Annotated in this window: 51 protein-coding genes and 1 other RNA gene (1 of these 52 running past the window's edge); 22 read left to right on the forward strand and 30 right to left on the reverse strand. The window is 54.3% G+C overall.

Annotation, left to right across the window (positions count from 1 at the left end; all coding sequences use genetic code 11):
* The first annotated feature begins 951 nt into the window (after positions 1 to 951).
* Positions 952 to 2,571: a hydroxylamine reductase gene (gene hcp, locus G497_RS0112580; protein WP_027188397.1), complete on the forward strand. Its 1,620-nt coding sequence runs from the start codon at positions 952 to 954 to the stop codon at positions 2,569 to 2,571.
* 117 nt (positions 2,572 to 2,688) lie between these two features.
* Here the strand turns inward: hcp and G497_RS19345 are convergent, their stop codons facing one another.
* A complete protein-coding gene (locus tag G497_RS19345) occupies positions 2,689 to 3,162 on the reverse strand; it encodes a NanQ anomerase/TabA/YiaL family protein (RefSeq protein ID WP_051258113.1) in 474 nt (157 codons plus the stop codon).
* A gap of 67 nt (positions 3,163 to 3,229) precedes the next feature.
* A complete protein-coding gene (locus tag G497_RS0112595) occupies positions 3,230 to 4,516 on the reverse strand; it encodes a pseudouridine synthase (protein WP_027188398.1) in 1,287 nt (428 codons plus the stop codon).
* Positions 4,517 to 4,836: 320 nt separating this feature from the next.
* Here G497_RS0112595 and glmU point away from each other — a divergent pair, with 320 nt between their 5' ends.
* The 6 genes from glmU (at position 4,837) to G497_RS19350 (ending at position 10,383) form a co-directional block, all read left to right on the forward strand.
* Positions 4,837 to 6,216, forward strand: coding sequence for a bifunctional UDP-N-acetylglucosamine diphosphorylase/glucosamine-1-phosphate N-acetyltransferase GlmU (glmU, locus tag G497_RS0112600; protein ID WP_027188399.1), 1,380 nt, complete (start codon positions 4,837 to 4,839; stop codon positions 6,214 to 6,216).
* A gap of 122 nt (positions 6,217 to 6,338) precedes the next feature.
* On the forward strand, positions 6,339 to 6,575 hold the full coding sequence (locus G497_RS0112605; protein WP_027188400.1) for a cell division protein ZapB: 237 nt from the start codon (positions 6,339 to 6,341) through the stop codon (positions 6,573 to 6,575).
* Entirely contained in the window at positions 6,529 to 6,846 is a 318-nt protein-coding gene (zapA, locus tag G497_RS0112610) for a cell division protein ZapA (RefSeq protein ID WP_245576393.1), read from the forward strand. Before G497_RS0112605 ends, zapA begins: the two co-directional genes overlap by 47 nt.
* 12 nt (positions 6,847 to 6,858) lie before the next feature.
* A non-coding RNA gene (ssrS, locus tag G497_RS19960) (6S RNA) lies at positions 6,859 to 7,045 on the forward strand.
* Positions 7,046 to 7,776: 731 nt separating this feature from the next.
* Complete coding sequence (gene rny / locus G497_RS0112620; protein ID WP_027188402.1) at positions 7,777 to 9,336, forward strand: ribonuclease Y; 1,560 nt, start codon at positions 7,777 to 7,779, stop codon at positions 9,334 to 9,336.
* Positions 9,337 to 9,348: 12 nt separating this feature from the next.
* Positions 9,349 to 10,383: a histidine racemase CntK family protein gene (locus G497_RS19350; RefSeq protein WP_027188403.1), complete on the forward strand. Its 1,035-nt coding sequence runs from the start codon at positions 9,349 to 9,351 to the stop codon at positions 10,381 to 10,383.
* A 104-nt stretch (positions 10,384 to 10,487) separates the two neighbouring features.
* Here the strand turns inward: G497_RS19350 and G497_RS0112630 are convergent, their stop codons facing one another.
* The 13 genes from G497_RS0112630 to G497_RS0112695 all read right to left on the reverse strand — a co-directional run bounded on the left by G497_RS0112630 (position 10,488) and on the right by G497_RS0112695 (position 23,413).
* The gene (locus tag G497_RS0112630) at positions 10,488 to 10,871 is read right to left on the reverse strand and encodes a hypothetical protein (protein ID WP_027188404.1); all 384 of its coding nucleotides are present in this window, start codon (positions 10,869 to 10,871) and stop codon (positions 10,488 to 10,490) included.
* Positions 10,872 to 10,901: 30 nt separating this feature from the next.
* Entirely contained in the window at positions 10,902 to 11,333 is a 432-nt protein-coding gene (locus tag G497_RS0112635; RefSeq protein ID WP_027188405.1) for a hypothetical protein, read from the reverse strand.
* A 51-nt stretch (positions 11,334 to 11,384) separates the two neighbouring features.
* Positions 11,385 to 13,349 carry a molybdopterin biosynthesis protein gene (locus tag G497_RS0112640; RefSeq protein WP_027188406.1) on the reverse strand — a complete coding sequence of 655 codons (1,965 nt, stop codon included), beginning with the start codon at positions 13,347 to 13,349 and terminating at the stop codon, positions 11,385 to 11,387.
* A 170-nt stretch (positions 13,350 to 13,519) separates the two neighbouring features.
* Positions 13,520 to 14,764, reverse strand: a complete 1,245-nt coding sequence (locus tag G497_RS0112645) for a molybdopterin molybdotransferase MoeA (protein ID WP_027188407.1) — start codon at positions 14,762 to 14,764, stop codon at positions 13,520 to 13,522.
* Between the two features lie 247 nt (positions 14,765 to 15,011).
* Positions 15,012 to 15,980, reverse strand: a complete 969-nt coding sequence (locus G497_RS19355) for a HesA/MoeB/ThiF family protein (RefSeq protein WP_051258114.1) — start codon at positions 15,978 to 15,980, stop codon at positions 15,012 to 15,014.
* 3 nt (positions 15,981 to 15,983) lie between these two features.
* Positions 15,984 to 16,223 (reverse strand): MoaD/ThiS family protein, encoded by a 240-nt coding sequence (locus G497_RS0112655; RefSeq protein ID WP_027188408.1) that lies wholly within the window; start codon positions 16,221 to 16,223, stop codon positions 15,984 to 15,986.
* 78 nt (positions 16,224 to 16,301) lie between these two features.
* Positions 16,302 to 16,652 (reverse strand): winged helix-turn-helix domain-containing protein, encoded by a 351-nt coding sequence (locus G497_RS18195; RefSeq protein WP_051258115.1) that lies wholly within the window; start codon positions 16,650 to 16,652, stop codon positions 16,302 to 16,304.
* Positions 16,653 to 16,862: 210 nt separating this feature from the next.
* Complete coding sequence (locus G497_RS0112665) at positions 16,863 to 17,648, reverse strand: formylglycine-generating enzyme family protein (protein WP_027188409.1); 786 nt, start codon at positions 17,646 to 17,648, stop codon at positions 16,863 to 16,865.
* A gap of 404 nt (positions 17,649 to 18,052) precedes the next feature.
* The gene (locus G497_RS0112670) at positions 18,053 to 19,786 is read right to left on the reverse strand and encodes an aldehyde ferredoxin oxidoreductase C-terminal domain-containing protein (protein ID WP_027188410.1); all 1,734 of its coding nucleotides are present in this window, start codon (positions 19,784 to 19,786) and stop codon (positions 18,053 to 18,055) included.
* 404 nt (positions 19,787 to 20,190) lie between these two features.
* Positions 20,191 to 20,820 carry a hypothetical protein gene (locus tag G497_RS19360; RefSeq protein WP_027188412.1) on the reverse strand — a complete coding sequence of 210 codons (630 nt, stop codon included), beginning with the start codon at positions 20,818 to 20,820 and terminating at the stop codon, positions 20,191 to 20,193.
* Positions 20,821 to 21,025: 205 nt separating this feature from the next.
* Positions 21,026 to 21,691: an ABC transporter ATP-binding protein gene (locus G497_RS18205; RefSeq protein WP_034638024.1), complete on the reverse strand. Its 666-nt coding sequence runs from the start codon at positions 21,689 to 21,691 to the stop codon at positions 21,026 to 21,028.
* Positions 21,688 to 22,392 carry an ABC transporter permease gene (locus G497_RS0112690; RefSeq protein ID WP_027188413.1) on the reverse strand — a complete coding sequence of 235 codons (705 nt, stop codon included), beginning with the start codon at positions 22,390 to 22,392 and terminating at the stop codon, positions 21,688 to 21,690. Before G497_RS0112690 ends, G497_RS18205 begins: the two co-directional genes overlap by 4 nt.
* A gap of 121 nt (positions 22,393 to 22,513) precedes the next feature.
* A complete protein-coding gene (locus G497_RS0112695) occupies positions 22,514 to 23,413 on the reverse strand; it encodes an ABC transporter substrate-binding protein (RefSeq protein WP_342663672.1) in 900 nt (299 codons plus the stop codon).
* 449 nt (positions 23,414 to 23,862) lie between these two features.
* Here G497_RS0112695 and G497_RS0112710 point away from each other — a divergent pair, with 449 nt between their 5' ends.
* A complete protein-coding gene (locus G497_RS0112710; protein WP_027188415.1) occupies positions 23,863 to 24,642 on the forward strand; it encodes a MetQ/NlpA family ABC transporter substrate-binding protein in 780 nt (259 codons plus the stop codon).
* A gap of 309 nt (positions 24,643 to 24,951) precedes the next feature.
* Here the strand turns inward: G497_RS0112710 and G497_RS0112715 are convergent, their stop codons facing one another.
* Complete coding sequence (locus tag G497_RS0112715; protein WP_027188416.1) at positions 24,952 to 25,284, reverse strand: hypothetical protein; 333 nt, start codon at positions 25,282 to 25,284, stop codon at positions 24,952 to 24,954.
* A gap of 251 nt (positions 25,285 to 25,535) precedes the next feature.
* Here G497_RS0112715 and G497_RS0112720 point away from each other — a divergent pair, with 251 nt between their 5' ends.
* Positions 25,536 to 26,387: a tetratricopeptide repeat protein gene (locus tag G497_RS0112720; protein WP_027188417.1), complete on the forward strand. Its 852-nt coding sequence runs from the start codon at positions 25,536 to 25,538 to the stop codon at positions 26,385 to 26,387.
* Positions 26,388 to 26,487: 100 nt separating this feature from the next.
* Here G497_RS0112720 and G497_RS0112725 read toward each other — a convergent pair whose 3' ends face one another.
* From G497_RS0112725 to G497_RS18210, 11 genes are all read right to left on the reverse strand, one after another.
* Positions 26,488 to 27,102, reverse strand: a complete 615-nt coding sequence (locus G497_RS0112725) for a DUF4125 family protein (protein ID WP_027188418.1) — start codon at positions 27,100 to 27,102, stop codon at positions 26,488 to 26,490.
* A 30-nt stretch (positions 27,103 to 27,132) separates the two neighbouring features.
* Entirely contained in the window at positions 27,133 to 28,074 is a 942-nt protein-coding gene (locus G497_RS0112730; protein ID WP_027188419.1) for a DUF4037 domain-containing protein, read from the reverse strand.
* A gap of 295 nt (positions 28,075 to 28,369) precedes the next feature.
* Positions 28,370 to 29,812 carry an efflux transporter outer membrane subunit gene (locus tag G497_RS0112735; protein WP_027188420.1) on the reverse strand — a complete coding sequence of 481 codons (1,443 nt, stop codon included), beginning with the start codon at positions 29,810 to 29,812 and terminating at the stop codon, positions 28,370 to 28,372.
* Positions 29,809 to 33,021, reverse strand: coding sequence for an efflux RND transporter permease subunit (locus G497_RS0112740; RefSeq protein WP_027188421.1), 3,213 nt, complete (start codon positions 33,019 to 33,021; stop codon positions 29,809 to 29,811). The genes G497_RS0112735 and G497_RS0112740 overlap by 4 nt, the downstream gene beginning before the upstream one ends.
* A 294-nt stretch (positions 33,022 to 33,315) precedes the next feature.
* Positions 33,316 to 36,375, reverse strand: a complete 3,060-nt coding sequence (locus G497_RS0112745; protein WP_034637965.1) for a multidrug efflux RND transporter permease subunit — start codon at positions 36,373 to 36,375, stop codon at positions 33,316 to 33,318.
* Between the two features lie 188 nt (positions 36,376 to 36,563).
* Positions 36,564 to 37,655, reverse strand: coding sequence for a DRTGG domain-containing protein (locus G497_RS0112750; protein ID WP_027188423.1), 1,092 nt, complete (start codon positions 37,653 to 37,655; stop codon positions 36,564 to 36,566).
* A 207-nt stretch (positions 37,656 to 37,862) separates the two neighbouring features.
* Positions 37,863 to 38,528, reverse strand: coding sequence for a hypothetical protein (locus G497_RS0112755; RefSeq protein ID WP_027188424.1), 666 nt, complete (start codon positions 38,526 to 38,528; stop codon positions 37,863 to 37,865).
* 4 nt (positions 38,529 to 38,532) lie between these two features.
* Positions 38,533 to 39,825, reverse strand: coding sequence for an AAA family ATPase (locus tag G497_RS0112760; protein WP_027188425.1), 1,293 nt, complete (start codon positions 39,823 to 39,825; stop codon positions 38,533 to 38,535).
* 219 nt (positions 39,826 to 40,044) lie between these two features.
* Positions 40,045 to 41,391, reverse strand: coding sequence for an amidohydrolase (locus G497_RS0112765; RefSeq protein ID WP_027188426.1), 1,347 nt, complete (start codon positions 41,389 to 41,391; stop codon positions 40,045 to 40,047).
* Positions 41,392 to 41,440: 49 nt separating this feature from the next.
* Entirely contained in the window at positions 41,441 to 41,893 is a 453-nt protein-coding gene (locus G497_RS0112770) for a hypothetical protein (protein ID WP_027188427.1), read from the reverse strand.
* A gap of 3 nt (positions 41,894 to 41,896) precedes the next feature.
* A complete protein-coding gene (locus G497_RS18210; RefSeq protein WP_051258118.1) occupies positions 41,897 to 42,700 on the reverse strand; it encodes a DUF3100 domain-containing protein in 804 nt (267 codons plus the stop codon).
* A 262-nt stretch (positions 42,701 to 42,962) separates the two neighbouring features.
* On the opposite strand from G497_RS18210, the gene G497_RS0112780 reads away from it, so the two are divergent.
* Together G497_RS0112780 and G497_RS0112785 are read left to right on the forward strand one after the other, a co-directional pair.
* The gene (locus G497_RS0112780; RefSeq protein ID WP_027188428.1) at positions 42,963 to 43,904 is read left to right on the forward strand and encodes a helix-turn-helix domain-containing protein; all 942 of its coding nucleotides are present in this window, start codon (positions 42,963 to 42,965) and stop codon (positions 43,902 to 43,904) included.
* 144 nt (positions 43,905 to 44,048) lie between these two features.
* The gene (locus G497_RS0112785; protein ID WP_281171065.1) at positions 44,049 to 44,597 is read left to right on the forward strand and encodes a kinase inhibitor; all 549 of its coding nucleotides are present in this window, start codon (positions 44,049 to 44,051) and stop codon (positions 44,595 to 44,597) included.
* A 169-nt stretch (positions 44,598 to 44,766) separates the two neighbouring features.
* Here the strand turns inward: G497_RS0112785 and G497_RS0112790 are convergent, their stop codons facing one another.
* Both G497_RS0112790 and G497_RS0112795 read right to left on the reverse strand, forming a co-directional pair.
* Positions 44,767 to 45,831: a DNA polymerase beta superfamily protein gene (locus tag G497_RS0112790; RefSeq protein ID WP_156908117.1), complete on the reverse strand. Its 1,065-nt coding sequence runs from the start codon at positions 45,829 to 45,831 to the stop codon at positions 44,767 to 44,769.
* Between the two features lie 136 nt (positions 45,832 to 45,967).
* Positions 45,968 to 47,059 (reverse strand): sigma-54 interaction domain-containing protein, encoded by a 1,092-nt coding sequence (locus G497_RS0112795; protein ID WP_034637971.1) that lies wholly within the window; start codon positions 47,057 to 47,059, stop codon positions 45,968 to 45,970.
* A gap of 444 nt (positions 47,060 to 47,503) precedes the next feature.
* On the opposite strand from G497_RS0112795, the gene G497_RS0112800 reads away from it, so the two are divergent.
* The 10 genes from G497_RS0112800 to G497_RS18235 all read left to right on the forward strand — a co-directional run bounded on the left by G497_RS0112800 (position 47,504) and on the right by G497_RS18235 (position 55,672).
* The gene (locus G497_RS0112800) at positions 47,504 to 48,343 is read left to right on the forward strand and encodes a sulfite exporter TauE/SafE family protein (RefSeq protein WP_245576401.1); all 840 of its coding nucleotides are present in this window, start codon (positions 47,504 to 47,506) and stop codon (positions 48,341 to 48,343) included.
* A 115-nt stretch (positions 48,344 to 48,458) separates the two neighbouring features.
* Complete coding sequence (locus tag G497_RS0112805) at positions 48,459 to 48,872, forward strand: hypothetical protein (protein WP_027188433.1); 414 nt, start codon at positions 48,459 to 48,461, stop codon at positions 48,870 to 48,872.
* Positions 48,873 to 49,017: 145 nt separating this feature from the next.
* The gene (locus G497_RS18215; RefSeq protein WP_156908118.1) at positions 49,018 to 50,343 is read left to right on the forward strand and encodes a sigma 54-interacting transcriptional regulator; all 1,326 of its coding nucleotides are present in this window, start codon (positions 49,018 to 49,020) and stop codon (positions 50,341 to 50,343) included.
* Positions 50,340 to 50,711, forward strand: coding sequence for a hypothetical protein (locus tag G497_RS0112815; RefSeq protein ID WP_027188434.1), 372 nt, complete (start codon positions 50,340 to 50,342; stop codon positions 50,709 to 50,711). Before G497_RS18215 ends, G497_RS0112815 begins: the two co-directional genes overlap by 4 nt.
* The gene (locus G497_RS18220) at positions 50,708 to 52,396 is read left to right on the forward strand and encodes a sensor histidine kinase (RefSeq protein WP_051258121.1); all 1,689 of its coding nucleotides are present in this window, start codon (positions 50,708 to 50,710) and stop codon (positions 52,394 to 52,396) included. The genes G497_RS0112815 and G497_RS18220 overlap by 4 nt, the downstream gene beginning before the upstream one ends.
* Complete coding sequence (locus tag G497_RS0112825) at positions 52,393 to 52,782, forward strand: response regulator (RefSeq protein ID WP_245576394.1); 390 nt, start codon at positions 52,393 to 52,395, stop codon at positions 52,780 to 52,782. Before G497_RS18220 ends, G497_RS0112825 begins: the two co-directional genes overlap by 4 nt.
* A complete protein-coding gene (locus tag G497_RS19365; RefSeq protein WP_027188436.1) occupies positions 52,775 to 53,389 on the forward strand; it encodes a HAMP domain-containing histidine kinase in 615 nt (204 codons plus the stop codon). The genes G497_RS0112825 and G497_RS19365 overlap by 8 nt, the downstream gene beginning before the upstream one ends.
* A 6-nt stretch (positions 53,390 to 53,395) precedes the next feature.
* Positions 53,396 to 53,773, forward strand: a complete 378-nt coding sequence (locus G497_RS18230; RefSeq protein ID WP_034637973.1) for a response regulator — start codon at positions 53,396 to 53,398, stop codon at positions 53,771 to 53,773.
* Between the two features lie 137 nt (positions 53,774 to 53,910).
* A complete protein-coding gene (locus tag G497_RS0112840; protein ID WP_027188437.1) occupies positions 53,911 to 55,059 on the forward strand; it encodes a sensor histidine kinase in 1,149 nt (382 codons plus the stop codon).
* A 184-nt stretch (positions 55,060 to 55,243) separates the two neighbouring features.
* A complete protein-coding gene (locus G497_RS18235) occupies positions 55,244 to 55,672 on the forward strand; it encodes a response regulator (protein ID WP_051258122.1) in 429 nt (142 codons plus the stop codon).
* 109 nt (positions 55,673 to 55,781) lie between these two features.
* Here G497_RS18235 and G497_RS0112850 read toward each other — a convergent pair whose 3' ends face one another.
* The gene (locus G497_RS0112850) at positions 55,782 to 55,967 is read right to left on the reverse strand and encodes a hypothetical protein (protein WP_156908119.1); all 186 of its coding nucleotides are present in this window, start codon (positions 55,965 to 55,967) and stop codon (positions 55,782 to 55,784) included.
* Positions 55,968 to 56,497: 530 nt separating this feature from the next.
* Between G497_RS0112850 and G497_RS0112855 the strand changes: the two genes are divergently transcribed.
* Positions 56,498 to 57,248, forward strand: the 5' portion of a protein-coding gene (locus G497_RS0112855) for a DeoR/GlpR family DNA-binding transcription regulator (protein WP_027188439.1). Its footprint extends 23 nt past the window's final position; only the first 751 of its 774 coding nucleotides appear in the window; it begins with the start codon at positions 56,498 to 56,500; its stop codon lies off the right edge, out of view.

The following is a 57,248-nucleotide window of genomic DNA, read 5'->3' on the forward strand; positions in this document are numbered from 1 at the left end:
TAATACAGCTAGAAAAGGCTGATGTTTAAGCGCTCTGGCAAGCCAGAGCGCTTTTTTCTTTCTGAATAAGAAAGTGGATGTAAATAAAATTACTATAGAATAACATATTATTGATATCCCAAATGTGCTTGCAATATTTTGTTCCACCTCTCCCATAACCGCGGCGCTTCGCCGCACCTTACAGGTAATTCTTCGAGCTTCCCCCACCCCACGCGCGCTTTGTTGCGCCCGCCCACTCATACGGAGTACTGTAGTTTAGGTGCCGCCGTCTTTCACTGTGGCAATTACTTTACGTGGCACAGCCTTTTATTCTAGCAAGCAACCAAAAAGCGCCCCTTCGCCTTAGCTTGGCACGGTGTACTTCCTGCGCGAATATATTTGTGCAGCGTACGAGTCTTCGAGTGAGCGAAACAAATCTACTGAGCGCAGGCCACAGGCTTAGCGGGGGCACGGGGTGGCAACCCCGTGTGTGTAGGGTTGTTAGGGAGCCGCACAAGGGCTCCCTGACCCTAGCGGAGCGGATGAATTAAAAAAACACAAGCGGCTGCGGCGCTTGCGCCGCAAGAAACATCTTTCTAATCCCTTCCATCCTCCCCCTTCCCCCCTAATTCCTAAATTTTAAAATATTTATTCCTTTCCTGGCATAGTAGGGTGCAACCCTACCCACCTCTCTCCCAACAAAATAGTAGTGAATTTACCCCATGCAAGTTGGGAGTTCCCCCTACATACCCATACATCCATCAGGGTTGTTAACCCCCAAAATAAGTCTACAGTTATTTCAAACGAGCTACCCAGGCCAGTGTGCCCCCTTCTTCATCCCATGCGCTATTGTCATTCGCCGGGGGCTGGGGTTTTCACCTCAGGTGGAATGTCATGGTACCTTTACAAAGGGCATGGCCCCCACATTACCCCAGGGCCACTGCTGGTTAGCCTAACCTCAGGAGTAAGCATATGTTTTGTAACCAGTGTGAGCAAACAGCAAAAGGTGTGGCCTGCACAACCATGGGCGTGTGCGGCAAAGAAAATGAAACAGCCGGCATTCAGGACATGATTGTGTACGCACTGCGCGGCCTTAGCCTTGTGGCTCTTGCCGGGCGCGAAAAAGGTATTATCGACCCTGCTACAGACCGTTTGGCAGTAAAAGCCCTGTTCGCTACCCTTACCAACGTGAACTTTGACAACGCGGCCCTGCATGCCATTTTGGCAGACGTTGTGGCAGCGCGGGTGGCCCTTGCCATGCGTGTGGGCTATGTAGCCACTACCGGGCCTGCTGCCTTTGTGGCCCCGGCTCAAGACGTTGCCCCCAATGCAGCAACCATAGGCACGGCTGCCCTTGCCAGCAATGCCGACATCAATTCCCTGATGCAGATTTTGCTGTATGGCCTGAAAGGCGTTGCTGCTTATGCAGACCATGCCGCCATTCTTGGGAAGGAAGACCCCGAGCTGTATGCCCAGGTATACCAGGGCCTTGCCGCCGGGTTTGACGGTGTGGAGCGCGGCCTGAACGACTGGGTAGGTGCTGTGCTTGCCTGCGGGCATGCCAACATTCGGGCCATGGAACTGTTGGACGGTGGCAACACCGGGTCTTTCGGCAACCCTGTTCCCACGGAAGTGGCCCTTGGCCCCGTGGCGGGCAAGGCCATTCTGGTGAGCGGGCACGACTTGAAAGATCTGCATGACTTGCTGGTGCAAACAGAAGGCACGGGCGTGCAGGTGTACACCCATGGTGAAATGCTGCCTGCCCATGGCTACCCCGAACTGAAAAAGTTCAGCCACCTTGCCGGGCATTATGGCACGGCATGGCAGAACCAGCATAAAGAATTCCCCCTGCTCCCCGGGGCTATTCTGTTCACTACAAACTGCATTCAGCGCCCGGCGGAAAGCTATGCCAAGAATGTGTTCACCACTGGCCTTGTGGGCTGGCCCGGCGTAACCCACGTGAAAAATGGCGAATTTGGGGCGGTTATTGCCCGCGCCAAGGAACTGCCTGGCTTTACCGAGGCAGACGTGGCCGCAGGCAACAAAAAGAAAGTGCTTACCGGGTTTGGGCATAACGCTGTGCTGGGCGTAGCAGATAAGGTTATTGAAGGCGTAAAGGCCGGGGCCATTCGTCACTTCTTCCTGGTGGGCGGGTGCGACGGCGCAAAGCCGGGGCGCAACTACTATACCGAGTTTGTGGAACAGGCCCCCAAAGATACCGTTATTCTGACCCTTGCTTGTGGCAAATTCCGCTTCTTTGATAAAGACTTGGGGACCATTGGTGGCATTCCCCGCCTGCTGGATGTGGGCCAGTGCAACGACGCTTACAGCGCCGTAAAAATTGCCCTTGCTCTGGCAGACGCTTTCAAGTGCGGGGTAAATGACCTGCCCTTGACCCTGGTGCTTTCCTGGTATGAGCAAAAGGCCGTGGCCATTCTGCTTTCCCTGTTCGCATTAGGGGTGAAGAACATTCACCTTGGCCCAAGCCTGCCAGCCTTTATTACCCCCAACGTGTTGCAGGTGCTGGTGGATACCTTTGCCATTAAGCCGGTGACCACGGCGGAGGCGGACCTGAAAGCCATCTTAGGCTAGTATTCTCCAGCCTTTTTCTGAAAACAAAACAAGCCCTTTTTGCGGAAAGGGCAGGGCGTATGTCCTGCCTTCTCTGCAAAAAGGGCTTTTGTATTGCTCTGGGAACACTTGAATACGTTATTTTTGTATCAAATCAGCCCGGATTTTGAGGATAACTTTGAATAATGGCCCACACTCCCCCACGGCGCAGCACGGCGTATGCTGTTGCCAGGGCAGAAACACCACATACTGCCCCGGCCCAAGGTCCAGGATGTTGGCGGTGGGGTCTTGGGGGTAAAAGGCCACGTCTGCCGTTGCCAGGGTGTCTTTTGTGGGGGCCGTTGCCGGGGGGCAGGGTTGCACTACAAAGCGTTCTTTTCCTTCCACCACATAATGAATATCAATGTACTGCCCGTGCAGTTCCGGTTCTTTTTCTACCATGGGCACGGTGGTGCCCCTGTACACCACGCCGAAAATGGCTTCCCCATCAATGGGGTACTTGCCGTCTGCCAGGGCATGCAGGTTGGTATGCAAAAACTGCATGGCCGTGTGCAGGGCTGCGGGGTACATGTGCTTTTCTTGTTCCCAGCGGGTAAGGTAGCCGTAGATCATGGTGCCTCCTTGCTCTATGTGCAGGTGTAACAGTGGTAAGGCAGTCTTGGGTTCGTAATATGTAACGCTATGGCTTGCCCCAGGCAGGCCAACACTGTGTCTGCAACCAGGGGGATTGCACGGCTGCGTAGTGGAGGAACAAGGGCAGGCCGCTTACGGTGCAGGCATGTTGGGTAACTTTCTGTATTGTCTGTACATCTTCTTGTGAAGCACCCTGTTCCGCTGCGGTATTTACCAGTGCTGTGGCAAACAGGTGCAAGGCGTGCTGCCATGCCTGCAACAGGCTGGCTTCCGCCTGAACATGGGCAGGCGTGCTGTACACAGAATCCCCCATCAGGGGGTAGCCCCCGCCTGCCATGTGGGCACGAATTTGGTGCCGTGCTCCACGGGCAATGGTAATGTGAACAAGGCTTATGCAGGGTAGGGTACTGGCGGGTAAGGCAGTGCTGGCCGCTTCTTGCCACAGGGTATTCAGGGCAGGGTGGGCCAGCAGTGCTGCCAAGCGGGCAAACAGGGGGGCGCAAGGGCTGCCAAAATGGGCAGCTTCGGCGGTAATAATGCTGTGCAGCAGTGTTCCTGCGTCCAATGCCCCCATGGGGGTACAAAGGGTGTGCCGGGTGGCATCGGGGCTGGGGGTTGCAAGCAGCTTGGTTATTTTGCGGTTGGCCGTATCTAAGGCTGCGGTGGCGTGCCATGGGCTTGGGGGTAGGCCATGTACAAGGGCTGCATAGGTTTTTTGCACTTTTCCTTGGGCTTCTGCCTCGCGAAAGGCCTGTTCGCGTGCGGTACCGTTCACTGCCAGCACAATGCCTGCGGTGGGGCCGTCTAGCCGGGTAACCAAGCGGGGCGTGGCGGCAGGGGCTGGGCTGGGGCACAGGCTGGGCCATAACGTGGGCAGCATGGCTTCCAGGCTCAGGGCATTGCCACCAGCCACGTGGGCTGTGTGCAGGCCGTGGGGTTTATACAGGGCAAACCAGCCATCCTGTGCTTCCAGCAGGCAGGGCAGGGCCGGGTTGTTGGGTTCCGGTCTGGGGCCTGGCTGTGGTGCCGGGGGTGTGCCACTAGCAGGCTCAGCCACGTATTGCGGGGCAGGGGCTGGTAAAGGTTCTATGCTGTGTTCTTGCACGGTTATGCGTACTATTTCGCCTGTTTGCAAGGCAAAGCCGGGCTTGCGTGGCTTATTGTTTACACACACCAGGCACCATTCCCACAGCCGCCGCCGGGCACGCACCCCAAGCCCCGGCAAAATGAGCGCCAAAAAAGCATCAAGGCGCATGCCGTGTTCATTGGGGGAAACAGCCTGCTCCAGGGGGAAATGAGGAAAATTATGGTCATGGGGTGGTTGTGTGTGCATGGCTCTAATTAGCCTGTATTGTGCCCCAAGCCAAGGGAAAAGACGCATGGTTGTAGCGGCCTTTTCATGGGGAACCACTTTACAGAGCTTTGCCATGGGTGGTAATAAACAGGCCACGCCCTGCAAGGGTGTATTAGGGAAACGCTGATTTATTCCGTTTGGCTGCGTTGCTACACTTTTTTTGAAACAGTCGAGGATGGAAGAATTGACTCCTGCTTCAAAAAAAGCTCGCGCCTTGCCAAACGAAATAACTGCGCGTTTCCAAATGCCATTTAATCAGCGTTTCCCATGCACCTGTAACTTTTTTGAGGCTCCCCCCCATGCCCGCATCTTCCCTTTCCAGTGTTGGAATTTTGCTGCTTGCCGCTGGCAAAGGCACCCGCATGCATTCTGAAAAGCCAAAAGTGTTGCAACCACTTTTAGAAACGCCCATGCTGGCGTTTGTGTTGCACGCCGCCCATGCCGTGTGCGGGCAGGCAGTGTGGACTGTTATTGGGCACCGGGCAGACATGGTGGAGGCGGCCTTTCCTGCCGAAGCTGCACATTTTATAGAACAAAAAGAGCAGCTTGGCACAGGGCATGCCTTGCAAACGGCATGGCCTGCACTGCGCAAGGCCGGGCTTTCCCACGTGGTGGTGGTGAATGGCGACACCCCTCTTGTGCAGGCAGAAACCTTGCGTGCCTTCACCCAGGCCAGCCTGGAAAACAAGGCCGACGTTGCCTTTATTTCCCTTACCCTGGAAGACCCTGCCGGGTTTGGCCGCGTGGTGCGCCACAATGGTCGGGTAAGCGCCATTGTGGAAGCCAAAGATTATGACGTTGCCGTGCATGGGCCTGAACCGCGTGAAATTAATGCAGGCGTGTATTGCCTGCGCATGGATGCTGTGGAGCCATTGCTGGCACAACTGAATTCTGCCAATAAAAGCGGTGAATATTATATTACCGACCTTGTGGGCCATGGCGTTGCTGCCGGGCTTGTAGTGGAAGGGGTGAACCTTGGCAGCGACCCTGCCCTGCTTGGGGTGAACAGCCCGGTTGAACTGGTTCGTTCTGAAGAATTGCTGCGCCAGTCCATTGTGGCTGGGCACCTGGCCCGTGGTGTGTTTGTGCGCCAGGGGGAAAGTGTGCGCATTGCCCCTGGGGTATGCCTTGCCCCCGGCACCTGCATTACCGGCCCGTGCGAACTGTATGGGGAAACCAGCCTTGCCGCCGGAACCGTGGTAGAGTCGCACTGCGTGTTGCGCAATGCCACCGTGGCAGAAGGGGTTGTTATTCGTTCTTACACCCATGTGGAAGACGCCACCATTGGGCCCAGGGCCACGGTGGGGCCTTATGGCAGGTTGCGCCCTGGTGCTGTGCTGGAAGAAGGCGTGCACGTGGGCAACTTTGTGGAAGTGAAAAAATCTCTTGTGCGCAAGGGGGCCAAAGTGAACCACTTAACCTATATTGGTGACGCTGATGTAGGTGCAGGGGTAAACGTGGGGGCAGGCACCATTACCTGCAATTACGATGGCCAGAACAAGCATAGAACAGTAATTGGAGCCGGGGCTTTTATTGGTTCCAACACAAGTCTTGTGGCTCCGGTAACCATTGGTGCGGGCGCACTTGTGGGGGCTGGTTCGGTTATTACCAAGGAAGTGCCGGAAGGAGCCATGGCCATTGCCCGTGGCAAGCAAGTGAACGTACCCAGAAAAAAGTAAGATTGCATTGGTAGGGTACAGGATAAGAGCCTTGCTCTATTGGATATTCTGTATGGGGATATACCCCCTTGCTTATGGGAATAACTCTTGCTTTCATGCAAGAATAGGATTACAAAACACACATGGAATTGCTCAAGCAACTTGAAGAGAGGGTTCTGTCACTTCTTGAAGTGGTGGATGCCTTACAAACAGAAAATGACACCCTGCGCTCCAGCCAGGCTGAAGCACTTACTGTATTGGCAGAAGAAAATGCTGCCCTGGCAGAGGAACTTGCCCTTGAACGGCAACGTAATGCGGAGGCACTGGAGCGAGTTGAAAGTATTATCCAACGCATCAAGGAGCACGCAGAGCGCGCCTGAACCCATGCAAAGCCATAATCTTACTGTTTTTGGACTTGAACTTTCATTTAAGGCCCAAACAGACCCGGACCATCTCAAGCGGGCTTGCCTTTTGCTGGAAGAACGCTTTTCCAGGCTTTCACAGGCAGGCGGGCATTTAAGCAAAGAGAAACTTCTGGCATATCTTGCCCTTGCGCTGGCGGCAGACCTGCTGCATTTGCAAGATGAGAAGCAAGAGGCTTCACGGCGTATAGAAGAGCTTTTGGTCAAAATAGAAGGAAACGCTGAGTAAGTTATTTTAAGAAAAACCCTGGGGTGCAGGTGCATGGCAGCAGCCGCTGGCCTCACAAGCATATCATTAGGGGTTCGTGGAGGGACTGGTGTGCATGCCTGCCCAAACGGTAGGAAGCCTGAAAGGTCCTCATAAGAATCCCGCCCTGGACATACTCTGGTCCTGTGGAATGCAGCCACACGGCGCTGCCGGGGTTTTTCTGAAAAAAGCCGTTTTGTGCGCCCCCCTTTATTTAGGCTAGCCTTGCTTCTGCCAGTTGCTACGTGTAGTTACCTGTGCCATGAAGCAAGGCTTTTTTTGTGTGTTTGGCCGCGTAATCCAAGGCGGCTGCTGATTGTTAAATTTTTTGGTCAGGCGCATGTTGTGTAATACTGCGCTTGGCCCGAGCACATTTCCTTTGAAAAATATTTTTCAAAGGTTTGTTGGCTGCTACAGGTAACAGCGCACTACTATGCGTTCATGCCGTGGCAGAAGGTCAATGCTTATGTGGGCAGCTCCTGGCTGCCTGCATTTTATTCTCTTTGCCTGAACACGGCCTTGTGCATAGAGCAATTAACTAATCAAATGAGTAAATTGCTCTGTTAAGGATTTTACCGAAAAATCCTTACCACGACAATTCCGCAGGAAAGCGGAATTGGGCGGGGGAACAACGTACCCCCGCCGCACGGCGAGCCACAGGATGTGGCAAGTCAAATAGGCGTAGGTGAGCCTTGCTCGCCGTTAACCGACTATTTTAAGTGGTAAATGCGTTAGGCCAAGCATGTGGCATGTGCCGCTGTGGGTGTTCTGGCAAGTGCTGCCTTGTACCATGCCGGGTTTTTTCCGGACAAGCAGCACATTATTACCGTTTGCCGTACATGATTTTTGTGTTTGGCTGGGCGGTTTATATAATCTAGATACCGGGAACTTCCCGTTTTTGATGAGGTTTACATGTTACCCGAACATATGATGTTTATCGGGCTTGCGGCAGTTGCCGGGGCTGTGGTGGGTTTTGTCGGGCCGCGTGTGCTTGGGTCACGCCGCGTTACAGAGGCAAATGAACTGGCTAAACGCATTGTGGAAGAAGCCAGGAAAGAAGCGGTTGCCCAGAAAAAAGAAATAGTGCTGCAAGGAAAAGATGAAGTGCTTGAGGCCAAAAAGGCCATGGAGCAAGAGCTGAAAGAACGCGAGCGCGAACTGAAGGCCAAAGATAAAAAACTGGAAGAAAACAGCGAAAAACTGGAGCAGAAGCTGGAAAATGCCCGCCAGAAGGAGCTGGACTTTTTGCGGGTGGAAAAGGAATTTTCCCGCCGTGAAAAGAACCTGGAAGACCTGGAAGTGCAACTGCAATTGCGCTTGGATGAACAGGAAGTGCGCTTGCAGGAAGTTTCCGGCCTGACAGCGGAAGAAGCCAAAGAACGTCTGTTTGCCGAAGTGGAAGCCAGAACCCGGCATGAAGCCGCCCGCACCATGCGCGTTATTGAGGCAGAAGCCAAAGAAACGGCAGACAGAAAGGCTAAGGAAATTCTGGCCTCTGCCATTCAGCGCTATGCAGGCGATTATGTTGCTGAACAAACAGTGACCACTGTTTCCTTGCCCAGTGAAGATATGAAGGGCCGTATTATTGGGCGTGAAGGGCGCAACATTCGTGCCCTTGAAGCTGCTACCGGGGTAGACCTGATTATTGACGATACCCCGGAAACCGTCATCCTTTCCGCATACAGCCCCTTGCGCCGCCAGGTGGCCAAAATGGCCCTGGAGCGCCTTATTCAGGACGGCCGCATTCACCCTGCCCGCATTGAAGACGTTGTGGCCAAGGTGGAGCAGGAAATTGAAGTGCATGTGCGTGAAGTGGGTGAACAGGCCACCTTTGATGTGGGTGTGCATGGCATTCATCCAGACATCGTACGCCTTTTGGGCCAATTGAAATTCCGTACCAGTTTTTCCCAAAACGTATTGCAGCACTCCCTTGAAGTGGCCTCCTTGTGTGGCATGATGGCGGCAGAGCTGAACCTGGATGTGAAAAAAGCCAAACGGGCCGGGTTACTGCACGACATTGGCAAGGCCCTGGACCACGACATTGAAGGTTCCCATGCCACCATTGGGGCGGATGTGGCCAAAAAATATGGCGAAAGCAAAGACATTATACATGCCATTGCCGCCCACCATGAAGACATTCCCCCAAAAACGGCCCTTGCCGTGCTGGTGCAGGCGGCAGACAGCCTTTCCGGCGCCCGCCCAGGTGCCCGTAAGGAACTGCTTGAAAACTACGTGAAGCGCCTGGAAGATTTGGAAAACATTGCCACTTCATTTGAGGGCGTTTCCAAGGCCTTTGCCATTCAGGCTGGGCGTGAAGTGCGGGTTATGGTCAATTCCGATGAAGTGAGCGACGACGTAACCTACTTGCTCAGCAAAGGTATTGCCGAAAAGATTGAACGTAACCTTACATACCCTGGCCAGATTCGTGTAACCGTAATACGTGAACGCCGCGCCGTGGAGTATGCCAAGTAGGCATAACGCATCATGAACAGTTCCTTTACCCCCGTCCAGTTTGTGAAAATGGTACCAGGGGGCAACCCCACAATTCTTGTGCACGGTACTTTGCCAGGCGCGGCCCAATGGCCCCGCCTGGCTGCTCGTTTATTGCACCCCATGCATATTCAGGCAGAGCAGGCCGGGGCAGTGCAGCTTCCTTCAGGGGGTGGGCTTGCCCACCTGCACATGATGGGCGGGGAATTCTGCGTGAATGCCACCCGTGCCGCGGCCTTTTGGCTGGCACGGCAGGGAATTTTTATGCCGTGCGGGCCAAGGGCCGTGCTGGGCAGCATGACGGTTTCCGGGGCCATTGCTCCGGTAACGGTGGTGGTAGCCTGCACTGTGGCCGAGCTTTGCACCATTATGCAGCAATATGAAGCCGGGGAACTGCCTTGCCAGCCGGGCCAGCAGGCAGCGGCAGGCGGAACAACTGCGGGTGGAGCCGGGGCAACGGCCAGCCCTGTATTCAACCCTGTTGCTCAACCCCAATTTGGTGTGCAGGGGGCGGCTGCGGCCCGCCTTACCTTGCACGAGGCTGACTGGCGCATGGAACCCCTGGGCGAAGGAGCCATTGTGGTGCATTTACCGGGCATAAGCCATGTGCTGCTAGACGCTGCTGTGCATGCAGTGCCGGAAGTGCCTGCCAGGCACACAGCCGGGTGGCGCAAGCGGGCAGGGCTTGAACATTGTGCAGCCTCCGGCGTTATTTGGTACATGCCGCACGAGAAGGGCCATGCCATTGTGCCGGTGGTGTATGTGCGCGATACCGCTACAGAACATGCCGAAACGGCGTGCGGTTCAGGCTCACTTGCTCTTGGCCTTGTGTTGCAGCACTTGGGAGCAGGGCAACAAGGCGCAGCCATGGCTATTGCCCAGCCCAGCGGGGAAGCGTTGATTGTGCAGCTTTTTGATGCTGCGCAGGAGGAGGCGGGAATTGGAGTAGATGTTTCCGGCTCTTGCTGCCATGCCTATGTGGCGGGCTCGGTGCAGCTTGTGGCGGAGGGGATGGCGTATTGCGGATAGAATTGAAGCGGCTTACGCCGCTTTTTTTTTGTCCAAACCTTGGCGGGTATCTTGGCCATGGCTAATGGCAGAGGCGGGATATGGCAATATTTCCGCCGCGTTTACTACACTGCCAGCAGGGTATGGGCCAGTAGCAGTGCGTGCATGTCTTCCAGTGGCATTTGCGCAGGGCTTATGAATTCGATTTGCGGGAGGAAAAGGGGAGTGGCCTGTGGGCATTCTGCCACTAGGGCCAGTTCCTGCCCTATTGCGGCAGAAGAAACGCTGGATGTAAGCCCCGGCAGGGGTACTTCTTTCGGGGTGGCTTCCAGGTAAAAATGCAGGGGAGCATGGGCTTCTTCTACCCCTGTCAGCCGTGGTGAATACACCATGAGCGGGGCTGGGGCCTGCCAGGGTTCCCCGTGCAGGTGCACAGGCGGTTCGTGCAGCAAAGAGCCAAGGGGTCCAACCCCTTTGAGCAGGGGGTCAATATCGTCTTCAAAAGGCATTGCACCAGAACTTGGCGCAGAATCGTGCGTTCAGTTACCTATGGGTATGTCTGCCCACTCCAAGGCATGTACAATGTCTGCACCTGAAGCTGTTTCTCCATCTTGAAGAATAAGGGTGGGGAATTTGTTGTTGGGAGGATTTAAAAAATTAGTTATGGTAATGCGCGAGCTGTCGTTAAATTCCACAATTATAGCAGTATCTTGTACATCCCATGTGGTTTCACACGATTTTTCGTTGAGGAAAACATCCGTATCCGGCGGCAAGGCAAAGTGCAGCTCGTTTCCCCTGCCCAATGGGGCCAGCAGAATAGCCTGATGCCCCAACAGGCTGAATACCTGTGGCGCTTGGGGGAATGGCCCCATGATGCCAGGGGCGTGGGTTGAGGCGTCTGCTGTGGCTGCTTCCCCGGCCGGGTGCGGTTGCTGGTGTTGCAGGCTGGTAGCGGGTGCTGCATTGCCCATACTGATTTCCTCTGAGTGTGGTAGGGGATTGCGGAAAAACTGAGCGTTTCCCTAAGTAGCGCTGGCGATAAGAGTCCCTGTACTCTCCACCCCATACCCGCCCAGAGCAAACACGGCCTGTTTGAAGGCCTCGGAACGGATTACTTCCAGCAGGGCTACAATGCGGGCATCTTCCCGGAAACGGGCTGGAATGGCAATGTCGTATTCTTCCACACCCACAGGAATAAAGTCAAGCCCAAGGGCGTTGGCTGCGGCGCGCACCCCAAGGCCTGTGCTGGCCCTGCCGGAAAGCACGGCCGCCGCCACGTTCATGTGGGTATATTCTTCATCTTCATAGCCCGTAATGTGGGCAGGCTTCATGCCCAGTTCCGCCATGCGCCAGTCCAGCAACACGCGGGTGCCGCTGCCGCGCTGGCGGTTAATAAAGGTAATGCCTTCTTTGGCAAGGCAGGCAATGCTGGTAATGCCTTGTGGGTTGCCGCGGGGTACAATCAGCCCCTGTTCCCTGTCCACCAGGCGAATAAGGTCCAGGGCCATGCCGGGCAGGTATTCGGCTATGGCAGCTTGGTTGTACTTGCCTGTGGCTGGGTCAAGCAGGTGGGTGCCTGCCAGGTGGCAGCGTCCTTCCTTCAAGGCCATAAGCCCCCCCATGGAGCCTACATGCGCGGAAGCCAAAGAAAACAGGGGAAATTGCTTGCGCAAAAAGCTGTCTAAAAGGTCCAGGGCGTTGTCGTGGCTGCCAATGGCAAGCAGGGCCCCGGCAATGTGCTGGCGTGAACGAATGAGGCTGACGTTGCAAGGAGCTTGAGCGGGAACGCCTTCGCTCTCTTTAGCAATGCGCAAAAAGCCGTCTGCCCGTGAAAGGGTGGTAACTGTGCCTGCCCCCCGCGGCAAGGGAACAGCCACCAGGGTGTCGTCCACTTGCCCAAGGGTGACACGCACAAACTCTTCCATGCCTGGGCGCGAAGGAATGGCCTGAAAGGGGTGGGCAATGGCGGTGGGGCGGCTGGCACAGGTCCTGCCCTGCCAGCGGGCCAGCAGGGTTTGCCCCAATTCTTCAAAAGCAATAATGGCGGAAACAGGGTACCCCGGCAGGCCAATGATAGGCTTGCCCCCAACCCGCCCAAGGGCGGTGGGTTTGCCGGGCATAATGGTAATGCCATGTACCCACAATTCCCCAGCTTCCTGAATGACCTGGGCTGTATAGTCGCGGCTGCCAGCGGAAGACCCGGCGTTCATCACTATGAGGTCTGCCCCGCTTTGGGCGGCTTTTTCTATGGCAGCCCGAATGGCAGCAGGGTCGTCTGGCACAATGGGGAATACCTCACATTGGCCGCCTGCGTCTTCCACCATGGCACTTATGACAAGGCTGTTAAATTCGGGTAACACTTTGCCAGAAGCCAGCAATTCCGGGGTAATGTCTGCCAGGGGTTTTATTTCAGAGCCGCTGGGAATGAACACCACTTTGGGCTTGGCAAATACCACGGGCAGGGTAACCCCGGCTGCGGCAAGGGCGCCCAGTTCATAGGGGCCAATAATAACCCCTGGCGCAATGAGGGTTTCTGTAGCCACCATGTCTTCCCCCAATTTGCGCACATGTTGCCAGGGGAAGGTGGCTTTTTCAATGACCACAGCCTGTCCTTTGGGCACACTGGGGTCATATTCTGCGGCGTCGGCAAGGTGTTCCACCATTATCACGGCGTCCGTGCCCTTGGGCAGGGGGTGGCCTGTGTTTATCCAGTGGGCTTGGGTGCCAAGGGTGAGGGTTTTTGGGCTGTGTTCCGATGCCCCAAACGTGTCTTCGGCCTTCACAGCCACACCGTCCATGGCCGCCCCATGAAACGCCGGGGAAGAAACACAGGCCGTGGCAGGCTGGGCCAGGGTGCGGCCACGGGCTTGTTGCAGGGGTACCGTTTCATGGCGCAAAGGGCCGCCAGTGGCAGGGCACAAGGTGGAAAGCCACAGGGCTTTTGCTTCTTCAAGGCTGGTGAGCGTTAAATAGGTATTGCGCGACATGTGTATTTCCTTGTGTTGGAGAAACGCTGATTTATTCCGTTTGGCGGTGTTACTTCGCTTTTTTTGAAACAGTCGAGGACGGAAGAGTCTACTCCTGTTTCAAAAAAAGCGAGTGCCTTGCCAAACGAAATAACTGAGCGTTTCCCCTGTGCTATTTAATTAGCGTTTCCCTAGGGTAAAAGCCAAACCGGGACCACCTGCCCCGCACGAAGGCCTTCTTCCGACTCATGGCACACCACCAGGGCATCGGCCTGCACCAGGGTGGTAATAAGGCCAGATTTGCCGCGAATGGGGCGTGCCTGCATCAGCCCGCCCGGTTCAGCGGGTGGGGAAAGGGCTACCCGAATGTAGTCGCGCCGCCCCTGGGCAGAAGGTACCGGGCGCGTAAGGGTAGCCTGCATGGTGTGCAGGGCAAAATGGTCTTGCATGGCAAGGCCTTGCATGGTGTGTAACAATGGGCGAATAAACACGTGGGCGCACACCAGGGCGCTGGCGGCATGGCCGGGCAGGCCCCACAGGGCTTTGTTGCCTGCGCGGTACACAATTAGGGGTTTGCCGGGGCTAATGGCAACGCCATGGGCAAACAGGGTTGCGCCGGGCAGGCTTTGCAGCACGGCCAGGGTGTGGTCGCGCTGGCCTGCGGAAGAACCGCCGGAAAGCAGCAACACGTCAGCCCAGGCAAAGGCTTCTGCCACCCGCTGTTCCAGCAGGGCGGGGTTGTCGCCCACCAGGCCAAAACGGCGTACTTCTGCCCCGCAGCCCAGGGCCAGGGCGCTTAGGGTGGCACTGTTCACGTTGCGTACCTGACCGGGCCGGGGCGTTTCGCTTACGGGAATCACTTCATCCCCGGTGGAAATAATGGCTACCTTGGGGCGGCTGTACACAGCCACTTCTTCCTGCCCCAGGGCTGCCAAAAGCCCAAGCTCCTGCGAGCGCAATTTGCGCCCGGCAGGCAATAACAAAGCGCCCTTGGTGGCATCTTCCGTGGGGGTAATCACATTTTCCCCCGGTGCCACCGGGCGTGTCAGCTCAATAAGGCCGCTACCCGGCTCCCGCGCATATTCCAGCATCACCACAGCATCTGCCCCGGCAGGCAGCATTCCTCCCGTCCAGATGCGGGCCGTTTGCCCAGGTTCCAGGCTAATGGCGGGGGTTTCCCCCATGGGGCATTCCCCCATGTACTGGAGCAGGGCGGGCAACCCTTCTGATGCGCCAAACACGTCTTTGGCACGCACCGCAAAACCGTCCATGGTGGAACGGGTAAAGCCGGGCAAATCTTCCGGGGCATGAAATGGTTCTGCCAGCACGCGGGAAAAGGCCTCATGCAGGGGCACGCGCTGGGCAGGTAAAGGGGCATACTCGGCAATATGGGCAAGAACGTCGTCTACGGGAGTAAGGGTAAGAAAGTGCGCCATAACGTCACGTATAGTGCCCCGGAAGGAACGCGGGCCTGCGGGGCTGGTAGGGCGCGCGGTATGCCACATGGCAAAAAAAACTTGTGTAAGAACGATACTGTCAGGCTTCGTTGCCCGGTGCTGTTCCGGCAAACGCAAAAAAACGGCATGGCCTAGCGGAGCCCATGCACATGGCCTCAGTGATGTCAATTATGGCATAAGAGGGAAAAGCAGGCAAGAGAAAGGAGTATATATATTGCAAGAGAAGCTATACAAAAAGCAGTTCTATTTCAGGTAGACCGAGGTCCAGGTGCATAAGAATATCGGGTGAAGGCAGGGAAGGGTGTAGAGGCAGCAGGGCCCGCAGGGTAAGCATGGCTTGCAGGGCAGCCGTAACCTGCGGGGTGGGGGCAGGGGTACCCAGGGTGGCTTCTGCCCCGTGGGCAGGGGCTGTTTTACTTGGTGGGTACAGGCGGCTGAAGGTGTTGTCTGTTGCCGGGCAGAGCAGGGCAAATCCTTCCCACCCGGCAATGGTGCCATGCACAAAAGGTACGTTGTGGGCCACAGCAGCGGCAGCGGCGTACTGCCGTGCGGGGATGGAGTCTAAGCAATCCACCAGGGCGTGGGTGCCGTGCAGCAGGGCAGGCAGTGTTTCCGGGGTGGCGGCAATGGGGTGGCATTCTGTTGCCACGTGGGAAGCAACAAGGGCCAGCTCTGCCTTGGCAGCCTCTGCCTTGTTCAGGCCAATGCGGTCTTCACGGCACAGGGCCTGGCGGTTGAGATTGGTTTCCTCAAATGTGTCAGGGTCACAAAAACGCAGTGCCCCCACACCAAGGCGGGCAAGCAGCAGTAATACATAGCCCCCAAGCCCACCGCACCCCAGCACCGTTACCCTGCTGCGCAGCAGGGTGGCTTGGTCCAGGGGGGAAAGTACCCCGCGGTTACGCAGAAAACGCAGGGGCCACAGGCCTGCTTCCAGGCAGCGGGCCATGGCTTCTGCCGGGGGGCAGGCAAAAAAGGCCGAAACCGCAGCCACCCCCCCAAGGGAAATGGCGTTGCTAGCGACATTCGGGAATGTTGGCGGGAGTAGCGGGGTGATTGCTGGCGGGCCAGTTGGGGAAGCACTGTTTTGTGCGGGGGGGCAGGGCACAAGGTGGGGGTGCACAAGGCGCAGCAATTCTTGCGGCAGGGGGCTTGGCACAGCCCCAGGGCTGGGAAGTGGTGCGGGGCCTGGCATGGCTCAACCGCCGCCTACCGGGGGGAAAAAGGCAATTTGGTCGTTGGGGCGAATGGTGGCATCCAGGCTGGCTTGCCTGCCGTTAATCATAACAAGTTTTATGTCTTGCAGGGGAAGGCCAAGGCGCAGGGCCACCTGGGTGGCGGTGGCTGGTTCTTCCAGGGGCAGGGTAATGCCTGCCACAGGGTTATAGCCGGGCACGCTTTGGCGCAGGGTAGTGCTGAGTTTGATGTGTATAGACATGGGGGCCTCGAAGGTATGAGGGCATTACAGGCCGTGGTTGCCAGCGGGCCGCGAATTTTGGCAGGTAAATGCTGTGCGTTATGTACGCCAGTGTTTTTGTAAAAAGGCCGGGCGGTTTTTTTCCGCTTCCAGCATGGTCTGCTGCAAGGTGTGTTCCGTTGCCAGGAACCATTGAAGCAGTTCCTTTGCTTCCGGGGTGAGCACTTTTGTGCGGCGCTTGTTGTTGGGGTCGTCCATTAGCAGGGGCACCTTCAGTGCTTCTTCCACATCTTTAATGCGGCCCCAAGCCCAGCGGTAGCTCATGCCCACCTGCTGGGCGGCTTTACGCAATGAGCCAAGTTCATCCACGGCTTGAAGCAGTTCAACACGGCCTGGGCCAAAAATGTATTTTTCTTCATGCTGTATGAACAGCTTTAAAAACATATGCATAGCAGATTACCTTGTGGGTGCGTCGCCTGTAGTACCCAATGGCGTGCCACATGACGGCGATGAATGAAGAGAGGTTTATGCCACATAATACATATAACAAACCAGAAAAACCACCTGTTGTAAAGCGGGATTATGGATTTAAGTAAAAAATATCAAAAATTCAGATAGTTGCGTTATTTTAGGATTGCGCACTCTGTTGTGCAAAAGGGCTTACTCAGGGGAAATCGCAACCCGAAAGCCGAAGTCTGTGTTGCGGTAACCAAGGGAGTAGTTCATCCTGCTGGCAGAGCGGCAATACTTGATGTGGCTGCGCCAGCCGCCACCGCGCCGAACGTGTTCAGTGCCGGTATCCGGGCCTTTGGGGTCGGAATTAGGACTAGTGCGGTAATAGGTTTCCCCGTACCAGTCGTGCACCCATTCCCACACATTGCCATACATGTCGTACAGGCCCCAGGCATTGGGCAGTTTTTCTCCCACCGGGTGTGTTGAGCCTGAGGCATAGTCTTCACCAAACCAGGCATACTGGTTCAAGGCAGCTGCGTAGTCGCCAAATGAATAGGTGGCGTCCGAACCTGCCCTGGATGCGTATTCCCATTCTGCCTCAGTGGGAAGGCGGTAACGGTTGTGCCCTTCTTTGACATTGAGGAGGTTAATGAATTCATAGGCGTCTTCCCAGGAAACTTGTTCCACAGGGTTGCTACGGCCTTTAAATTTGCTGGGGTTTTTCCCCATAATGGCAACCCACTGGGCTTGGGTAACTTCATATTTTCCCAAGTAAAACGCTTTGGTTAACGTTACAGGGTGGCGTGGTGTTTCAAGGTCGCTGGCGTCTTCAAAATTTTTATCTGCACCCATTGTGAAGTGCCCTGCGGGGATAAGTACAAATTCCATACCAATACTGTTGGTAAAAGTACTTTCCGCTGCCAGGACTGTGCTGGAAAAAGGCAGGCCCAGGCAAAGCAAGCACAGGCATAACAAATGAGTGCTGCGTCTCATAGAGTTCTCCTACAATACAGGGAATAATTCCAGTTGGGTGACAACAGTGTGCCCTAAACAGCGAGTACCAGAGTACGTTCTGGTTTTTCATCACGTTTCCCCTGTGTGCAGACTGGCATACCTGGTAATGACTTTCAAGTTTTTATTGTGATTTTCCAGGCGGGGGGCACTCGTTCAGCTTCTCCTATGTCTGTTGCAGTAAACACATACGCCATGAATAAAAAGAATCCACTTCCTTTGTACCATGAGTAAATTATGTGCCTTTTGTAAACAAGTGGAGTTCATTTGTTTGGGCATGAAGCTGATTCATGGCAGCAACACAGCGTTTCCCTAAAAACACAAAACCCCCTTACGGGGGTTTTGTCAGGGTGGTGGTTCACGTCAGGCCAAGCGGCCCAACGCAGTTACCACTTGAGGGTTGTTTGCAGTTCTTCAGGGGTAATGCCAAAGGTGATGTTGTGTGGGGGCAGTGGCTCGTCGTTGAAGAAGTCGGGCAGGCGGTCGTGCGCTTCTGTAATGCCCGCTGCACGGTTGAAGGCAATTTCTGTTTCCAGAATATTTTTGCCAAGTGCGCCTACATCGTCCAGGCCAAGGCTCAGGCCATACTTGGCGTTGAGCATGTCCACAATGGCCACCAGTGCTTCAGGCTTGTCCAGCACGGCAAAGGCAACAAACAGGCACAGGCCTGTGGCGTCAATAGCTGCGGTAGCAATTTGCAGCTCGCGGGAAAGGGCAATTTGGCCTTCAGGCTTCAACGGGTCTACTGTGCCGCCAATGCTCAGAATGTTGGCAGTAACAGAGTAGCCTGCGGTGTGGTCTGCGCCCATGGGGCTGGTGGCGTAAGTAACGCCAATGCCTTTCACTGTGCGGGGGTCGTACGCTGGCATGCTTTGCCCTTTTACGGTGGGCACGCGGCGCACGCCAAACACTTTGCCAGTTACTTCTGTGCCGCAACCAATAACGCGGCCAAGTGGGGTGCCTTCACCCACCTGGGCTACCAGCTTCAAGGCACCTTCAGCGTCGCCAAAGGGCAGCACGCCAGCTTCCATGGCAACAGCCAAAGCAGCACCAACGTCAATGGTGTCAATGCCTATGTCGTCGCACAGTTTGTCAAAGTGGGCTACTGCGTCTATGTCGCTAATGCCACAGTTGGCACCAAAAGACCACAGGGTTTCATATTCTGGCCATTTGCCGATAAGTTTACCGTCTTTGCCGGGGTACAGGCCGCTGCACCGAATAATACAGCCACTCATGCAGCCGTGGGCAACAACGCCTTCGCCGCCGCGTTCCTGGGTTAACTGGTTCAAGCGTTCGCCGGAAATGCCTTCATGCCCGGCAAAGCGACCATTGCTGAAGTTGTTGGTGGGCAGGCCACCTGCTTCATGCAGAATGTTCACCAGCACAGCGGTGCCGTAGTTTGCCAGGCCTTCCCCGGTCACGGGGTGGCTGGTAAGGGCCTGGGCAAAGCGCTTGGCAGCTTCTTTAAAGGCCGTTTCATCATGCAGTTCGTGGTTTGTGCAGCCTTCAGGGTTCACAATAATGGCTTTAAGCCCTTTGGAACCCATAACAGCGCCTACGCCGCCGCGGCCTGCATGGCGGGCCGGGCGCAGTTCCCTGTCTGTAAAGGCAATGGTGGCAGCCGTAACTTTATATTCGCCAGCTTTCCCAATGGTAATGTAGCTGCATTTGTCGCCATAGGTTTTTATGAGGCCAGCTACTGTGTCGTAGTTGTTATTTCCGGCAAGGGTGCAGGGCACAAGGCGGGCAGTGTCTTTGCCAAGTTCCAGTTGCAGCCATTCCCCTTTGGGTGCCATGCCTTCAACTACAATGGCGGCAATGCCCAGTTTGGCAAGGTGCCCACCGGGTTGCCCGCCGGAGTTGGATTCTTTGATGCCGCCAGTGAGGGGGCTTTTGCAGCCAACGGAAATGCGGTTGGAGTTGGCACAAATGGTTGCGCCAAGCAGGCCAGGGGCGAATACCAGCTTGTTGTGGGGGCCAAGGGCTGTGCAGGTGGGGGGCACTTCTTTGCCAACAATGGCAGAAGTAAGGCCGCGCCCGCCCATGCCAACGTATGCAGCAGGGATTTTTTCAAAGGTGCACTGCCGGGTGGTCATATTAACACGCAGTAACTTGGACATGGTTTTCTCCTTTAAGGAAAAAATGAAAGGGGCAAACAAAAAGGGGTATCAGAAATATTTGTTTTGTGAACTTATTTTGCTATTTCAAAGTAGTATGCCATGCCCACAGGCTTGGTATGCTGGTGCAAGGGAAGAACGGATGTTTGATAGACACGAGTATCATAGCGTTCTGTCCCATTTGTGTCAATTAAACGGCAATAATTTCAGGATACTATGTCTGCTTGGACATAATGAGAAAAGCCGTGCGCAGGGGGTTGGGCGGGCAGGATGTATGCTTTTTCGCATAAAATTATAGCGCAGAAAGACGTATTCTATGCAAGACCGCGCCAAAATGGTGTGTTGGGTGTTTTTTGCATCATTTTGGAATGGTAGGCCCCCCCAGCAATTGTTGTGGGAATTTGTAATTATGCGGGGGCAACCGTAAGGCGCACCAATGCCTCTTTGGGCATGGCCTGCCAGGTGGGCAGGAAGCTGGCAAGGGGGCCATTTGCTTGGGCGCCGGGTGTGCCCGTTTCGCCAGTGCTGCCTGTAAAGGTACAGTGTGCGCGCGATTCCGGGGAAACGTATTGTTCTAATTGGGCCGGGGTAACATACACCCCCTGGGCCAGAAAGTGGGGGGCCAGCATGGGCATGCTCAGGCTGAACAGGGCAAGGGTAATGTAGCTGTGTTCTTTCACTGCTTCATGGGTTTTATCCAGGTGGGTTATGCCGGGGCGCAGGCCTGCCAGGGGGCTGCCAAGGCGCATGGCAAGCCCTGCTGCGCCAGGCAGGCCGGCGGCAAGGGCAATGCGGCACCCTTCATGGGCAAAGGCGGTTTCCAGGTTGTCCACAGGTTTGCCGTCCAGAAAGAACACGGTGATGCGTTGCAGCACTTCTGCGGGCACGGCAAGGTCGTGGGCAAACAGGGTGTGCAGGCAAATGCCTGTGCGGCAGGGAAGCAGCACGCCAGATTGCAAGATGAGGTTGAGGCTTGGGGTTGGGGCGGTGAGGTGCAACTGGGCGGCGCTGGTGAAGGCGGGTGTGGACACGTGCATGGTAGTTTCCTTTCCAAAACGCTCGTTATTCAGTGCTTTTATGAAGAAACACTGTGCGTTGCCTGTGGCAAGAAGTGGAGACATGCCTTGTAATACTATAAAAAAGGGGCGTGCTCTCACCCTTGGTAAGCATGCCCTTTGATAGTACACAGTGTTTTTCACCAAAGCAAGGAGTGCCCCTTGCTGGGGAGCTGGTTGAGTACTTCTATACTTTGTTCTTGGCCCGCAAGGCCTGCCCGTTTTTCAGGGTGACCGTTTCATCGCACAGGGTGGCTATCAGGTCTGGGTCGTGGGAAGTGATGATAAGCGTGAGCCCGCGTTGGTGGCACAACTCGCGCATAAGGGCCACAAGGTCTGCCCGTGCGTCGTAGTCCACATTGGCGGTGGGTTCATCAAACAGAATGACCTCTGCCCCGGCAGCCATGGCCCTGGCAATGCTGGCCCGCTGCGCTTCCCCACCGGAAAGGTGCTGGGCAGGGCTTTGGGCCAGGTGGGCAATGCCCACGGCCTGCATAAGGGCTTCAGCTTTTTGCTGGCGCACCCCTTTTCCCATTTTTTTCAGGCGCATGGGGTATTCAACATTATATTGCAGGGTGCCGCTGAACATCACAGGCCATTGGGGCACCCACACCACTTTGGCCCGTAGTCGGGCCATGTTATGGGCTGTAACTTCCTGCCCCTGGAATACAATGCGCCCCTGGGTGGGTGCTTCCAGAAAGGCCAGGCGTTTAAGCAAGGTTGTTTTTCCAGAGCCATTAGGCCCCAGCAGGCCATAAATGCGCCCAGCTTCCAGGGTGAGGGATGCAATGGTGAGTACGGTGCGTTGCCCGTAGCACTGCACAAGGTGTTCAATGTGAAAAAGCGGAGTCATGCAGTTTGCTCCATGCGGCGCTGGAACATGTGGAGAATGGCGTTAAGCAGAAAGCTGGTGAGCAGCAGCACAAGGCCCAGGGCCAGGGCCAGGGCAAATTCGCCTTTGTCGTATTCCAGGGCCATGGCGGTTGTCATGGTGCGGGTAAAGCCTTTAATGTTGCCCCCCAGCATCATGCTTACCCCCACTTCGGCAATGCCACGCCCAAAGGCGGCGCACAGGGCAGCCATAAGGGCAAAACGCGCTTCACGCATAACAGCCACGCGGGCCTGCCATTCCGTTGCCCCAAGGGTTAAGGCGGCATAGCGATATTTTGTGTCCAGCCGGTTCACAGCGGCAAGGCATAGCATGGTGACCAGGGGCAAAATGAGTACCGTTTGCCCAAGGGTAATGGCCGTAGGCGTGTACAGCAACCCCAGGCTGCCAAGGGGCCCCTGGCTCCCAATGAGGATGTATAAAAACAGACCTACCACCACAGTGGGCAGGGCTTGCAGGGAGTTAAGCACTAAAATAACGCCTTGCCTGCCCCGAAAGCGTGCCTGGCTTAAGGAAAGGGCCAGGGGAATGCCCATAATGCACGCTGCCACGCAGGCAAACAGGGTGCAACGCAGGGAAAGGAAAATAATTCCCCACACATGGCTTTCCCCCTGCACCAGCATGAGCAGGGCAGAAGCAAGGCTATCAAGCAGCAACGAATCCATAGGTATTGCTCGGCAGGGTTATGTATTGCGCCGTTTAAAAGGGTGCCCTGTATGGCAGGCTCAATACAGGGCAGTAAACTAATCCCTTTTCTGCCACAAGGCAAGAACGGGAAGGGGTGTGCTATTTTTTGGGCATTGCGTCGGGGAAAAACAGTTGCTTGCCTTGCAGGGTGTATGCTGCAATGTGTTCTTGCCCGGCCTCGGAAACAAGCCATTGTGCGAACTTTTCCGCAGCATTAAACTGCACATGGGGGAATTTTTTGGGGTTCACGGGAATAACCCCGTAAGGGTTCAGCAGCGGGCCATCGTTTTCCGCTAAAATTTCCAAGGTAGTGGGAGGATTTTTGCCAAATCTTTGCTGCACAAAGGTGCCCCTGTCTGCCAGGGTATAGGCCTTTTTTTCTTCCGCCATCATCAGGGTTTTGCCCATGCCTTGCCCAATGCTCATATACCATTCACCCTTGGGGGCTTCAAAAATTACTTGGGCAGGCTTGCCGCCCTTCATGATATTTTGGGTGGTTTTTTCTAGGGGCACACCAGCTTCTTTCCACAGGGCCAGTTCTTTGGCATGGGTGCCGCTGTCGTCGCCGCGGGAAATAAAGGGAGCTTTTTTACTGGCAATGGCTTTTAAGGCATCGTCAATCTTTTTCAGGTTCTTCACACCAGCCGGGTCGCTGGCAGGGCCAACCAGCACAAAGTCGTTGTGCATTACTGCATAGCGCTTGGTGCCATACCCTTCTTCCACAAACTTCACTTCCCTGGCCGTGTCGTGCACAAACACCACATCCACGTTGCCGTCCATGCCATCACGCAGGGCTGCTCCTGTGCCTTTGGCAATAACCTGCACGGTAATACCCGTATCTGCGGTGAATTTGGGCAACAGGTAGTCCAGCAGGCCGGAATCTTGCGTGCTGGTGGTGGTGGACATTTTAATGGTTTCCCCTGCAATGGCCGGCGTGGCAGCCGCACAGCCCAAGGCAAGGCAACAAAGCGAAAAGACACTCAAAATGTGTTTCATCATGGCAGACTCCTTACATAAATTGTTCCTCTTAGAGAACACAAAATAATTATTTTGTCAAACTTGACATATATTAATAAATTCTTACCTTATACGTAAACAACAGGAGAGTGTGCAATGGTACTTTACAAAATAGAAGAAAGGGGTATGCTTTCCATGTTTTCCGCTTTTACGAAACAATACTACTTTGAGAGGATATAATGAAAAAGTTTCTTTTTGCCACCATGGGCCTGTTCGCCATCTGTACCGCTGTGTATGCGTCGTCTGTGGCAATTTCCCTTGCAATTCACAACGTGAGCATATAACACTCTAGCTAGCCTGGGGCCGCAAGGCCTCAGGCTACTGTTATGGTCAGGGGGCTACTTATTTCTTGGAATGAAGCCACCGTGCTTTTTGTAAAAAGCCCCCTTATTGTTGTTTGTTCACACTTATTTGCTCATCACGAGGTTATCATGAAAAAACTTCTTCTTGCAGCCCTCACTTTTTGTGCATTCAGCTCAGTTGCCTTTGCTTCTTCCAAAGAAATTGTGGTGGGTGCTACCCCCTTCCCGCATAAAGACCTGCTGATGGTGGCCAAACCTTTGCTTGAAAAAGAAGGGTTTACGCTGGTGGTGAAGGAGTTTTCCGACTACATTCAGCCCAACGTGGCTCTTGCAGAAAAAAACCTTGATGCCAACTTTTTTCAGCACATTCCTTACCTTGAGAACATGAACAAGGAAAAAGGGCTGAAGCTGGCCTGGGTTGCCAAAGTACACATTGAGCCCCTTGGCCTGTATTCCAAAAAAATTAAAAAATTGGAAGAACTGAAAAAAGGTGATCTGGTTGCCGTGCCCAGCGACCCTACCAACGGTGCCCGTGCCCTGCGCCTGCTTGAAGCCCACGGCCTTATTAAGCTGAAGCCCGGTGCCCTGGTAACAGTGAAAGACGTGGTGGAAAACCCCCGCGGCCTGCAACTGAAAGAACTGGATGCTGCCCAGTTGCCCAGAACCCTGATGGACGTGACCGCTTCTGTTATTAACACCAACTTTGCCAGCGAAGCCGGGCTTATTCCTTCCCGCGACGCCATTGTTATTGAAGGCAAAGACTCCCCATACGCCAACGTCATTGTTGTGCGTGAAGCGGAAAAGGATTCTGCCAAGACAAAAGCCTTGGTAAAAGCCATGCAGTCCCCTGAAGTGCGGGCCTTTATTGAGAAGGATCTGGAGCCTAAGGGCATTGTCCCCGCGTTTTAGTTTCCGCTCGGGCTTCGTGAGGATGTGCGGACGGCAAAGCCGCCCGCACCCTCCGCTCTCGCTCCACGGCTCGCTACGCTCGCGACTGCCGTCGGCTTTAGGGAAGTAAGGGCAAGGCACTAGCTTTTGGCATCGTGCCTAGCCAAACACGAAAACTGAGACTTTCTCATTCTCCGTTTACATTGCTGGCAAGGTGCTTCGGCACAAAGCCGTCTACACCCCCAGTAACCAAGAAATAGCCACCTAATGCAAGTTAGGTGGCTATTTCTATTAGGTAAGTTTTCGCAAGTGTGGAATATCAGTTTTTAATTATTTGCACTTTTTCTTGTCCATGCTTTGCAGCACTGCTTCTTTTTCTCCTCGTACCACAGCAAGTTCTGAAGCTTCAATGCCATCTCCTTGGCCATAACCCACCCAGAAGGCTTGCACATTACTGGATTTTCTGCGCTGTTCCTGGGCAATCACCAGTTGGCTTTCCCTGCGGTTCAGGCTGGTGAGTTCCGTGGAAAGGGTGGGGCAGTCGTACTGCTCATATTTAAGTGGGGAAGTGCGAGCGCCTGTAATTTGGGCAGGCGGGGTGGGCATGTTCATACACCCGGTAAGGGAAACAGCAACAAGCGAAACAAGAACAGCATACTTCATATGGGCTCCTGATAAAGGGGTTTTTGCTTGCAAAACAGAATAATAGAATAAGCGTTATCTTGCAATTCATAAAATGATGCAGTGGCTGATTTATGGTGTATAGGAATGTATTTTGTCTCAAGTAGGTTGCTTGACGTAGCCTTGCCCTGCCAGTAGTATTTACGGGTTATGCTTGTGGCAGAATGTTGTTGGCCCACAGTGTTGTCTGCTCTTTCTTTTGCTTATACCCCCCCCTTTTTGGAGGACACCCCATGGATATAACCGCGTTTCTTGATAATCTGACTGGTTTTTTTCGTGCTGGCGACAGAGAAGGCGCTGCTGCGTTTATGGAAAAAGGGCTTGCCCAGGCCGAAGCCGAAGGGGACCAGAATTCCTGCATTACCATTTTAAACGAGCTGGCAGGGTTTTACCGGGCCACCGGGCGTTATGAGCAGGGCATTGAATGTGCCAAGCGGGCCATTGCCACCATACGCAGCATCGGGGGGAACGGCACTGCCGCCCATGGCACCACGTTGCTTAATGTCGCCACCGTGTACCGTGCCGCAGGCGATATGCCAAAGGCCCTGGAGCTGTTCATGGCAAGCTTTGCCATTCTCAGCGTTTGCCTGCCGGAAAACGACAGCCGCATTGCCGGGCTTTTGAACAACATGAGCGCGGTGTATGAATATTCTGGTCGCCATGCCGAAGCCCTGGAAGCCTTGGAAAAAGCGGCTGCTATTTTGGCCAAAAACCCTGGCCTGGAAGTGGATGCCGCCATTGTGCAGGCCAACATGGGGCAAAGCCTGTTCCGCCTTGGGCGCTATGAAGAAGGTGAGGCTGCTCTGGAAAGGGCCATAGCGTTGTTTCAGCCAGCAGGAAATAATGGCAAACCTTCCCCCTATTATGCGGCGGCCTTGGCAGGACTTGCGGAAAGTTGTTTGCGTAAAGGGGACCCGAGCGGGGCAGTGAAGCATTATGAAAATGCCCTGGCGCAGATGGAAGCTGCCTTTGGTAGAAATCGGGATTATGCTGTACTGTGTAAAAATTGTGCGCTGGCGTATGATAAAGCGGGGAATGCGCATAAGGCGCAAGAGTTGAGGGCGAGGGCAGAGGGGGTGGCGTAAGTTTTTTTGTAATGTGGGATTGCTAAGGCTATGGCGGCGGCACGCCGCACGACCTCATGCATCTCAGTTCTTAAAAACGATCAAGGGGACGTGCTTCCCCTTACCCTTTCGCCGCAGCCACTTCCGCCTCTTGCAAGCTGGCAAACCCCGACCTGACCGCCTGCCCGTGCAGGGCCATTTCCACGCCGTTTTTCCCCTGGTCACGCAATTCCCTCATGTGGGCATACAGCAATTGCAGTGTATTCGTGGAATATGTCAGCAATTCTCCACGCAGGTACGTTTCAAACGAGGTTTCCACCGCAGAATCTTGTGAAGCACGCAGGGCTCTGCCTTTATGGGCCAGGGCGGGAAAGTGCTGCGCTACTGCCTCTTTCCACACAATATTCATCTCCACCAGGGCATCCACCAGGGTTTTCACACTCAGGGGCAGGGGGGGAAGGTGGTGGGCAATGGCGGTATACTCCATGGGGTGGGTATACTCCATCATGCGAGCGTATTTTTCCGTCATCAGGTTGCGGCCAGTAGTTTTTGCCGCCGCAAGGTCTGCCAGATAACTTTGGCCTATGGCGTCTGTCCACGTGTCCAGTTGCCCGCCCCGTACTGCCCGGAAGGCACGCGGGTTCATTTGGCAGGAGGCAGGCCCCCCTACGTTGGCAACCTTGGCAAACATGTCCCATTCGGCACTAATTATGTTGTCTACGAGTTGCGCATTCATAGCTCTTCCTTCCTTAAAAAGAGTGCAGCGCTACCCCAGCATAAGGTGCAGGGCGCGCAAGGTTGGGTCTGTTATGCTTGCCTGTACTGATTCTGCCTGAGGCAGCATGAAGGAATCTGTGGCGCTGGAAAGGTGTTGCTTGTGCAGTTCTGCTGTGACAAGGGTGCAAATGCGCTCAATAAGGGCAACCTTCAGCTCACCGCCTTGGTCAAAGCCCCCTTGGGTCTGCACCAGGGCGGTGAGGGCAGTGGCAACTTCCCCTGCCGGAGCAGGCAACAGGGCAAGGCCGTGGTGCGCCCACTTGTAAAACGGCTTGTAGCGTTTATGCAGCAAAAACAGAGCAGAACAGGCGGCTTCAATGAATGCCGCCTCTGCCATGGCTGCGGCTACAAATTCCTTGCGGGCTAAACAGCGTGGCAGGTTATACTGCCCGGCCTGCCCCATAATAGCACAGCGGGCTGCAAGCTTTTTGCGGCGCACATCTTCCGGGTAAAAGGCCAGCAAGGCTTCACGCAGGCGGGTAAATTCCCCGGCAGGGTCGGCAAAAACCTTGCCGTTGGTGGCGGTGGCCAGGTGGTCTTCCGGAATGGTGAGCCAGGCCTTGGGGGTTTGGGGCAAGGTACGGCTGCCAAGGTAGCGGAAATAAAAATCGCTTATGCGCCATACTCCGGTGCGTTGTGCGCCATTGGCATGGCTGGCCCGCACCGGGTAGCCCTGAAATGTATCTGGCAGGGAAGCAAGGGCCTTGGCAAGGCGGTCCCCTTCCTGGGCATAATCGTCGTCGTTCAGCCACAGGCACAGGCCTGCCCCCCAGTCGTGGTCGCGGGAAATGGCGTCGTCAAAGCCCATGCATTCTGAACCTTCCCCCACAAGCCCTGCGGCAATGCGGGGCATAAGGGTGGGGAAACTTCGGCGCAACATGGGGGCGCACTGCTCGGTATAGAATAATTCTGCGAGTTGTAGTCCGTTCAAAGTATTCTCCTTACGCCATAAAATCAGTAGTTTCCAAAATGCTTTGCCAACGGAGTAAAAAGTCTAGTTCTACTGAGTAGCACCTAGAGGAAAGGCTGAGTTTTTGGGTTTGGCAAGGCGCGATGTTTTTTTTGAAGAGTGGGGTGACAATTCCGCAGGAAAGCGGAATTGGGAACCGCACGCAGTGCGGGAGCCGAAGGCCAAGGCCCAGGACGGGCCGAGTCAACTCTTTGGCCCTGCCCCCCTTGAAAAAATGCAAGCAACGTAGCCAAACCCAAAAAGGCAGTCTTACCTCCTACCAGCGGCGCTCAGTGACGCCTTCCTGCGGGCCTTTGCCCTGCATAACTTCACCAATGGCAGCCGTATCCCACCCGCCGCCAAGGGCCTTTACCAGCATAACCGCTGCCACAAGGCGCTGCCCCTGCACCTGAATGGCGCTTCTCTCGTTGGTAAGGGCTGCGGTTTGGGTGTTCACCACTTGCAAATAGGTGGTCAGGCCACCCTGATATTGGGAAAGGGAAAGGCGCAACGCCATTTGCGAAGCCCGCACGGCGCGTTCCTGCGCTTCGGCCTGAACACCCAGGTGACGCAAGGCGGCAAGGTTGTCTTCCACTTCCTTAAAGCCTTGCAACACCGTTTGGCGGTACTGGGCGGCTGTCGCTTCAAAGCTGGCCCAGGCGGCATCGGTTTTGGCAATGGTTTTGCCACCGTTCAGCAGGTTAATGGCGGCACTTGGCCCAAGGGACCATACAGTAATGGGAGCGCTGAACAGGGCTGCCCCACTTTTGCTGGCGTCTGCCCCCAGAAAGAGGGAAGGCAACCACCCGGCGCGGGCAGCGCCAATGCCTTCATTGGCAGCGGCAACGCGGCGTTCTGCCGCGGCAATGTCGGGCCTGCGTTCCAAAAGGGCGGAAGGCAGGGCCGTGGGAATGGCGGGCACGGTGGCCACCAGGGGGCCACGTTCCAGGCTGAAGGTGGAAGGCATACGCCCTGTAAGCAGGGCAATGCCTGTTTCCAGCCCGGCCCGCTGGCGGTTCAGGTCTGCCAGTTGCGCTTCCGCACTGGCAAGCTGTGTTTCGGCCTGGGCCACGTCGGCTGCTGTTACCATGCCGCCCTGAAACTGGCTGCGGGTAAGCTGCACGGCCTTGGCAAAGGTGGCAATGGTAGATTCATACAGGCCAATTTGCACATCAAGGGCGCGCAACTGGAAGTAAGTTTGGGCAAGTTCTGCCTGCATGGCAAGCTTCATGGCGGCGTAGTCTGCTGCGCTGGCGCTTTCCGTGGCAGAAGCACTTTCATAGGCGGTAATGGTGTTCCACAAGCTGGCTTCCCACTTCACGCTGCCGCCGAACTTGTAGGATTCGCTAATAACCGAGCTGCCCGTTGTGTCAGTACTACCGCGGGAAATGCTGCCTGTGCCGTCCACTGTGGGAATAAAGCCAGCCCTGGCGGCGGCTGTTTCAGCCCGTGCCTTGCGGTAGTTGGCGGCAGCCACGGCAATATTCTGGTTGGCGCTGTTCAGGTCTTGCATCAGCCGGGTCAGGCCGTCGTCCTGGAACAGGGTCCACCAACTGGTGCGCTGGAGCACGCTTTTGGGGTTCACCTGCACCCATTCCCCCAGGTTTTTATATTCTGCGGGGGCAGGGGCTGGCAGGGTGGGTATTTCATAACTTGGGCTGAGGCACCCGGAAAGGGGCAAAGCCAGCAGGCTGAGCAAAATCAAGGAATATGGTTTCATGCATTCTCTCCCAAGGGGTGCGAAGCGTTTTTCTTGCGGGCGGCGCGTGATTCTTTGGAAACTCTGTCCAGGTACAAGTACACCACGGGAGTGGTATACAGCGTTAATATCTGGCTGACAATAAGCCCGCCCACAATGGTTATGCCAAGGGGGGCACGCATTTCCGACCCTTCCCCAAAATTAAGCATGAGGGGAATGGCCCCGAATATGGCTGCCATGGTGGTCATCATAATGGGGCGAAAGCGCAGTAAACAGGCGTTATAAATGGCAGTTTTTGCATCCAGCCCCTCGTTTCGCCGGGCCGCAATGGCAAAGTCTACCATCATGATGGCATTCTTTTTCACAATGCCGCACAGCAAAAGTACCCCGATAAAGGCAATAATGGTAAACTCCTGCTTGAACAGCATAAGCCCCAAAATGGCCCCCACCCCGGCGGAAGGCAGGGTGGAAAGAATGGTCAGGGGGTGGATGAGGCTTTCATACAACACGCCAAGCACAATATACAGGGTTATGAGAGCTGCCGCAATGAGTAGTGGCAGGTTGCCCATGGAGCTTTTGAACGTTTTGGCTGTTCCCTGAAAGCCGCCGCGAACAGTATCCGGCAAACCCAGTTCAAACACGGCATCCTGAATTTTCTCCTGCACCTGGGAAAGAGAAATGCCGGGTTGCAGGTTAAAAGAAATGGTGGCAGCCGCCATTTGTTCCTGGTGGCTTACAGAAAGTGCGGTGAGGGAAGGTTCATAGGTTGCCAGCGCCCCAAGGGGAATAAGAGGGGTGCCTGTGGCGGCTGCCCCAAGGCTGGAACCTGCGTTGCCGCCAATGCCCGTGGTGGCCCCGGAAGTGGCTTGGGCCTTGGCAGCGGCAAGGCCGCCGGTGGGTACATACACGCTGTCCAGGTTTTTGGTGCTTTCCAAATAAGGAGTGTCATACTCCAGCACCACCCGGTACTGGCTGGTGTCGGTGTAGAGGGTAGAGGCAAACCCCTGCCCAAAGGCCAAACTCAGGGCCGTGTCCAGTTGGCGCTGGGTCACGCCCAGTTCAGCCAGTCGGTCTTTGTTGGCAAACACGGTGGTTTGCAAGCCTCTGTTTTCCTGGTCGGAGTTCACGTCAATAAGGCCGGGTACACTTTTCAGCCGTTCTGCCACAATGGGTGCCCAGTGGCGCAGGTCGCCCAGGTTGTCGCTTTGCATGGTGTATTGGTAAGTGGCCTTGGTGCGCCGCCCCCCCACGGAAAGGTCTTGAAGGGTTTGCAGGCGCAACTGGGCACCGGGAATGGAAAGAAGCTTGCCGCGCAAATCGTTAATGACACCTTCAATGGTAGTAGTGCGCTGGCTGCGGGGTTTTAAGGAAATGAACATAATGCCGGAGTTGCGCTGAAAGCCCCCGGCAAATCCCCCCACAGAAGCCACGTCCGGGTGGGCGCGCACCATGTCCATAAGCTTCATGAATTTCGGCTTCATGGCTTGAAAGGAAATGCTTTGGTCTGCCTGGAGCATGCCCAAAATAAGCCCCGTATCCTGCACGGGGAAAACCCCTTTGGGCACCACTATGTACAAAAAGACGTTAAAGAAAATGGTGGCCAGCAGAACAAGCAGGGTAATTTTTTTGTGGTTCAGCACGCCTGCCAGTGTTTTGGCATAGCCCTTGTGCAGGGTGTTGAGAAAGCGGAACCAGCCATTAAGGATACCCCCGGCAAGCTTGTGCATAAGCCCGGTGTGGCTGTGGGTTTCATCTACGGGCCGCAGCATGTAGGCGCACATGGTGGGGGTGGTGGTAAGGGAAACCACAAGGGAAACCAGCACCGCCACGGAAAGGGTAACGGCAAACTCCTTGAATAGCCTGCCGAGCAGGCCGCCCATACCCAAAATAGGAATGAAAATGGCCACCAGGGAAATGCTGATGGAAATAACGGTAAAGGCCACTTCCCGGCTGCCCAGGTGGGCGGCGGGCATGGGGGCCATGCCGCCTTCAACATGGCGCACAATATTTTCCGTCACCACAATGGCGTCGTCCACTACAAAGCCCGTGGCAATGGTCAGGGCCATAAGGGAAAGGTGGTTCAGGCTAAAGCCCATAAGGTACATAACAGCAAAGGTGCCCAGCAAGGAAACAGGCACCGCCACAGCAGGAATGATCACGGCCCGCAAGTTGCGTAAAAACAGGAATACCACCGCGGTAACCAGCAAAACGGCAATGACCAGGGTGAGTTCCACGTCGTGCAGGGAAGCCTTGATGCTGGGGGAACGGTCCATAATGACGTGGAAGTCCACACTTTCCGGGGCCCATGCCCGCAACAAAGGCATGCTGCTGCGTACTTGCTGCACGGTTTCAATAATGTTTGCCCCGGCCTGTTTAAAGACTATAAGCAGTACGGCGGGCTTGCCGTTGGCAGCCCCCAGGTTGCGAATGTCCTGCTTGTCGTCAATAACCCGTGCTACATCGCCCAGGCGCAGGGTTGCCCCGTCTTGTTGGCGGATGATGACATTTTCAAAGTCTTTGGCATGGCGCAGTTTGTCGTTGGCACCAACAATCCACTGGGTTTCCCCATCGTCCACAATACCCTTGGGGGAGTTGGCATTGGAGCGGGCAATGCTGGTGCGCAGGTTTTCCATGGAAAGGCCGCTTTGCTGCAAGGGCAGGGGGTCTACTTCCACCCGCACGGCAGGCAGGGAACTGCCTGCAATTTGCACCTGGCCCACGCCTTCAATTTGTGAAACCTTTTGGGCCAGCACAGAAGAAGCCAGGTCGTACATTTCTCCCATGGGCATGGTGGCAGAGGTCAGCCCCAGAATCATGATGGGGGCATCTGCCGGATTCATTTTGCGGTAGGATGGGTTGGTGGGCATGGTGGGCAGCATGGCCCGCGCCGCGTTAATGGCGGCTTGCACGTCACGGGCGGCCCCGTCAATGTTGCGGTCCAGGTCGAACTGCAAGGTAATGGAGGTGGTGCCCATGTTGCTTTGCGAGGTCATTTCACTAATGCCGGCAATGCGCCCAAGGGCACGTTCCAGGGGGGTGGCCACGGTGGCGGCCATGGTTTCCGGGCTGGCTCCGGGCAGGTTGGCCTGCACCCGGATGGTGGGAAAGTCAATTTGCGGCAGCGGGGCCACAGGCAAAAAAAAGTAGGCCACAAAGCCCACCAGGGCAATGGCACAGGTGAGCAGGGTGGTGGCCACCGGGCGCTTGATGAAGGGGGAAGAAATACTCATCTCTTGTTCTATCTCCAAGTAAAAACGACGTTTTTACTTGAGGAGGCTCTGCCTCCCCAAACCCCTTCGCCAAGGGCATGATTGACTCGGCCTGTTCTGGGCCTCGGCCTTCAGCTCCTGCCCTTCGGGCAGTTACCAATTGTGCTTCCTGCACAATTGTCCTTTTGGAACCCGCAGTTACGGTCACTTTCTCGCAAGGTCGAAAGTGAATGAAAATGGGGGTCAAGGGGAATCATTCCCCTTGCAGGGGGTTTGGGGGACAGCGTCCCCCAATAAATGTCAATAAAATTGGTATTATTGCGCACGCTTGCGCCAATGCCCCAAACGGTCGAAGGCAAGGTAAATAACCGGGGTGGTATACAGGGTAAGCACCTGGCTTACCAAAAGGCCACCCACCATGGTTACCCCAAGGGGCTGGCGCAGTTCTGCCCCCATGCCGCCCCCCAGCATTAGGGGCAGTGCCCCCAAAAGAGCCGCCAGGGTGGTCATAAGAATGGGGCGCAGGCGCAACAGGCACGCCTGGTGAATGGCTTCCCGCGCTGTTTTGCCTTCTTTACGTTCTGCTTCCAGGGCAAAGTCAATCATCATAATGGCGTTTTTCTTCACGATGCCTATAAGCAGAATAATGCCAATAATGCCTACAATGCCAAGGTCCATGCGGAAGGCTAAAAGCGCCAGCAGTGCCCCCACCCCGGCAGAAGGCAGGGTAGAGAGAATGGTCACCGGGTGCAGGTAATGTTCATACAACACCCCAAGCACAATATACATGGTGACAATGGCGGCAATAATCAGCCACAGGGTGCCGGAAAGGGAAGCGGCAAAGGCCCTGGCTGCCCCCTGAAAGGTCAGGGTAAGGCTATCTGGCAGGTGGATTTGTTCTGTAACGCTGTGAATGCGGGAAACCGCCGCCCCAAGGCTGGCACCGGGGGCCAGGTTAAAGGAAATGGTGGTGGCAGGGAACTGCCCCTGGCGGTTGATAACCAGGGGTGTTTCCTGTTCTTCCACCGTGCCCAGGGCGGAAAGGGGCACCAGCTTGCCCCCTGTTCCTGCTACATACAAATGCTCCAGGCTGGCGGGGTTGGCCCGAAATTCCGGGGCCACTTCCAGAATAACCCGGTACTGGTTGGTTTGGGTAAAAATGGTGGAAACCATGCGCTGCCCAAAGGCGCTGTATAAAATGCTGTCAATGGCGGCGACACTCACGCCATAAAGGCTGGCCATGTCGCGGTTAATGTTCAGGCGCACTTCGCGGCCTTTGGGTTGCAGGTCTGCGGAAGCGTCTGCCAGTTCCGGGGTGTTGTTCAACGCTTCCACCAGCCGCCCGGCCCAGGTGTTCAGGGTGGTCTGGTCCAGCGCTTCCAGCACAAACTGGTATTGCCCGCGGGAAACGCGGTCTTCAATGGTTAAATCTTGCACCGGCTGCATAAACAGGCGAATGCCGGGCACATGGCCCACCCGCTTGGCAATGCGGGCTATCACTTCCTGCACGCGGGGGCGTTCTTCCAGGGGAACCAGGTTAATGCTCATGCGCCCTGTGTTCAGGGTGGGGTTGGCACCGTCCACCCCAATAAAGGAAGAAAGCCCCACCACGGCTGGGTCTTCCAGCACACGGCGGGCCACTTCATTGTGTTCACGGGCCATGGCGGCAAAGGCAATGTCTTGGCGGGCTTCGGTAATGCCCAGAATAAGGCCGGTATCCTGCACGGGGAAAAAGCCCTTGGGTACAATCATGTACAGCCCCACGGTAAGGGCCAGGGTGCCAAAGGCTACCAGCAGGGTGGTCTTTTGGTGGTTCAGCACCACCGTAAGGGTTTTGTCGTAGAACCGTAAAAGCCGCTGCCACAGGCCTTCCTTTTCAAAGTGCTCGTGGCTGAGGGGCTTGAGCAGGTAAGCGCACATCATGGGGGTAAGGGTAAGGGAAATGACGGCGGAAAGCAGAATGGAGGAAGCCAGGGTCACGGCAAATTCGCGGAACAGCCTGCCCACAACGTCGCCCATGAACAGCAGGGGAATAAGCACGGCCACCAGAGAAATGGTGAGGGAAATAATGGTGAAGCCAATTTGCCCGGCCCCTTCAATGGCGGCTTCCATGGGTTTTTTGCCCTGCTCCAGGTAACGGCTGATGTTTTCCGTCACCACAATGGCGTCATCAATAACAAACCCCGTGGCAATGGTCAGGGCCATAAGGGTGAGGTTGTTAATGGAATAGCCAAGAAAGTACATGACCGCAAAGCTGCCCACCAGGGAAAGGGGCACGGCCACACCGGGAATAATGGTGGCAGGCACGTTGCGAAGGAACACAAACATAATGGCCACCACCAGCCCCACAGCAAGGAACAACTCTTTTTGCACGTCCTTGATGGTGGCACGTGTGGTGACGGTGCGGTCGGTAAGTACTTCAATGTTCACGCTGCCGGGCAGGGTGCGTTTAAGCTGGGGCAAGAGTTCCTTAATGGAATCTGCCACCTGAATGATGTTGGCCCCTGGCTGGCGCTGAATGTTCACAATAATAGCGGGGGTCAGGTTGTGCCAGGCGGCAAGGCGGGCGTTTTCCGCACTTTCTTCCACGCTGGCAACTGCCCCAAGGGTAATTGGGGCCTGGTTGCGGTAGGCAATAATAAGGCTGCGGTATTCTTCGGCTGTTTTGAGCTGGTCGTTGGCATCAATGGTAACGGCGCGTTCCTTGCCATCAAAGCTGCCCTTGGCAATGTTTACGTTGGCGTTGGCAATGGCAATGCGCACGTCTTCAAGGGTAAGGCCATAAGAGGCAAGCTGGCGCGGGTTTACCCCCACCCGCACGGCAGGGCGTTGCCCGCCGGAAATGCTTACCAGACCCACCCCGGAAAGCTGGGAAATTCTTTGGGCCAGCCGGGTGTTTACCAAGTCTTCCAGTTGTGAAAGGGGCATGGTGTCTGCGGTGGCGGCAAGGGTCATAATGGGCGGGTCTGCCGGGTTCACCTTGTTGTAAATGGGGGGGCCGGGCAGGTCGGAAGGCATAAAGTTGCTGGCAGCGTTAATGGCGGCCTGTACCTGTTGTTCCGCCACGTCCAGGCTCATGTGCAGGGTAAACTGTAAGGTAATAACGGAAGCTCCGGCAGAGCTTTGCGAGGTCATTTGGTTCAGCCCCGGCATTTGCCCGAACTGCTGCTCCAATGGGGCCGTAATGCCGGAGGTAATTACCTCTGGCCCGGCACCGGGGTAGCTGGTAACCACCTGAATGGTGGGGTAGTCAATTTCCGGCAGGGCGGCAATGGGCAGGCCACGGTAGGCAAGAAGGCCCACCAGAAACAGGGCGACCATGAGCAGGGAAGTGGCCACAGGCCGAAGAATGAATAAGCGGGAAGGATTTGCCATAATAATGCCATGAAGAGAGGGGCTGCGGGGTGCGTGAAGCGTTTATGGGAAAAGAGGGGGGACAAAAAAGAAGTCTACTCTTTCATTCTGTATGTGTGTGAAGCGAAAGGAGCCCGCACATTTTACGCAGCCTGAACGGAGAAGGTCTTGTATACCCCACGTGCCATGCTCAAAACAAAACGCAATACTTATTCGTATGCTTCTGCCTGGCGCAAACCCAGGGCGGCAAACAGGGTGGTTGTGTTCAGGTGTTCTTTCACCAGGGCAACGGCCTGCTGAATATGGTGCAGGTCGCGCAATTTTTTGCATTTCAGAATGTGCGACATGGTACGGGCCACGGTGTAGGTGTCTTCTTTCACCACCACCAGGGGGGTGCCCAGGTCTTCTGCCTTTTGGCGCACCAGTTCTGAAGGGGTGAGGTTGCCTGTAAGCACAATGCAGGGCGACCCTGCCGAAAGGGCAGCCAGTTGCAAGTCTGCCCTGTCGCCCCCCACAATAACCACACGGGCCGGGTTGCGCTTTACGTACAGCATAAAATTTTCCACCTGCATGGTGCCAATAATAAAGCCTTCCACCATGCGGGCGGCTGCATTGTTGCCCGCCACAATATAGCCGGAAAGGCCCTGGGCCAGGTCTGCCACGCGCATGCCCATAAGAGCCGGGCAGCGGGGCAGCACCCCGTGTACCTGCACCCCGTTTTGCCCAAGGTAGGGCACCAGCAGGTTGTGTACGTCGCGCAGGCTTTCTTCCGGCACATCATTCAGCACAACGCCCACCAGGGCCTGGCCAAGCTCTTTTTGCTGAAAGCAAATGGCATCATACCAGGCGTTGTCGCGGTAACGTTCCACCAGCAGTACCTTCAGCCCAAGGCGGTGAATAAGGCCTAGGCCGTTTGCCCCGCAAAAATGCCCTGTGCCAGGAAAACTTTCCGTGCCGCCCACCAGGGTAACCGTTTTGCCCTGGCTTATGGTGGCATAGGCTGTGGCAATGGCTTCCAGCCCGTTCTGTTCTGCTACGGGGCGTAGCAGTGGCAGGGCGTGCAAATTCTGGGGCATCATTACCGGGCTCAACACATCCGGGGCAACATTCTGGCCAAGTACTTCCTGGGCAATCAGGGCGTCGCTGTCGCCCACAATGCCTTCCACCCGTTGCGGGTTCTTGCCCAGTGGCTTCATGTACCCCACCGTGTGCCCTGCCTTTTGCAGCAAAAGCCCAAGAGAAAAGGTGAGCAAGGTTTTGCCTGCCTGGGGAATGGTGGAGCCTATGTAAAGTCCTGTCATGGTGTGGCCTTTCATGCAAGTTCGGTGTGTCGCGGTTGCCTGAAACGGAATGGGGCTTACCGGTGCAGGCACAGTGGGTACATTATGCGTGAAAAAAACACCCCCTGCAAGGGAAAGGTGGGGGGGGAGTATTCTACTCACCATGGGGAGCTGAGGGCTTAACTTGAGAATATTAGCGTTGAAATAAGTAAGAAAAAATGATTATTATCATAGCTCAATACCCGCAAGTTTATGAAGCACGTCCTTAAAGTATTTAAAGCTGGGTGATACATTCTTTTCTACATTCACATGAGGGGTTATTTTCTCTGCCCATTGGGATTTTTCAGCACCTATAGCCTGCCATCCTTTAGAGGAAAGGGCTATAGCCCCCCCGGGATAAACAGCATTCGCCAAAGTTTCCCATGTGCCACATATCGAGTCGTTTACATAGTTATCTAGGAGTTTTATGTTTGCCTTTGGATAAGCAGATCTGACTGCTTGAAGGTCACCAAGGAGCCAGGCTTCACCTTCTTCAATCGCAATGCAAAATTTAGTTATTCTTGGTTGAGGATTACAATTGTTTAATAAGGCTCCGAGGTCTAGTAGAAATTTTTCTAGGGATTTATTGTCGAGGTCGCAAACAAGGATAACTGCTACGGGATAGGTATTGTGATTTGCGTTATATGTCCTTCCGTATCCGCAAAAAAGACGAGGCAGTTGGTCTAACAGAATACGTTTATTAGCTTCACTGCTTGTTGAAATTCCTTTTGGAATGCGTCCGCATCCTTTATAGGAGTGAATATTGAAGGTGTGTTTATTGCCAATAATTTTTGGTAGAAGGATGTCGAGAGCTTTTTTTCCAGACAAGTCTTCAACGAGTATTTCGAAATGCATCTGGTTACCTCGCATCCAGATAGTCGCTGTACCAAAGCCCACCCAATGGTAGTCCCTCTCGAACCATATTGTTTACTAGGTCACTATCGCTTGCTCTTCGTATGGTAGAAAATCCATTACTTTCTTTTTCAAGGATCCAGACTTCTTCGGGTTCAAGCGCATCTACAAAGTAAGGTTGATGTGTTGTAATAAAAACTTGGGAGCTTCCTTTTCTTCCTGTAGCGTGTTCGCGAAATTCCCTAGCTAATGTTTCGAGCAGTTTATGATATAAACCATTTTCTGGTTCTTCTATACACAAAAATGGGGGTGGGACTGGATCTTCAAGCAATAAAAGGTAGGCGAATACTTTTAACGTACCATCTGACATTTGTTGTGCATAAAATGGATCTTTAAAGCCTTTGTCGTTAAAACGGAGTAATAATCTGCCATCATTTGTTTTTTCACTATCAATTTTGTTTATACCTGGAATTTTATCCGCAATTCGGTTTAAAATTTGTTGAAAACGCTTTGGGTGTTCACGTTCCATAAATTGAACTACATTGCCAAGGTTATCTCCGTGGATATTTAAATGTTTTTGTGGCCCAGCAAGTGGTAAACTCCTTGCTGCGTCTGGGGTGAAGTAGCTAAGATACCAACCTTCAATAAATTGTCGAAAGGCGGATATTCGAGGGTGTTGTTTTAAGGAGCCAAGAGTTGCAATTCCTAGCTTTCGACGATCCTCTAGTTCAACTACTTCAATTTCTTTCGATTCTTCAGAAGTTTCATTAAGCTTAAGAGACTCAATCCATTTTGATAAATCAAAATCTCCAGAAGTTTCGTCAATTTTCTGTCCTTCTTGTTCCCCTTTCCAAACAACACCTTTTCCGTTGTTCAGTACCAAGAATGAAAATGGCCAACCATGCTTTTGTCCTTTTCGGCGTTGTCTTAAACGTTCCTTGAGGACAAAAGGTCTTCCTGAAGCGTCCTGGTCAATTGCTAACTCGTAGGTGATTGGTCTAGCATTACCATCTTCTTTGTAGTAGATTTCAAATTCAATTGGATCACTTTGCCCTTGTGAAAGAATTCGTTGAAATCCCCCCCGTCCCCGCGCGTCACATGCCTCTTCAACCCCAGCCTTTAAACAATCAGCAAGGAAACCAAAAGCATCGAAAAGAGTACTTTTACCTACTCCATTTTTGCCAATAACAGCAGTCATGGGCGTAAGAGGAACTGAACTTTGCAAATTCCAGAGGCGACCAAGGGTGACATCTTTTAGTGTTCTAAAATTCTTTACGCGAAAACCTTCAATTTTTGCCATTATGCCCTCCCGCCTGTATTGTTGCTGATTCGAACTTTCTCAGTAGTTTGAATTTTCATTCGTAATATTTTGAGGCTTAATGTTTTGCCATAAGGCAAGAATAGGAGAAAAACATGTTAAAAGCAAATAGCTAAATGGATCATTAATAGCTTTTTTCTCACAAAAAACAGGGGCAACGCATACGCTGCCCCTTAAGGTTGTTGGCGTATTCTTGGGGCCCTATTCCCCAAACGTGGTGGTTTTGTTCACCGACTCCATGAAGGTAAGGTATTCTGCCTTGCTCATGAGGTTTTTGTGGTTGTGCAGCACCAGTTCAGCTGTTTCTGCTTCGCCGTACAAAAGGTCAATAATGGTCATGGCTATGGCCTGGGCTGTTTGCACATACACCAGTTCTTCATCAAAAATGGCGTAGTTTTTGGCATGCAGGCTGCCGCTGCACCCGCCCACCCAGGGGTGGCACACGGGCATAATGTGGCTTAGGTCGCCTGTGTCGGTACTGCCAGACATGTGGGGGGAAAGCACCACCTTTTCTTCACCCACCAGCGCCCCGGCATTGGCGCCAAACAGGTCGTTCAGTGTGGTGTCGTTATACAGGGGCAGGTAGCCGGGCAGGTCCTGAATTTTTACCCCGGCTCCAAGGGCCATGGCCCCGGCTTCCAGCGCCCGATTGATTTTTTCGTTATAGCCTTTCAGGGCTGCGGTGCTGGCAGCGCGCACATAGCTTTCCATGCGTACATCACTGGGCACCACGTTTACCAGGTCGCCCCCTTGAGTGATGATGGGGTGAAAGCGCACGTAGTCTGATTCCTTGAAGGTGTCGCGCAAGGCGTTTACGCCCATAACACCCATCATGCAGGCGTTCAGGGCGTTTACGCCCTGGTCTGGCGCTGCGGCAGCGTGGGAGGCACGCCCCGTATATTGCACCAGCTTGCCAATAAAGCCGTTGCTGGTGCTGGAAAGGGCTACAGAACCCTTGCCGGAATCCAGTTCCTGCTGGTTGGCAGTGGTTTGCACGTGCATTTGCAGGGCCATGTCCACGTCGTCAAAATCGCCCAGGCGAATAAGTTCTGCCTTGCCGCCAAAGTACTCAATTTTGCCCTGCTCGCGCAGGTTGTTGCGGTAGGTAATTTCCACATATTCTTCCGCGGGCACAGCAAACAACACCACGTCGCCCCCCAGGTGTTGCATGGCCCCTGCGTCTTTCAGGCCCATACCCACGGCCACCATGGCGGCAATTTGCACGTTGTGCCCGCAGCAGTGCGCAGCCCCAGAAGCCGGGTCTGCCATGGGGTGGTCGGGGCATACAATGGCGTCCAGTTCACCCAGCATGGCCACGGTACGCTTGGAAGCGTTGCCCTTCATGCGGGCTTTCACGCCTGTCAGGGCATGGCCTTTACTGTAATCAAGGCCAAGGCTGCCAAAGGCTGCTTCCACCTTGGCGGCGGTTTTCGTTTCTTTATAGCCCAGTTCTGGTTCTGCATAAATAGCATTGCCAAGGGCAAGAATTTCTTGTTTCCGGGCGGCAATGGCCTGGCATACTTTGGCTTTCAGTTCATTTTTGGTCATGGTGTTATCCTTGATTTCTATATGAAACCCTGCGTGTTAAGAGCGCTGATTAAATGGCCCCTTCCCACTTCAAGGCAAAGTGGGCAATAATTGCAGCAAACAGGAACGTGCCTGCACACACAGCAAGGGCCACGGGTATAATGCGCCAGGAGAGTTTTTTGAACATGGCAAGGTCTTTGCCCACGGCAAGCCCGGCATAGGCCAGCAATGGGGTGGCAACGGCCATGAACTGAATTTTGGAGGTGGTGGCTACAATCCAGCCGCTCCAGGGGCACAGGGGGCTGGAGGCAAAAATAGCCAGCAGTGAAACCCAGATAATGGTGTAGGTTTTGTTCAGCAGGGGCAACTGGCTTATGCCAAAGCCAAGCACGCCAATGGCAAGAATAACGCCCACACCCAGCAGGCTGGTTTGCAGTTCCCCTTTGTAGCCCACCATGTTGGCGGCAAAGCAAATAAGGGCTGTAAGGACCAGAATAGAGCAGGTATCAATAACTTTTGTCATGGGTTATGCCTCCTTTGCGGGCTGGGCGGGTTCTTCTTTACGGCCCATAAGGCGGGCAAGCAGGCCATAGGTTTTTACCGCAACCGGCAAGGAAAGGAACAGGGCCACCCAAATGCCCAGTACGCTGGACATAATGTTGGCTGCGCCTGCATAGGCTTCAATTTGTACTTTCAAATCAGGGTATACGGCAATAATGGAACCCATGGAGGCTGCCATCATGCTGCCGCTGCCAACACCTGCACCCATGGCAAGGGCAAAGGGGTGCAGAATGTCCAGTTGGGCCACAGCCCCTGCCAGCACAGCCAGCCATACAGAGCCGAACACCGTACCGCAAATGTACATGGCCATAACGCCGCGGCCTTCGGGGGAGTCCAGTCCATATTTTTCAGAAATAATGGCAATGTTGGGTTCACGGGCAACGGAATAGGTGGCCCCAATGGCTTCACGCCCCATGCCCAGCATAACAGCCAGGGGCAGGCCCAGCATAATGGTGCCCAAAAAGTGCCCCACTTCCTGAAGGAGCAAGGCCGTTTTGGCCTGCATCAGGTGAGGAATTTGGGGGCCAATGCCCAGGCCAAGCTTGACCAGAAGCAGGATCATCATGGTAGAAAGCACCCTGCTGGCATATTGCATTTGTTTTTCGCTGAGAATATTCAAGCGGGGCCAACTGATGATGCCACCCATGAGCATGGCATACAACATGGGGAACAGGACCAGCAGCTTATACTTGAAGCTGCCGATAGATTCACTTGCCACTGTAATGGCAAGGGCGAACAGGTGGATTTTCCAGTTTTTCAAAAGGTCCATGCATTTCTCCTGGTATAACGTAGCACATGGTAAATGTTGCCCAATTAGTATGCCCAGCAGGGCTGCACAGCCATAGGTATAATAGTATATGGCCATTCAGGCGGGCACTGCGTAAGGTACACAGGGAGCGCGGCACTGGCAAGCCCTGTACAGCCCTCTTTTTTGGTAAAAATGTTTTTTGTGTTCTTTTTTCAGCACAAGGTGACTCAGCTTGGGTGTGCGGATAAAGAGACAATACTTGCGATGCATGCGAGGAGTGTAGATGAAAAGAATCATGGAAAATATGTTTACCCCCCTTGTGGCGGCACTGCTTGCCTGGCGTACGGCGCACCCTGAAGCCCCCTTCCCCTTGCCGGGCAGCGGCCTTGTGTGTTTACGCAGCCGCCAGAGCCTGCACGAAGTGGTGTTGCCGCGCCTTTCCGCTGTGTTGGTGCTGCACGGTGAAAAGTGGGTGTTTGCCGGGGGTGCATGTTTGGCGTTTCCGGCAGGCAGTGTGTTTGTGCTGCCCCCCGGCGTGCCCTGTACGGTAGAAAATATTCCCCACCCAGGCACTGGGCAATATACAGCGTTGTGCCTGGGGTTTGAGGCAACCCACGTGGCGCGGGCCTGCCTGGGGGCACAAAACATGCCTGCGCAGGAGCAGCCACGGCAAGGGCAGGGCAGCCGTGTGGCTATTGCGGTGCCTGTGGGTGCAACGTTGGCCGGGGCGTTTACCCACCTGGTGCAGTCCAGCCTGTTGCTTCCCTCAGGGCACCCGGCGCACAGCCTGTGCCTGGAGGCAATACTTACCCTGCTTGTGGCACAAGAGCCGGGCGTGTGCCAGTTGCCAGTGGGGAATTCTATTATGCAGCGCTGCCTGCTGCTGGCAAGCATGGCCCCTGGCAGAAAATGGACGGCCCAAGACATGGCAGGGCACCTTGCAGTAAGTGAACGATCTTTGCGCAGGCATTTGCAGGATGAAGGCACAAGCCTGCGGGCAGTGCTGCTCAGCGCCCGGTTGAACACGGCTCTGGGTATGCTTCAGGGGGGGCTTGGTAATGTAGGGGAAGTGGCTGGGCGTTGCGGGTATGATTCGCCTTCCCGGTTCGCCGCACAGTTCCGGGTGCGTTTTGGTATGAGCCCGGCAGAGGTGCTGCGGTGCAATGCCAGTGCATTGTCACAAGAGCCAAGCAAGGGGGGAGGGCATAGCCGTTTGGGGGCCTAGTTTGTCCGTTTCAGGCGCGCGTGCTGCACTATAAGAAGGTAGTTTCAGTGCAGGCATGGGCGTTTTGGCAATGGGGCATGTTTGTCTGTTGCGCACTTACGCTTCCTGTGCCTCCTCATTCCATATATAAAGAAGGAGATGAACATGAAACGAATGGCAGTAGTTTTGGTGTGGCTGGTGTGCTGTGCCCCCTTTGCCCAGGCAGGGGGCTTTACCCTGAAAAGCCCGGAGATTACAGCGGGTGGCACCTTGACCAATAAACAGGTGTTGCAGGGGTTTGGGTGTGAAGGGGATAATATTTCACCTGCCTTGCAATGGACACATGCCCCGGCCGGAACCCGCAGTTTTGCCGTAACCGTGTACGACCCGGACGCCCCCACTGGCAGCGGCTGGTGGCACTGGGTGGTGTTTAATATCCCTGCCAGTGTGAACAGCTTGCCTGCCGGGGCGGGCAGTGGCCTTGCTCCGTTGCCGCAAGGGGCGGTGCAGTCGCGCACCGACTTTGGCGTGCCAGGGTTTGGCGGTGCCTGCCCACCACAGGGGGACGCCCCCCACCGGTACCGCTTTGTGGTGCATGCCTTGAATGTGGAACACCTGCCCCTTGATGCAAATGCCTCCGGAGCGTTGGTGGGCTTTATGCTGCACCAGCACAGCCTTGGCAGCACGGAAATTACCGCAACCTTTGGCAGGTAATACGCTGTAATTACCAACAGTAATACGTTTCACCGTACGCAGCACCCCTCGGCACAGCCTTTTCCTGCTTCATGCAGGGGCTGTGCCGTTTTTGGCCTGTACGGTGGCTTTATGCGTGTTTGGGAAAGGTAAACTTCTTGGCTAAGTTACCGGTAACTTTTAGCTTGGGCTACAGCTTGGGCGGCGGCGTGTGCCCATAGCACGCCAGCACGCACTGTTTGGCAAAATCCGGCTGGTATGTGCCGCTGTGCGGGGCTGTTCGGCGCAGGGTGTCCACCTGTGCAAGGCGCTCAAGAATATATGGTTCCAGTTGGCTCCAGGTGGAGTGCCCTTCCTTTATGGCGCGCAGTTCTTCCCGCTGTTGCAGGGGGAATACGATTTTCCCGGTGAGCAGCAGCTCCTCTACTTGGTACAGTGCCCGCACCGCATGGGAAAGCGCCTTAAAATCAATGCCGTTATTGTGCTCTGCTTCCAGGGCTCTGGCTCCGTCACGCTGCATGTCTCCCTGCACCCGGCGGGCAAATTCTTCCATGCCAATGCTGCCCATGTGGGTTTTGCCGCATAGGTGCAGCCCTTTGCCTTGGCGCGTTTCCACGGCAAAGCAGTGTTCGGAGTCATCACACAGCCCGGCAATTACGTCTATGCATGGCAATAACTTTGCGTGGGCGGGCAGGTTGCCTGTTTGTTCGGCAAGCCAATGCCCCACCCGGCGCAATGCTCCTACCCGGGAACCCTTGATGCCGTATTGCTTGGCTTGCCCCAGGCTGTATTCTGCATAGGCCCGGCCTGATACCGTGTCTGTGAGCTTGAGGGGGTTGGCAAACACAGCGTCCAGAGCAGGGCTGCGGTACAGGGTACAGGCAGGGTGGGAAGGGGCAAACAGCATATCAAGTGCCCCAATATCCCCGGCAGGCAGGAGTTGGAGCAGCCAGTGCTGCACAGACCACAGGTCAATGTCCACGTCCTGGGCCGTGTTGCGGCGCGCGTTGTTGCCTGTGGAATAATGCAGGCTTTTGGTCGCTTCCTGCAAGTGCAGGGAAGTGGTGGAGGGGAGAAAAATCCCCCGAATATCCACGTCCGACTTTCCTGGCGATTCTGTGCCGTACAGGCTGGAACCAAACAGGGTGAGAAAAAGCAATGTGGCCCCGTGTTCACGGCACAGTTCATGCGCCTGGGCAAGATACTGCGAGGCACCAGGAAGTTTTGGGGGCAGGGGCGGGGCACTGGCGTTCATGGCAAAGCCGCAGAGAAGTGAGTTGCAGGGAATGAGGGGGTACACGCCACGATCTTGAAAGCAAAGAAGAAATGCACGCAAAAGCCGTGGAAAGCAGAACGCGGTATACAGGCAAAAAGTCTCTCCTGAAATAGTCTTAAATATTCAAACGATACTCGGAAAGTTTATATCGCAAGCTCCGCTCGCTAATGCCAAGCACAGCCGCCGTGTTTCCTTTATGCCCGCCAGCGTGTTTAAACGCCCGCAAAATGGCGCGAATTTCCGCTTCCTTCACAGCCGTGGCAAGGCGCAGGTTTTCCGGGGGGGGCACCTGTTCGTCTGCCTGGGCAGCCGAAGCGCCACCCCCTGCCCCGCGTGCCGCATCCAGCAGCAACTCAATGGGCATGTCATCCACGCAAATAACCGTATCGCCGTTCAGCAGAATGAGCCGTTCCAGCAAGTTACGCAGTTCCCGCACGTTGCCTGGCCACAAGTACGCTTCAAAAAGTGCATACACGTCTTGATGCAATGCAGCATTGGGCTTGTGGTACAGGCGTTTGAAGTGTTCCAGCAAGTGTTCTGTTACCGGGCGAATGTCGCTGGTGCGCTCCCTGAGGGGAGGCAAAAAAACAGGGATGACGTTCAACCGATAAAAAAGGTCTGCCCGGAACGCGCCACTTTGTACCATTTGTTGCAGGGGCCTGTTGGTTGCTGCAACAATCCGTGCTTCAAAGGGAATTTCCTTTTCCCCGCCCATACGGCGAAAGCGTTTTTCTTCCAGTACCCGTAAAAAATCAGTTTGGTTGGAAAGGGGAATTTCGCCCACTTCATCCAAAAAAAGGGTGCCCCGGCCTGCCATTTCAAAAGCGCCTTTGCGCTGGCGGTTGGCCCCGGTAAACGCGCCACTTTCATGACCAAAAAATTTATTGGCAAACAGTTCCCCCTGCCAAATGCCACAATTCACAGCAACAAAAGGGCGTGCATTGCGGCTTGAAAGGTCGTGAATGAGCTGGGCAAACAGTTCTTTGCCCGTACCGGACTCGCCAAATATAAGGATTGAAGCGTCGGCACTGGCAACCTGCTGGGCAACGGCATAAAGACGCTGCATGGCAGAAGACCGGAACACAAACGAAAGTCCGGCCTGTTCCGCAACATCTTCCCCCCCCATAGCAATACGAATAACATCGCCAGGCGGAGAAAAAGGCGCATCCGGCAATTTTTTGCCGTTATCTTTTTTGGCGTTGGGCATATACATTCTTTGTTTATCGTGAAAATTGGCACAACCTTCATGCTGCCTGTAAGAAAAATAGTAATATAATAACATGCAGAGGGCAACAAGATAACGAATAATCCCGTACGTCCGGCAAATTGCTGCCGCTTGCGGCAAAATTTTGCCGCCAAAACGGTGGTTTATTTCTATAACTACGTTATTTCACAAGCAAACAGAAACGGCACGTTATATGCTTAAGGAAAGGTGTGGTTGAAACATTTGTTTCAGCCTTTTGGCAGAACCCCAACCGGAGTAAGGCAGCGTATGAATCCTCATAAAAAACTGTGGACATTTCTGTTTGCTGGCACACTGGCTGTAACCATTTTAGGCGGAGCCCTGTTGGCACTTGGGGCCACAGATTCTGTAACAACCATTGCAACCCAGGCAGGGGAAACCCTGAATGCTGCCACAGGGCAGGCGGGCATGCCCTGGTGGAGCTGGCCACTTATTCTGCTTGTGTTCTGCTTTATCCTGGGTGTTGTTGCCGTGCTGGCCGGTGTTGGTGGCGGCGTACTTTTCGTGCCGCTGGTCAGTGGTTTTTTCCCGTTTCATATCGACTTTGTGCGCGGTGCGGGGCTTATGGTGGCCCTGGCTGGTGCGCTTGCCGCAGGGCCTGGCTTGCTTAAGCGCAACCTTGCCTCCCTTCGCCTTGCCCTGCCTGTGGCGCTGATAACCTCAAGCGGAGCCATTGTGGGGGCACATTTAGGCCTTGCCCTGCCCCCCCATATAATACAGCTGTCTTTGGGCATAACCATTCTGGGCATTGCCATTCTGCTTATTCTTGCCAAAAACAAGGAATTCCCCGAAGTGCCCAAGCAAGACGCCCTGAGCCTTGCCCTGGGCATTAATGGCTCTTATTACGAGCCCAATACCGACACCGTGCATGACTGGAAAACCCACAAAACAGTGCCCGGAATGCTGCTGTTCATTGTGATTGGGGTCATGGCAGGCATGTTTGGGCTTGGGGCAGGGTGGGCTAATGTGCCCGTGCTGAACCTGCTTATGGGGGTGCCGTTAAAAGTGGCTGTTGGCACAAGCAAGTTTCTGCTTTCCATTACAGACACCTCTGCCGCCTGGGTATACCTGAACCAGGGCTGCGTTGTGCCGCTTATTGCCATTCCCTCCATTGTGGGGCTTATGGGTGGCTCTTTTGTGGGGGTGCGCCTTCTTGCCAAGGCCAAGCCAAAATTTATTCGTTACATGGTTATTGGCGTACTGCTCTTCGCTGGTGTGCGTTCCTTGATGAAAGGCCTTGGCATATAACACCGTGCACATGCCCTGTATGGCTGCGCTGCCCATGGCCCTGTAATGGTAGCATATACCACCTCGGCGGGAAAAACCGCCGGGCGATTGCCCAAAAAGCATAAGGATGGAACAAATGAAAAACAGAGCTGTTGCTTCTGAAGCACAAGTGGCTTATTCCAATATTCTTTTTTATGGCTGCTGGCTAGGCCTTGCCATTATGACAATAACTTACTCGCTGTATGTTTTTGGCATTGTTGAAGCCCATGTGCCCCTTGCAAAACTGCCTGAAATATGGGGCAAGCCAGTGACCCATTATTTACAAGTGGGGCAGGTGCCTGTGGGCTGGGGCTGGGTGGCCTTGCTTAATACTGGCGATTTTATCAACTTTATAGGCATGGTGTTGCTTGCCGGGCTCAGTATTGTTTGCTACCTGCGTATTATTCCTATGCTTTTTCGTGAAAACAAAGCCACTGCCGTTATTGCAGTTTTGGAAATAATCGTCCTTCTTGTGGCGGCTTCCGGCATTGTGGGTTCCGGCGGGCATTAATGTGCTCACTTCGGTTGCGTGCCTTCCAAACAGAGCACAAAAAAAATGCAAAAAGGATAAACCAACATTGCAGAGTACCGCAATAAGCTGATACGTAGTTTTGAAGCACAGTTCCCGCATTTGCACTACACGTAACGGAACGGATGTGAGCAGCGTATCAGGGTCACCGGGCCGCTTTATTCAACATCAATACGGGTTGTACCTCATGCTTTTTTCCCAACAACTGGCAGCTGTGGACATTTTGTCCGTGTTAGAAACCCTTCCCCTGGGCATTGCGCTGGTGAGCCCTGAAGGTGTTTTTTTGCACTGCAACAGTGCCTTTGCCCGGTTGGCAAACCTTGAAAAAGAGCGTGTACAAGGGCTGCCGTGCCGCCATGTGTTGCGTTCGCGCCTGTGCGTGGCAGGGTGCGCTTTGGGGTGTGGGGCCTTTGGGCAAAAAGAAGGGACACCCCATTCTGGCTCCATAGGACTTGGGCACCTTGCCGAGATAAGCGCCCTGGCCCGGCATGGAGTTGAAACAGACATACTCACCGCCAGCCATAAAAAGATTTTTGTGCGGCTCACGCATATTCCCGTACACGACGAAAACGGCATCATCGTATTCTACCTGGATGTACTGGAAGACTTAAGCCCCATTAAAAAACTGGAACTGCGCCTGCAGCACGAAGATAGGCAGAAAAGTGTGGTGGGCAAAAGTCCGGCCATGGAACGCATTCTGACTATTCTGCCAGGGCTTGCCGCCACAGATACCCCCGTGTTCCTTACGGGCGAAACAGGCACAGGCAAAGACTTGCTGGCGGAAACCCTGCATGCCATGTCTTCACGTTCACACGAGCCTTTTGTGCGCATAAGCGTTGGCCCCATGCCGGAACAGCACTTGCTGGAAGAATTGTTTGGTTCTGTGGGGCAAACACTGCATGGCAAGTCCGGGCGCTTTCAGCAAGCCGGAAGTGGCACCCTGTATATTAGCGAACTGGCAGACATTCCCCTTGCCGTGCAGCTACGGCTTATTCGCTTTCTGGATGAGGGGGTGGTGACCATGGAAGGGCAAACAACCCCCATGCGTGTGAACGCACGGCTCATTACAGGAACCAATAAAATGCCGGAATCGCTTATGGCACAAGGCGCCTTGCTGCCAGAACTGTATTACCGCCTGAATATTGGGCACCTGCACCTGCCTGCCCTGCGCCAACGTGTGGAAGATATCGACTTTTTGCTCCTTTATTTTTTGGAACAGTTTGCCGCCAGGTTTAAAAAGGAAGTACAGGGTTTTGCCCTGGACGCCAAAAAATGCCTCACAGCCCACACGTACCCTGGCAACGTGAGGGAATTGCGTAATATTGTGGAATATGCTGTCATGGTATGCCCACACCGCCTGGTTGGTTTGGAATATTTGCCAGCCTACTTGTTGCAGGCGGTTCCCCCTGAAGTAAAAAAGACAAAACAGGCCAAAAGGGGGAAACAGGCATGAAAACCCGCACTATTTTGGTTGTGCTTTGCCGCGATGAAGTTGCCCCCCGGTTTGACATGGCTGTGGAAGCGCTCATCGCCAGTACGGCAGAACAAGACACAACCAGCGGGCAAGAACCGCGGCATATGCTTTTGGCCCACCCTTCCGGTGAAGAAATGTGCGACCTTGCAACGCGCCTTGGCGTGACCACTGTGGTGTGCGGTGGCATTGAAGAAGACCATTTCCACTTTCTGCGCTGGAAGCGCGTGGATGTTATTTGCAACGTTCTGGGCCAGGGCACGGCCGCCCTTGCCGCCGCCCTTGCAGGCACCTTGCAAGATGGAGAGAACCTTTTTGCAGCGCAACAACACACGGCAGGAACCCCATGAAAAGCGAAACCCAGCATTATGAAAAATTACGCCGCAACATTGTGGGTATTCTTGCGGTTGTTGCCCTTGCCCCGGTCCTTTTGCTTGCGGCTGTCAATTATGCCGAATTTCAGGCAAGTTTTACCGCGGAAACGCAAGCCCCGTTCGTGTCCATGGTGGGTAAAGGGAAAAACTCGTTTGAACTTTTCCTGGCGGAACGCAGCTCAACCGTAAGTCTTATTGCTTCAGCCTACAGCTTTGAAGAACTGTCCACGCCGCAAACACTGCGCCATATTTTCCAGGCCATGCAAAGTGAATTTACGGGCTTCACGGATGTTGCCGTTATTTCCGATGAAGGTATCTTGGTGGCTTATGCAGGGCCAGGCCAACATCTTCAAAAAGAGCTTATGGGGAAAGATTATTCCCAACAGGAGTGGTTCCATAAAGTTCAGGCCCAGAACCGCTATGTGAGTGAAGTTATTGAAGGCTACCGCCAGTATCCGCACGTTCTTATTGCTGTGCAGCGCCATTCACCAGACGGCCGTTCCTGGGTTGTTCGTGCAGCCATTGACACCACCCCCTTTAGCCGCCTTGTTGCCGACATGAGCCTGGAACCGGGGTCTGATGCCTTTCTTGTAAACCGTTCAGGTGTGTTGCAAACCGATTCTGTAAACTACGGGAAAACGTTGGGCCAGTTCCCCCTGGCCGTTCCCCCCCCCAGCTATGAGGCCAGCATTACCAAAGCGTTAGACGAGCAGGGCAACGCCATACTTATGGCCTATTCGTACCTGCGTAATGCCGATTATGTGCTTATTGCCACAAAACCAGCCAGAAACATGCTGCAAAGCTGGCTTTTGCTGCGTACCGATATTTTGCTTATTTTTCTGGGCGGAGCGCTATGTATTTATTACGTTGCCGCCAAAAGTGTGGACAAGCTCATAAGCCGCTTGCGGGAAAGCGATTTGAAGCGTGACCAGGCTTTTTCGCAAATGGAGCATGCCCAAAAACTTTCTTCCATTGGACGCATGGCTGCCGGGGTGGCCCATGAAATTAATAACCCCCTGGCTATTATTAATGAAAAGGCGGGTCTTATGCACGACCTGCTCTCCCTGGCGGAAGATTTCCCCCGCAAGGAACAGTTTTTACGTCAGATTGAGGCCATTCACTCTGCGGTGGCCCGGTGCCGGGACATAACCCACCGTATGTTGGGCTTTGCACGGCGTATGGAAGTAAAAATTGAATCACTGGACATAAATGAAATGCTGGAAGAAACCCTCCTTTTTTTCAAAAAGGAAGCCCAGCACCGCAATGTACGCATTGTGGAAGAACTGGAACCGGCGCTGCCAAAAATTCGTGGGGACAGGGGCCAGTTGCAACAGGTTATTTTGAATGTACTGAATAATGCACTTGCCGCAGTGGGCGAAAATGGGCAGGTGAGCATTAGCACAATGCAAAAAGATACCAATACCATTGCCATGTGCATTAAAGACAATGGCTGTGGCATGAGTGAAGAAACAAAACAGCATATTTTCGAGCCGTTCTATACCACAAAAGGCAATGAAGGAACGGGCCTTGGCATGTCCATTATTTATGGCATTATTCAGCGCCACCATGGTGAAATTGCTGTTGAAAGTGAACTTGGCAAAGGCACCCTTCTTACCATTTGCCTGCCTATTTCCAACACCCTACAGGAGGAACAGGCATGAGCTCCACCTTGCAAGGTATTCGTGTGCTGCTGATAGACGATGAAGCCGAGTTTGTGAACACCCTGGCGGAACGGCTGGAATTGCGCGGCCTTGTGCCCCAGGTGGCAGAAACTGGCCATGATGGCCTGGCCATGCTGGAAGATTCCGAATTTCAGGTGGTGTTGCTGGACATGATGCTGCCGGGTATGCGCGGCACAGATGTGCTGCGGAAAATACGCACAAGCCACCAAACCCTTCCTGTTATTTTGCTTACTGGCAATGCCAATGCCAAAGACGGCATTGCCGGCATGAAGGAAGGGGCCAGTGCTTACCTGACAAAGCCGGTAGACCTTAACGAACTGTTACGCGTGGTGCAGGAAATGGTACAAGGAGAACCCCGTGACTGATAAACACTTTATGGCAAAAAATCTGGCTTCTTCCACCCATGAACTGCAAAATATTCTGGCAATTATTAAAGAATCCAGCTGCCTTGTGGAAGATGTGCTCCAGATTAACGGCAAGCCCCGCATGAAGCATGGGGACAAGCTGTATCATTCACTGGAAGTTATAGGCGAGCAGGTGGACCGCGCCAAAGTGCTGCTGCGTGCCTTGAACAGTTTTGCCCATGCCGTTTCAGACGGGGCACAAACATGCGACCTGGTGGAAACCGGAAAACAGACGGCACAGTTGGTGGAGCGTTTTGTGCGCCTGAAAGAGCATGCCCTTCAGGTAGTGGTGGAAAATGGTTCCGCCCACATTGCCTGCCCGCCAGAGGAGGTTATTGAAGCCCTGCATTCTCTTATTATCCAGGCAATAACGGCCTGCACCCCCAAAGCCCCTGTTTTGTTGCGGCTTGGTGCCCAGCAAAATGGCCAGGCACTTGCCATTATTGAAGTGGCTGGTGCCGCCTGGAACCCGGAAGAAATGGAGCAGCTTGCTGCCAAGGCCGGGGGAAGCGTTGTTCTGGCACCAGGGGTGTGCACTGTGCAGTTCCCTTGTGCTGCCAGTTTGTGAGGCGCTATGCAAGCAGGTACACAAAAATCTGTTCTTATCATTGATGATGAAGAAGACTTTGCCCACACACTGGCGGAACGTCTGTCCCTCAGGAATTTAGCTGTGCAAGTGGCTTGTTCCGGGGCAGAAGGGCTGGCTTTTATGGAACAAAATCTACCGGACGCTCTGTTGCTTGACATGCGCATGCCTGCAATGTCTGGCATTGAGGTATTGCGCACTGTGCGGCAAAAGTACGGTATGTTGCCAGTGCTTATTATTACAGGGCATTGCTCGCAAGAAGACCACGACAGAGCACAAGAACTTGGCGTGCAGGGGTATCATTCCAAGCCACTTGATTTTAAGGAATTATTTGAGCAGCTTGTGGAAGTGTTGCACCAAAAATAAGCTGGCCTGCGGGCAATAGCCACAAGAGTATTGCAAGACTTTTGCACAATAGCCTTAACGTGGCTTCCCGTAGGGAAGACGCTCTTAAAAAGCACGCCCAACGCAGTGTTGTAATGGTCTTACTTCAGGAGGCTACCATGTCTGCATCGCCTTCACGACAGCCAGTTCTCCTTCTTGTGGATGATGAAAAAGAGTTTGGTGCTGCCCTTTCTTTCCGGCTGGGTACGCGGGGGTTGCCCTGCCTTTATGTCGAGAGCGGGGAAGAAGCCCTGACTATGCTGGAAACACCGGGGCTGGAAGTAGTGCTGTTGGATGTGAACATGCCTGGCCTTGGTGGCATTGAAACCCTTATTGCCATAAAGCAGAAACGGCCTGAACTGGAAGTGGTGCTGCTGACAGGAGAGGCAAACCTGGAAACAGCCGCCAGGGGAATGCGCCGCGGCGCGGGCGATTATTTGCTCAAACCCGTGAATTTTGAAAAGCTGATACTTTCGCTTGAACGTGCCCGGCAGCGGGCTGCCTCCCACACGGAACGGCTGCGGGCTGTACAGGCCGGGCATCTGCTTGCCCTTGGCACCCTGGCGGCAGGGCTGGCCCATGAAATGAACAACCCCCTGCACATTATTACCCAGGGGGCAGAATGGCTGGAAGAGCTGGCTGAGGAATGCCAACAGGGCACATGCGACACAACCGCCCTGCAAAAAACGGCTGGGCAGGTAAAGCACAATGCCATGCGCTGCGGCAACCTTGTTGCCCAACTGCTGCACCTTGCTACCCACAGCAAGCACCGGCAAGGGCAAACCCATGTGCCCCAATTGCTGCACAAAATGGCCACCCTGTGGCAAGAACCGTTGAACAGCCTGGGGGCCCAACTGGTGGTTGACTGCCCGGAAACACTGCCACCAGTGCCGTGTACTACTGTGGAACTTGAACCCGTGCTCATTCATTTGGGCAAAAATGCCCTGGACGCTTTGGAAAACCGGAAAGAACAGGAAGCCGGGCAGGGGGGGGCACCCCTGGTTTTGCGCCTGTATGCACGGCAGCATGGCGGTATGGTGCAGATAGAGGTAGCAGACACCGGGGAAGGCATTCCCCCAAGTGTGCTGCCGCATATCTATGACCCCTTTTTTTCCACCCGCCCGGTGGGAAAGGGCGCCGGGCTGGGCTTAACCATGTGCCATAGCATTATAAGCGCCTTGCGGGGGAAAATAAGCCACAGCCAGCAGGAAGGCGGGGGCACTGTGTGCCTGCTTGAACTGCCAGTGGAGTTGCAAGAAACGAAGTAACGGCAATTCTCGTTTGCTACTGCCAGACTTGGTATTACGGAGTCTGCGCGAGCAGGCGACTATTCGTACTTTTTGGCGCGTTTTCCCTGCGGGAAGCTGCTTTAAGACTATTTTGCAATAGTCTTAGCGTGAGCAACACATTGCAAAGTAAACGTATTTTCGACTAACAAAAAGGGAGTTTTTCATGAATTTGAAAAAAATGAATCTTCTCATTGTGGATGACGAACCTGCCTTGTGCCGTGTGTTGGCGGAACGCCTGAATATTTTATATGGCATTACCCCGGACACCTGCCACAGTGGTGAGGAAGCCCTGGCCAAGGTTGCCCAAAATACCTACGATGTTATTGTGCTGGATATTGAAATGCCCGGCCTGAACGGGCTGGATACCTTGAAACAGCTTCGGCAAATTGCTCCAAAAACGCAGGTTGTCATGTTTACCGGGCATGGCTCCGATGAACGCCGTGTGCTTGCAGAAACCCTGGGGGCATTCAATTATGTGGATAAAATTGATGGTCTTTCCACACTCGCCCCTAATATTGAAGGCGCCTATAAATTGCGCAAAGCCCTGGAAGATACCTATGCCGCAGTAGCCATGAATGAATATTCTTCCTAGGGGCAGTTGGCGTGAACGAATTGCTGTTCGCTGCCAGGAAAGTATGTATTTCTTGCTGGTTAGCAGTAACACATAACAGTACGGGGTAGCTATGAACAGGCGCACCTTCTTAACAGTTATAGTTGGTTTGGGATTGAGTGGTATAACCTCTGTTGCAATGGCCCGTGGCGGCAATGGTGGTGGCGGCGGCGGTGGTAACGGTGGCGGCGGCGGTGCTGGTAGCGGCGGCAGTGGTAGGGGGAACGGCAGTGGTGGCGGCAAGCAGCAGCAAAGCCAGCAGCAGAACACCTACCAAAATCGCAACGGGGAGCAAGGCTCACAACAAGGCACACGCAGTAGTGGCACTTTTTCGGGCTCCCAGCGTGGAGCACGAGACGGCTCCGGGCCGGGAAATGGGCCAAAGGACGGCACAGGGCCAAACCACCCCCAAAATACACAATAACGCGAACGGCACCCGCCTTTGAGACGAGTGCACAAGAATTTTATGTTTGTCATGGCCAAAAGGCCGCATCATTGTAAATGCCGTAAATTGACCCCATTGACATTCTCCCCCAAAAGTTATTCCAGATAGTTGCTGGATGCTCGAAAATCCCCTTTGACAACGCCAAATGTTAAGCACTTACATACCTGAAAATGTAAGTGCTTTTTTTGGTTATTCCTGGAATAGCTTGGAAAAGTCATCGTAACACACATGCGTAGTACACCCTCTTCCCAATTCTCTAAAAATCGCCTAAATTCGCTCAAAATCAATCATTTCTAGCGCGCAGTTACGGGTGTGGTAGCATGGCCACAGTAGTTGGCAGTGCGTGCGTACAAGGAAAAATCATGAAAGAATACAGGCACAGACAAATTCTGGCTATTCTTGAACAGCGTCCTGCTGTGTACGCTCAGGAACTGGCGACCATGTTGCAAGCTTCTGTAAGTACCATTCGCAGGGATTTGCAGGAACTGCAAACAGCAGGGCAATTGCGCCGTGTGCATGGTGGGGCGTTTGGCGAAATTGATGGTGAAACGGAATTTGGCTTGCGGCTATGTGCCCGGAGGCAAGCAAAGCAGGCTATTTGCCGGGCCGTGGCAGAACATATTGACTCCGGCATGGTGCTTTTCATCGATGGTGGCACTACCACAGAACTGCTTATTCCCCTTTTGGTGAATAAGGTTGATTTAACCATTGTAACCTGTGGTTTGAACATTGCCCTGCACCTTACACGCTACCCTTACTTGAATACCATTCTGTTGGGGGGAGAAGTGCATGCTAAATCACGCACTGTGGTGGGCATGTTACCCACTTCCCAACTGGAAAGTTTTAACATGCGCTTTGATGTAAGCCTTATATCCACCGCAGGCATAAGTGCAGAACACGGTGCTACCAACAGAATGATTGAACGCCTTGCACTGAAGAAAAAGGCCATTGCCAACAGCACCCACAGTTACTTGCTTTGCGACAGTTCAAAAGTTGGTTGCACGTACTTGGGGCAAGTGGCGCCACTTTCCCAGTTCCGTGCTTGTTTTGTAGACGATGCCGTAACCCTTGAACAAAAAAAGAACCTGCAAAAAGCGGGCAATATGGTTTTTG

Origin of the sequence: Desulfovibrio cuneatus DSM 11391 (assembly GCF_000430005.1) — a bacterium.
GTDB lineage: Bacteria > Desulfobacterota > Desulfovibrionia > Desulfovibrionales > Desulfovibrionaceae > Frigididesulfovibrio > Frigididesulfovibrio cuneatus.

Excerpts from the sequence above, each read along its gene's own strand:
- hcp (WP_027188397.1), top strand. The coding sequence starts at position 952 with ATGTTTTGTAACCAGTGTGAGCAAACAGCAAAAGGTGTGGCCTGCACA.
- G497_RS19345 (WP_051258113.1), bottom strand. The coding sequence starts at position 3,162 with ATGATCTACGGCTACCTTACCCGCTGGGAACAAGAAAAGCACATGTAC.
- G497_RS0112595 (WP_027188398.1), bottom strand. The coding sequence starts at position 4,516 with ATGCACACACAACCACCCCATGACCATAATTTTCCTCATTTCCCCCTG.
- glmU (WP_027188399.1), top strand. The coding sequence starts at position 4,837 with ATGCCCGCATCTTCCCTTTCCAGTGTTGGAATTTTGCTGCTTGCCGCT.
- G497_RS0112605 (WP_027188400.1), top strand. The coding sequence starts at position 6,339 with ATGGAATTGCTCAAGCAACTTGAAGAGAGGGTTCTGTCACTTCTTGAA.
- rny (WP_027188402.1), top strand. The coding sequence starts at position 7,777 with ATGTTACCCGAACATATGATGTTTATCGGGCTTGCGGCAGTTGCCGGG.
- G497_RS19350 (WP_027188403.1), top strand. The coding sequence starts at position 9,349 with ATGAACAGTTCCTTTACCCCCGTCCAGTTTGTGAAAATGGTACCAGGG.
- G497_RS0112630 (WP_027188404.1), bottom strand. The coding sequence starts at position 10,871 with ATGCCTTTTGAAGACGATATTGACCCCCTGCTCAAAGGGGTTGGACCC.
- G497_RS0112635 (WP_027188405.1), bottom strand. The coding sequence starts at position 11,333 with ATGGGCAATGCAGCACCCGCTACCAGCCTGCAACACCAGCAACCGCAC.
- G497_RS0112640 (WP_027188406.1), bottom strand. The coding sequence starts at position 13,349 with ATGTCGCGCAATACCTATTTAACGCTCACCAGCCTTGAAGAAGCAAAA.
- G497_RS0112645 (WP_027188407.1), bottom strand. The coding sequence starts at position 14,764 with ATGGCGCACTTTCTTACCCTTACTCCCGTAGACGACGTTCTTGCCCAT.
- G497_RS19355 (WP_051258114.1), bottom strand. The coding sequence starts at position 15,980 with ATGCCAGGCCCCGCACCACTTCCCAGCCCTGGGGCTGTGCCAAGCCCC.
- G497_RS0112655 (WP_027188408.1), bottom strand. The coding sequence starts at position 16,223 with ATGTCTATACACATCAAACTCAGCACTACCCTGCGCCAAAGCGTGCCC.
- G497_RS18195 (WP_051258115.1), bottom strand. The coding sequence starts at position 16,652 with ATGCATATGTTTTTAAAGCTGTTCATACAGCATGAAGAAAAATACATT.
- G497_RS0112665 (WP_027188409.1), bottom strand. The coding sequence starts at position 17,648 with ATGAGACGCAGCACTCATTTGTTATGCCTGTGCTTGCTTTGCCTGGGC.
- G497_RS0112670 (WP_027188410.1), bottom strand. The coding sequence starts at position 19,786 with ATGTCCAAGTTACTGCGTGTTAATATGACCACCCGGCAGTGCACCTTT.
- G497_RS19360 (WP_027188412.1), bottom strand. The coding sequence starts at position 20,820 with ATGCACGTGTCCACACCCGCCTTCACCAGCGCCGCCCAGTTGCACCTC.
- G497_RS18205 (WP_034638024.1), bottom strand. The coding sequence starts at position 21,691 with ATGACTCCGCTTTTTCACATTGAACACCTTGTGCAGTGCTACGGGCAA.
- G497_RS0112690 (WP_027188413.1), bottom strand. The coding sequence starts at position 22,392 with ATGGATTCGTTGCTGCTTGATAGCCTTGCTTCTGCCCTGCTCATGCTG.
- G497_RS0112695 (WP_342663672.1), bottom strand. The coding sequence starts at position 23,413 with ATGATGAAACACATTTTGAGTGTCTTTTCGCTTTGTTGCCTTGCCTTG.
- G497_RS0112710 (WP_027188415.1), top strand. The coding sequence starts at position 23,863 with ATGAAAAAACTTCTTCTTGCAGCCCTCACTTTTTGTGCATTCAGCTCA.
- G497_RS0112715 (WP_027188416.1), bottom strand. The coding sequence starts at position 25,284 with ATGAAGTATGCTGTTCTTGTTTCGCTTGTTGCTGTTTCCCTTACCGGG.
- G497_RS0112720 (WP_027188417.1), top strand. The coding sequence starts at position 25,536 with ATGGATATAACCGCGTTTCTTGATAATCTGACTGGTTTTTTTCGTGCT.
- G497_RS0112725 (WP_027188418.1), bottom strand. The coding sequence starts at position 27,102 with ATGAATGCGCAACTCGTAGACAACATAATTAGTGCCGAATGGGACATG.
- G497_RS0112735 (WP_027188420.1), bottom strand. The coding sequence starts at position 29,812 with ATGAAACCATATTCCTTGATTTTGCTCAGCCTGCTGGCTTTGCCCCTT.
- G497_RS0112740 (WP_027188421.1), bottom strand. The coding sequence starts at position 33,021 with ATGAGTATTTCTTCCCCCTTCATCAAGCGCCCGGTGGCCACCACCCTG.
- G497_RS0112745 (WP_034637965.1), bottom strand. The coding sequence starts at position 36,375 with ATGGCAAATCCTTCCCGCTTATTCATTCTTCGGCCTGTGGCCACTTCC.
- G497_RS0112750 (WP_027188423.1), bottom strand. The coding sequence starts at position 37,655 with ATGACAGGACTTTACATAGGCTCCACCATTCCCCAGGCAGGCAAAACC.
- G497_RS0112755 (WP_027188424.1), bottom strand. The coding sequence starts at position 38,528 with ATGCATTTCGAAATACTCGTTGAAGACTTGTCTGGAAAAAAAGCTCTC.
- G497_RS0112760 (WP_027188425.1), bottom strand. The coding sequence starts at position 39,825 with ATGGCAAAAATTGAAGGTTTTCGCGTAAAGAATTTTAGAACACTAAAA.
- G497_RS0112765 (WP_027188426.1), bottom strand. The coding sequence starts at position 41,391 with ATGACCAAAAATGAACTGAAAGCCAAAGTATGCCAGGCCATTGCCGCC.
- G497_RS0112770 (WP_027188427.1), bottom strand. The coding sequence starts at position 41,893 with ATGACAAAAGTTATTGATACCTGCTCTATTCTGGTCCTTACAGCCCTT.
- G497_RS18210 (WP_051258118.1), bottom strand. The coding sequence starts at position 42,700 with ATGGACCTTTTGAAAAACTGGAAAATCCACCTGTTCGCCCTTGCCATT.
- G497_RS0112780 (WP_027188428.1), top strand. The coding sequence starts at position 42,963 with ATGAAAAGAATCATGGAAAATATGTTTACCCCCCTTGTGGCGGCACTG.
- G497_RS0112785 (WP_281171065.1), top strand. The coding sequence starts at position 44,049 with ATGAAACGAATGGCAGTAGTTTTGGTGTGGCTGGTGTGCTGTGCCCCC.
- G497_RS0112790 (WP_156908117.1), bottom strand. The coding sequence starts at position 45,831 with ATGAACGCCAGTGCCCCGCCCCTGCCCCCAAAACTTCCTGGTGCCTCG.
- G497_RS0112795 (WP_034637971.1), bottom strand. The coding sequence starts at position 47,059 with ATGCCCAACGCCAAAAAAGATAACGGCAAAAAATTGCCGGATGCGCCT.
- G497_RS0112800 (WP_245576401.1), top strand. The coding sequence starts at position 47,504 with ATGCCCTGGTGGAGCTGGCCACTTATTCTGCTTGTGTTCTGCTTTATC.
- G497_RS0112805 (WP_027188433.1), top strand. The coding sequence starts at position 48,459 with ATGAAAAACAGAGCTGTTGCTTCTGAAGCACAAGTGGCTTATTCCAAT.
- G497_RS0112815 (WP_027188434.1), top strand. The coding sequence starts at position 50,340 with ATGAAAACCCGCACTATTTTGGTTGTGCTTTGCCGCGATGAAGTTGCC.
- G497_RS18220 (WP_051258121.1), top strand. The coding sequence starts at position 50,708 with ATGAAAAGCGAAACCCAGCATTATGAAAAATTACGCCGCAACATTGTG.
- G497_RS0112825 (WP_245576394.1), top strand. The coding sequence starts at position 52,393 with ATGAGCTCCACCTTGCAAGGTATTCGTGTGCTGCTGATAGACGATGAA.
- G497_RS18230 (WP_034637973.1), top strand. The coding sequence starts at position 53,396 with ATGCAAGCAGGTACACAAAAATCTGTTCTTATCATTGATGATGAAGAA.
- G497_RS0112840 (WP_027188437.1), top strand. The coding sequence starts at position 53,911 with ATGTCTGCATCGCCTTCACGACAGCCAGTTCTCCTTCTTGTGGATGAT.
- G497_RS18235 (WP_051258122.1), top strand. The coding sequence starts at position 55,244 with ATGAATTTGAAAAAAATGAATCTTCTCATTGTGGATGACGAACCTGCC.